The organism is Xanthomonas sp. WHRI 10207 (assembly GCF_040202975.1).
Lineage (GTDB): Bacteria > Pseudomonadota > Gammaproteobacteria > Xanthomonadales > Xanthomonadaceae > Xanthomonas.
This window is the reverse complement of sequence record NZ_JBEGDX010000001.1, coordinates 678,890-736,560: the sequence shown is the minus strand read 5'-3', so window position 1 is coordinate 736,560 and position 57,671 is coordinate 678,890. Positions and strand designations below refer to the sequence as shown.

47 protein-coding genes, 1 other RNA gene and 1 pseudogene (2 of these 49 running past the window's edge) are annotated in these 57,671 nt (G+C 64.8%); 18 read left to right on the top strand and 31 right to left on the bottom strand.

Features of this window, described 5'->3' with window-relative positions:
- Together ABQU90_RS03260 and ABQU90_RS03255 are read left to right on the top strand one after the other, a co-directional pair.
- A protein-coding gene (locus ABQU90_RS03260) for a 2OG-Fe(II) oxygenase (protein WP_323521954.1) crosses the window boundary here: on the top strand, positions 1-755 show its 3' portion. The gene continues 502 nt to the left of window position 1, outside the view; only the last 755 of its 1,257 coding nucleotides appear in the window; its start codon lies off the left edge, out of view; it ends in the stop codon at positions 753-755.
- Positions 756-910: 155 nt separating this feature from the next.
- A complete protein-coding gene (locus ABQU90_RS03255; RefSeq protein ID WP_055845291.1) occupies positions 911-2,011 on the top strand; it encodes a Glu/Leu/Phe/Val dehydrogenase dimerization domain-containing protein in 1,101 nt (366 codons plus the stop codon).
- A gap of 101 nt (positions 2,012-2,112) precedes the next feature.
- On the opposite strand, the gene ABQU90_RS03250 is transcribed toward ABQU90_RS03255, so the two are convergent.
- Positions 2,113-4,953 (bottom strand): S8 family serine peptidase, encoded by a 2,841-nt coding sequence (locus ABQU90_RS03250; RefSeq protein ID WP_323521952.1) that lies wholly within the window; start codon positions 4,951-4,953, stop codon positions 2,113-2,115.
- A 159-nt stretch (positions 4,954-5,112) separates the two neighbouring features.
- Between ABQU90_RS03250 and ABQU90_RS03245 the strand changes: the two genes are divergently transcribed.
- The 6 genes from ABQU90_RS03245 to ABQU90_RS03220 all read left to right on the top strand — a co-directional run bounded on the left by ABQU90_RS03245 (position 5,113) and on the right by ABQU90_RS03220 (position 10,294).
- Complete coding sequence (locus ABQU90_RS03245) at positions 5,113-6,288, top strand: thiolase family protein (RefSeq protein ID WP_323521950.1); 1,176 nt, start codon at positions 5,113-5,115, stop codon at positions 6,286-6,288.
- A gap of 123 nt (positions 6,289-6,411) precedes the next feature.
- Positions 6,412-6,753, top strand: coding sequence for a hypothetical protein (locus ABQU90_RS03240; protein ID WP_104614059.1), 342 nt, complete (start codon positions 6,412-6,414; stop codon positions 6,751-6,753).
- A 230-nt stretch (positions 6,754-6,983) separates the two neighbouring features.
- Positions 6,984-7,310: an XAC1346 family secretion chaperone gene (locus ABQU90_RS03235; RefSeq protein ID WP_039406588.1), complete on the top strand. Its 327-nt coding sequence runs from the start codon at positions 6,984-6,986 to the stop codon at positions 7,308-7,310.
- 242 nt (positions 7,311-7,552) lie between these two features.
- Positions 7,553-9,274: a diguanylate cyclase gene (locus ABQU90_RS03230; RefSeq protein ID WP_323521948.1), complete on the top strand. Its 1,722-nt coding sequence runs from the start codon at positions 7,553-7,555 to the stop codon at positions 9,272-9,274.
- Positions 9,275-9,371: 97 nt separating this feature from the next.
- The gene (locus tag ABQU90_RS03225) at positions 9,372-9,932 is read left to right on the top strand and encodes a bactofilin family protein (protein ID WP_323521946.1); all 561 of its coding nucleotides are present in this window, start codon (positions 9,372-9,374) and stop codon (positions 9,930-9,932) included.
- On the top strand, positions 9,929-10,294 hold the full coding sequence (locus ABQU90_RS03220; RefSeq protein ID WP_055845308.1) for a hypothetical protein: 366 nt from the start codon (positions 9,929-9,931) through the stop codon (positions 10,292-10,294). The genes ABQU90_RS03225 and ABQU90_RS03220 overlap by 4 nt, the downstream gene beginning before the upstream one ends.
- Before the next feature lie 171 nt (positions 10,295-10,465).
- On the opposite strand, the gene ABQU90_RS03215 is transcribed toward ABQU90_RS03220, so the two are convergent.
- Positions 10,466-10,542: non-coding RNA, sX9 sRNA (locus tag ABQU90_RS03215), on the bottom strand.
- A gap of 96 nt (positions 10,543-10,638) precedes the next feature.
- On the opposite strand from ABQU90_RS03215, the gene ABQU90_RS03210 reads away from it, so the two are divergent.
- The 5 genes from ABQU90_RS03210 to pdeM are packed head-to-tail and all read left to right on the top strand — an operon-like array spanning position 10,639 to position 16,618.
- A complete protein-coding gene (locus ABQU90_RS03210) occupies positions 10,639-11,655 on the top strand; it encodes a ligase-associated DNA damage response exonuclease (protein ID WP_323521944.1) in 1,017 nt (338 codons plus the stop codon).
- The gene (locus ABQU90_RS03205; protein WP_323521942.1) at positions 11,652-11,885 is read left to right on the top strand and encodes a hypothetical protein; all 234 of its coding nucleotides are present in this window, start codon (positions 11,652-11,654) and stop codon (positions 11,883-11,885) included. Before ABQU90_RS03210 ends, ABQU90_RS03205 begins: the two co-directional genes overlap by 4 nt.
- A complete protein-coding gene (locus ABQU90_RS03200; RefSeq protein WP_323521940.1) occupies positions 11,882-13,486 on the top strand; it encodes an ATP-dependent DNA ligase in 1,605 nt (534 codons plus the stop codon). The genes ABQU90_RS03205 and ABQU90_RS03200 overlap by 4 nt, the downstream gene beginning before the upstream one ends.
- The gene (locus ABQU90_RS03195; protein ID WP_323521938.1) at positions 13,483-15,984 is read left to right on the top strand and encodes a ligase-associated DNA damage response DEXH box helicase; all 2,502 of its coding nucleotides are present in this window, start codon (positions 13,483-13,485) and stop codon (positions 15,982-15,984) included. Before ABQU90_RS03200 ends, ABQU90_RS03195 begins: the two co-directional genes overlap by 4 nt.
- Positions 15,974-16,618 carry a ligase-associated DNA damage response endonuclease PdeM gene (pdeM, locus tag ABQU90_RS03190; RefSeq protein WP_323521937.1) on the top strand — a complete coding sequence of 215 codons (645 nt, stop codon included), beginning with the start codon at positions 15,974-15,976 and terminating at the stop codon, positions 16,616-16,618. The genes ABQU90_RS03195 and pdeM overlap by 11 nt, the downstream gene beginning before the upstream one ends.
- A 341-nt stretch (positions 16,619-16,959) precedes the next feature.
- Here the strand turns inward: pdeM and ABQU90_RS03185 are convergent, their stop codons facing one another.
- The 10 genes from ABQU90_RS03185 to rlmD form a co-directional block, all read right to left on the bottom strand.
- Positions 16,960-18,231 (bottom strand): FAD-dependent oxidoreductase, encoded by a 1,272-nt coding sequence (locus ABQU90_RS03185; protein ID WP_323521935.1) that lies wholly within the window; start codon positions 18,229-18,231, stop codon positions 16,960-16,962.
- Between the two features lie 96 nt (positions 18,232-18,327).
- Positions 18,328-18,534 (bottom strand): transcription antiterminator/RNA stability regulator CspE, encoded by a 207-nt coding sequence (cspE, locus tag ABQU90_RS03180; RefSeq protein WP_003488188.1) that lies wholly within the window; start codon positions 18,532-18,534, stop codon positions 18,328-18,330.
- Between the two features lie 87 nt (positions 18,535-18,621).
- Positions 18,622-19,374 carry an S-methyl-5'-thioinosine phosphorylase gene (locus tag ABQU90_RS03175; protein WP_323521933.1) on the bottom strand — a complete coding sequence of 251 codons (753 nt, stop codon included), beginning with the start codon at positions 19,372-19,374 and terminating at the stop codon, positions 18,622-18,624.
- Positions 19,375-19,603: 229 nt separating this feature from the next.
- Positions 19,604-20,158, bottom strand: a complete 555-nt coding sequence (locus ABQU90_RS03170; protein WP_055845328.1) for a hypoxanthine-guanine phosphoribosyltransferase — start codon at positions 20,156-20,158, stop codon at positions 19,604-19,606.
- Positions 20,158-21,159 (bottom strand): beta-N-acetylhexosaminidase, encoded by a 1,002-nt coding sequence (gene nagZ / locus ABQU90_RS03165; RefSeq protein ID WP_323521932.1) that lies wholly within the window; start codon positions 21,157-21,159, stop codon positions 20,158-20,160. The genes ABQU90_RS03170 and nagZ overlap by 1 nt, the downstream gene beginning before the upstream one ends.
- A 374-nt stretch (positions 21,160-21,533) precedes the next feature.
- A complete protein-coding gene (locus tag ABQU90_RS03160; protein ID WP_323521930.1) occupies positions 21,534-23,105 on the bottom strand; it encodes a cryptochrome/photolyase family protein in 1,572 nt (523 codons plus the stop codon).
- Between the two features lie 169 nt (positions 23,106-23,274).
- On the bottom strand, positions 23,275-24,282 hold the full coding sequence (locus ABQU90_RS03155) for an NAD(P)/FAD-dependent oxidoreductase (protein WP_323521928.1): 1,008 nt from the start codon (positions 24,280-24,282) through the stop codon (positions 23,275-23,277).
- A gap of 42 nt (positions 24,283-24,324) precedes the next feature.
- Complete coding sequence (locus ABQU90_RS03150) at positions 24,325-25,008, bottom strand: DsbA family oxidoreductase (RefSeq protein ID WP_115512200.1); 684 nt, start codon at positions 25,006-25,008, stop codon at positions 24,325-24,327.
- Positions 25,009-25,136: 128 nt separating this feature from the next.
- A complete protein-coding gene (locus ABQU90_RS03145) occupies positions 25,137-25,661 on the bottom strand; it encodes a CYTH domain-containing protein (protein ID WP_323521926.1) in 525 nt (174 codons plus the stop codon).
- A gap of 152 nt (positions 25,662-25,813) precedes the next feature.
- The gene (rlmD, locus tag ABQU90_RS03140; RefSeq protein WP_323521924.1) at positions 25,814-27,148 is read right to left on the bottom strand and encodes a 23S rRNA (uracil(1939)-C(5))-methyltransferase RlmD; all 1,335 of its coding nucleotides are present in this window, start codon (positions 27,146-27,148) and stop codon (positions 25,814-25,816) included.
- A 159-nt stretch (positions 27,149-27,307) separates the two neighbouring features.
- On the opposite strand from rlmD, the gene ABQU90_RS03135 reads away from it, so the two are divergent.
- A complete protein-coding gene (locus tag ABQU90_RS03135; protein WP_115512204.1) occupies positions 27,308-28,030 on the top strand; it encodes a response regulator in 723 nt (240 codons plus the stop codon).
- Between the two features lie 118 nt (positions 28,031-28,148).
- Here the strand turns inward: ABQU90_RS03135 and recO are convergent, their stop codons facing one another.
- The 9 genes from recO to rpoE all read right to left on the bottom strand — a co-directional run bounded on the left by recO (position 28,149) and on the right by rpoE (position 37,257).
- Complete coding sequence (gene recO, locus ABQU90_RS03130; RefSeq protein ID WP_323514188.1) at positions 28,149-28,871, bottom strand: DNA repair protein RecO; 723 nt, start codon at positions 28,869-28,871, stop codon at positions 28,149-28,151.
- Positions 28,872-29,193: 322 nt separating this feature from the next.
- Positions 29,194-30,090 carry a GTPase Era gene (era, locus tag ABQU90_RS03125; protein WP_055845351.1) on the bottom strand — a complete coding sequence of 299 codons (897 nt, stop codon included), beginning with the start codon at positions 30,088-30,090 and terminating at the stop codon, positions 29,194-29,196.
- Entirely contained in the window at positions 30,087-30,767 is a 681-nt protein-coding gene (rnc, locus tag ABQU90_RS03120; protein WP_323521922.1) for a ribonuclease III, read from the bottom strand. The genes era and rnc overlap by 4 nt, the downstream gene beginning before the upstream one ends.
- Entirely contained in the window at positions 30,757-31,164 is a 408-nt protein-coding gene (locus tag ABQU90_RS03115; protein WP_323521920.1) for a DUF4845 domain-containing protein, read from the bottom strand. Before ABQU90_RS03115 ends, rnc begins: the two co-directional genes overlap by 11 nt.
- Positions 31,165-31,965, bottom strand: coding sequence for a signal peptidase I (gene lepB, locus ABQU90_RS03110; RefSeq protein WP_055845359.1), 801 nt, complete (start codon positions 31,963-31,965; stop codon positions 31,165-31,167). It abuts the gene before it with no gap.
- Positions 31,966-32,069: 104 nt separating this feature from the next.
- Positions 32,070-33,860: a translation elongation factor 4 gene (lepA, locus tag ABQU90_RS03105; protein WP_055845361.1), complete on the bottom strand. Its 1,791-nt coding sequence runs from the start codon at positions 33,858-33,860 to the stop codon at positions 32,070-32,072.
- 190 nt (positions 33,861-34,050) lie between these two features.
- A complete protein-coding gene (locus tag ABQU90_RS03100; protein WP_323521916.1) occupies positions 34,051-35,652 on the bottom strand; it encodes a DegQ family serine endoprotease in 1,602 nt (533 codons plus the stop codon).
- A 109-nt stretch (positions 35,653-35,761) separates the two neighbouring features.
- Entirely contained in the window at positions 35,762-36,640 is an 879-nt protein-coding gene (locus ABQU90_RS03095; RefSeq protein WP_323521914.1) for a sigma-E factor negative regulatory protein, read from the bottom strand.
- Entirely contained in the window at positions 36,637-37,257 is a 621-nt protein-coding gene (gene rpoE / locus ABQU90_RS03090) for an RNA polymerase sigma factor RpoE (RefSeq protein WP_005991949.1), read from the bottom strand. The genes ABQU90_RS03095 and rpoE overlap by 4 nt, the downstream gene beginning before the upstream one ends.
- A gap of 235 nt (positions 37,258-37,492) precedes the next feature.
- Here rpoE and ABQU90_RS03085 point away from each other — a divergent pair, with 235 nt between their 5' ends.
- On the top strand, positions 37,493-39,574 hold the full coding sequence (locus tag ABQU90_RS03085; RefSeq protein ID WP_323521912.1) for a 3-hydroxyacyl-CoA dehydrogenase NAD-binding domain-containing protein: 2,082 nt from the start codon (positions 37,493-37,495) through the stop codon (positions 39,572-39,574).
- A 165-nt stretch (positions 39,575-39,739) separates the two neighbouring features.
- Here the strand turns inward: ABQU90_RS03085 and ABQU90_RS03080 are convergent, their stop codons facing one another.
- The 3 genes and pseudogenes from ABQU90_RS03080 to ABQU90_RS03070 form a co-directional block, all read right to left on the bottom strand.
- A complete protein-coding gene (locus ABQU90_RS03080) occupies positions 39,740-42,592 on the bottom strand; it encodes a TonB-dependent receptor (RefSeq protein WP_323521911.1) in 2,853 nt (950 codons plus the stop codon).
- A 316-nt stretch (positions 42,593-42,908) separates the two neighbouring features.
- Positions 42,909-44,489 (bottom strand): tetratricopeptide repeat-containing sulfotransferase family protein, encoded by a 1,581-nt coding sequence (locus ABQU90_RS03075; protein ID WP_323521910.1) that lies wholly within the window; start codon positions 44,487-44,489, stop codon positions 42,909-42,911.
- A 39-nt stretch (positions 44,490-44,528) separates the two neighbouring features.
- A pseudogene (locus tag ABQU90_RS03070) lies at positions 44,529-44,918 on the bottom strand (hypothetical protein); the annotation flags it as partial.
- A 223-nt stretch (positions 44,919-45,141) separates the two neighbouring features.
- Here ABQU90_RS03070 and ABQU90_RS03065 point away from each other — a divergent pair.
- A complete protein-coding gene (locus ABQU90_RS03065) occupies positions 45,142-46,644 on the top strand; it encodes a tetratricopeptide repeat-containing sulfotransferase family protein (protein ID WP_323521908.1) in 1,503 nt (500 codons plus the stop codon).
- Positions 46,645-46,662: 18 nt separating this feature from the next.
- Here the strand turns inward: ABQU90_RS03065 and ABQU90_RS03060 are convergent, their stop codons facing one another.
- From ABQU90_RS03060 to ABQU90_RS03030, 7 genes are all read right to left on the bottom strand, one after another.
- Entirely contained in the window at positions 46,663-47,946 is a 1,284-nt protein-coding gene (locus tag ABQU90_RS03060) for an aspartyl/asparaginyl beta-hydroxylase domain-containing protein (protein WP_323521907.1), read from the bottom strand.
- A 153-nt stretch (positions 47,947-48,099) separates the two neighbouring features.
- The gene (locus ABQU90_RS03055) at positions 48,100-49,065 is read right to left on the bottom strand and encodes a cation diffusion facilitator family transporter (protein WP_323521906.1); all 966 of its coding nucleotides are present in this window, start codon (positions 49,063-49,065) and stop codon (positions 48,100-48,102) included.
- A 647-nt stretch (positions 49,066-49,712) separates the two neighbouring features.
- Positions 49,713-50,615 carry a 3-hydroxyisobutyrate dehydrogenase gene (gene mmsB, locus ABQU90_RS03050; RefSeq protein WP_323522175.1) on the bottom strand — a complete coding sequence of 301 codons (903 nt, stop codon included), beginning with the start codon at positions 50,613-50,615 and terminating at the stop codon, positions 49,713-49,715.
- Between the two features lie 129 nt (positions 50,616-50,744).
- Positions 50,745-51,938 carry an enoyl-CoA hydratase/isomerase family protein gene (locus tag ABQU90_RS03045; protein WP_323521905.1) on the bottom strand — a complete coding sequence of 398 codons (1,194 nt, stop codon included), beginning with the start codon at positions 51,936-51,938 and terminating at the stop codon, positions 50,745-50,747.
- Complete coding sequence (locus ABQU90_RS03040; protein ID WP_323521903.1) at positions 51,923-52,720, bottom strand: enoyl-CoA hydratase; 798 nt, start codon at positions 52,718-52,720, stop codon at positions 51,923-51,925. Before ABQU90_RS03040 ends, ABQU90_RS03045 begins: the two co-directional genes overlap by 16 nt.
- On the bottom strand, positions 52,717-53,898 hold the full coding sequence (locus tag ABQU90_RS03035; RefSeq protein WP_115527368.1) for an acyl-CoA dehydrogenase family protein: 1,182 nt from the start codon (positions 53,896-53,898) through the stop codon (positions 52,717-52,719). The genes ABQU90_RS03040 and ABQU90_RS03035 overlap by 4 nt, the downstream gene beginning before the upstream one ends.
- Positions 53,899-53,908: 10 nt before the next feature.
- Positions 53,909-55,414, bottom strand: coding sequence for a CoA-acylating methylmalonate-semialdehyde dehydrogenase (locus tag ABQU90_RS03030; RefSeq protein ID WP_323521901.1), 1,506 nt, complete (start codon positions 55,412-55,414; stop codon positions 53,909-53,911).
- Between the two features lie 134 nt (positions 55,415-55,548).
- Here ABQU90_RS03030 and ABQU90_RS03025 point away from each other — a divergent pair, with 134 nt between their 5' ends.
- Positions 55,549-56,937: a helix-turn-helix domain-containing protein gene (locus ABQU90_RS03025; protein ID WP_323521900.1), complete on the top strand. Its 1,389-nt coding sequence runs from the start codon at positions 55,549-55,551 to the stop codon at positions 56,935-56,937.
- Positions 56,938-57,305: 368 nt separating this feature from the next.
- Positions 57,306-57,671, top strand: the 5' portion of a protein-coding gene (locus tag ABQU90_RS03020; protein WP_323521898.1) for a TonB-dependent receptor. Its footprint extends 2,328 nt past the window's final position; the window shows 366 of its 2,694 coding nt (coding positions 1-366); its start codon is at positions 57,306-57,308; its stop codon lies beyond the right edge, outside the window.

The window sequence follows — 57,671 nt, the reverse complement described above, 5'->3', positions numbered from 1 at the left end:
GCGGCGAAGGCATTGTCGCCCAGCCCGACGCAGCCGAGCACCTGCTGCGGCAACTGCAGCCGCTGGGAGTCACGGCCCTCCCCGAAGTCCAGATCGCGCCTCCCGATCCGGTCGATGGCAGCGCGCGCGAGCACATGCACTTCACCTCACGCAGCGCGCCGACGCGGCTCCACCAGTGTCCAACGATCGAAAGCCACTCCGCCGTGCTGTCCGCCGACGAGTGCCGGCTATTGATCCTGCTGGCACGCCCACATCTGCGCGCCTCCCAGGTGGTCGATCCGAATGATGCAAGCAGCCAGCGCACGCCGATCCGCACCAGCCGCGGCGCGACGCTGGACCCGATTCTGGAAGACTTCGCCGCCCGCGCTGCGCAGGCGAGGCTGGCGGCTTGTGCGCGGCTACCGCTGACGCATGCCGAGCCATTGTCGGTGCTGTGCTACGCACCAGGGGAGCACTATCGCGCGCATCGCGACTACCTGCCGGCCAGCAGAATTGCTGCTGATCGTCCCGCTGCAGGTAATCGCCTGCGCACGGTCTGTGTGTATCTCAATGCGGTCGAGGCAGGTGGCCAGACCGATTTCCCGCTCGCAGGTGTCTGCGTGCCGCCCTGCGCAGGGTCTGTGGTGTGTTTCGACAACCTGCACGCCGATGGCCGGCCCGATCCTGATTCGCTGCATGCCGGCCTGCCGGTCGCGGCCGGGAACAAGTGGCTGGCGACGCTGTGGTTCCGGCAGCGACGCTATCGGGATTGGTGAACAGGTTCATACACTGCGCCCCACTGACGTGGTTTAAAATGTTGCAGCGCGACGTGATCGGACAGGGTCTGCAGACGTCGTTTTTTTGTTTCCCCATTGCACGGGTGCATCCCGGCGTCAGGGGAGGCACATCACGCAGCCCCGCGGAGCCTTCGATGCTTTTCGAAACCCTCGATACCACCGGTCACGAGCAGGTGATCTTCTGCCACAACCGCGACGCCGGCCTCAAAGCCATCATCGCCCTACATAGCACGCGGCTCGGGCCGGCCCTGGGCGGCGTGCGCATGCGCCCCTACCCCGATAGCGAAGCGGCGCTTACGGATGCGCTGCGGCTCAGCCGCACCATGACCTACAAGAACGCGTTGGCGGGGCTGAATGTCGGCGGCGGCAAAGCGGTGATCATCGGCGACCCCAAAACCGACAAGAGCGAGGTGCTGTTCCGCGCATTCGGCCGTTTTGTCGACACCTTGGGCGGGCGCTACATCACCTCCGAAGATGTCGGCACCGACGTCAACGACATGGAACAGATCTACCTGGAGAGCGAGTACGTCACCGGCGTGCATCAGGTGCATCGCGGCTCCGGCGACCCGGCGCCCTTCACCGCCTACGGTGCGTTGCAGGCGCTGATGGCCTCGCTCAATCGCAAGCTCGGCCACGAAGAGGTGGGCAAGGCGAGCATCGCGATCCAGGGCCTGGGCCATATCGGCATGGAACTGGTGAAATTGCTGAAGGAACGCGGCGCAAAGCTCTATGTGGCCGATCTGAATCAGGCGCTGGTGGATCGCGCAGTGGCCGAGTACGGCGCCGAAGCCGTGCGCCCGGACGAAATCCATCAGGTGCCGGCCGACGTGTTCGCACCGTGCGCGCTGGAAGGTGCGATCAACGAAAACACCTTGCCGCAGCTCAAGGCCAAGATCATCTGCGGCACCGCCAACAATCAGCTCGCCAGCGCTGCGATCGGTGACGAGCTGCACAAGCGCGGCATTCTGTATGCGCCCGATTACGTGGTGAATGCCGGCGGGGTGATGAATGTGTCGCTGGAGATCGACGGCTACAACCGCGAACGCGCCATGCGCCTGATCCGCAGCATTTATCACAATCTGGAAAAGGTCTTCGACCTGTCCACGCAGTTGAACGTGTCGCCGCAGCAGGCAGCCGATCAAATTGCCGAAACGCGCATCGAGGCCATCAGCAAACTCAAACTGCCGCTGGGCCGCACTGCACCGCGTTTTTTGCATAAATTGCGCGGCGAATAAGCACGCCAACAGGCGGGCCGCATTTAACGACACGTGCGATGACGCAACCGCGGCCGCACACACGACGCCCGGGCTTTGCGCCCGGGCGTCATGCACACCGATCAGAAATCGGCGCTGTACTTCAGGCTCACCGCACGGTCGTCGCCGCGCTCGCCCACCCGCTGGTCGTAGCCGAAGCGTAGCTGGCTCTGCTGGCCCAACGGCGCCGAGGCCGCAATGCCGAACACGCCGCCCGAGCGCGCCGGCTGCATGCCGCGCAGCGGTGCCCATGCCTCCACACCGATGAAGCTGGCATCCAGCATCAATCCCTGACTGCTCAACGCCTGCTGCCATTCGGCATAACCGCCCAACTGCAGGCTGCGCCAGCGATAGGCCGAACGCATGCCGGCCAGCAGTTGCGTGCGCGAGGACGTGCTTGCATCGGCACGCAGACCGAAACCATCGCCACCGCTTTCGCGGAACCCTTCGCTACGCAGACGCACGTAATCCAGGCCCATGTACGGCGTCAGCGACGCAGCTGCATGGCCCCAGCGATACCCGGTTTCCAGGTTGCCGCTGAGATAGCTGCCGCTGTAATCGCTGAAGGCACTGCTGCGGTCTTCGCCCAATTGCAGAGTGCGCTCGATCTGCCGGTTGACGTTACCGAAGCCCAGCTGGCCCAGCGTATACGCCGACCCCAACGTGGTGCCCCAGTACAACTGCGCCTGCACCTGCCGATCGCGGCCGCGTGCGCCATCCAGATCGCCCAGGCTGTTGGAACGCGTTTCGCCGAAAGCAAAGCCGGTGACTGCACCAGATGCCAAGCGCAGATCGTTGCCCATCATCCAGCCGGAGGTAGCGAATCCTGCAGTGGTCACCCCACCCTCGCCTGGCCCGCCCAGTGCGCGCTGCCAGGTGCCCAGCAGGCGCGGCTGTTGCGACAGACCATCGAAATGCGCGGCCAAAGCGCGCCGGCCCAGATCGATGGTGTCGAAGGTCATCGCCGCAGACGCCGCATGCGCACGTCCGGACAGACTGCGCAGTGAATCCGCTGCGGTCTTGGCATCGGGTGATTGCTGCAACGCCGCCGCGGCACGAATGAAGTCGCCACTGATGCCACCGTTGCCCTGCAGCTGCTGCGCGTCCACCTTTTGGAACGCCTGTTCGACGCGAATTGCCGACTCCATCGATGCCGTGCCGATTGCGCCCAGCGATGCGGCGACGGCCGTGACATCCATGCGCTGCAGCGACACGTACGCGTTATTGGCGTCGTAGCTCAACGTGGCATTGAGAAAGGTGACTGCAGGCCCGTTGCTGAGACTGGCAAACGTTCCCTGCAGACCGTTGGTTGCTTGCAGCACAGGATAGGTGGTGTTGTTGACCACATAATCCCGCCGCCCGAGCAACTGCAGGTCGCCGTCGATCGTCGCTGTACCGCTCACGTTCAAGCGGTCGCCCACATTTAATGCCAAGCGTCCGAAGTCATCTTGAGTGTAGTTACCTCCGATTGCCAAAACCGCGCCACCGACCTGCAGCGTACTCCCGCGATTGGAGACCGTGCCGGCAATGCGTCCTGCTCCGATCAACGTTGCACCATTGAGGACGTCTACCCGCGCGCTCTGCAGACTGGCCGTTTGCAACGTGCCATCCAGCACCTGGGTATCGCCGGCAAACGTATTGTTGCTACTGCTGAGGATCAGCGTGCCGGATCCGCGCTTGGTTAATCCGCCGCTGCCAGTGATGTCGTTGGCCCAGGTCGAACGCAAGGTCGTGACCTCGACATCCACCGTCCCCCAATCGAACCGCGCAGGCCCCAGCACCGCCTTGCCCACGTTGAGCAGGCCGTAACCGAACGTCGGATCGACGCCAGGCGCGCCCAGATCGGTGGCTGTTCCCAGCAACGTCTGACGCACCAGGTCGTTGTTGAAATACGGAAACGCCTGCCACACCAATGCCGCCGCACCCGAGACCAGCGGCGCAGCGTAGGACGTACCGCTGCCATAGAAATAGCCGATGTTGCTGGCGGTTGCATCGGGATCGATAAACAGCGCCGTGCCCGGTGCCACCAGGCAATAACGCATTGCCACGCCGCATGCATTGGAGTACGACGCCAGCTGCGTGGGATTGGCGGTATCCAGCGCGCCAACCACTAGCCAGCCACGCTCCAAGTCTGCAGCTGGAAGCGTACCGTTCGGACCCAACTGACTGGGAAGCGCCGCAGTATCGGACGGTTGCGCCAGCGACTCATTGCCCGAGGCAAATACCACCAACCCATCGTTACCGATAATGAAGGATCGATATTCCTGCGCGATCTGATTGGTGACCGTCGGGTCGTTCCAATACAGGCCGCCCCATGAGTTATTCATGATGCGCACGCCGGCGCTGATCAGATCGGCATGCACTGGGCCCAGACCGAGCGGCCCGTCGACTTCATTGCCTTGGCCAGTGCCATCGTCTACCGGCGCGCGGTCGCTGATGATCCGCGCAGACACCAGGCCTGCACCCGGCGCAATGCCGCCCGGCCATTGCCCCACCGCACGCCCGGCCGCCAGTTCGGCGACAGCCGTACCATGCCCGAGCACATCGCCCACTGCGACATTGCTGGTGCGCGGGTCGACATAGAGGAAGCTGTCGCTCACCCGCCCCTGCAGGGCCGGATGATTGGTATTGATACCGCTATCGATGATGCCGATGCGATAGCCCGCGCCGGTGAACCCCAGCGCCTGCGCTGCACGTGCATTGGTCAACGCCAGATGTGCGTCGATTGCCGGTTGCGGTGCAGTGACCGGCGGTGGAGGCGGCGGCGGTGAGGTGGGCGGCGGCGGAGGTGGTGGCGAGGTCGGTGGCGGTGCAGTCGGCGTGGTCGGACGAATACCGCCTCCACCACCGCCTCCACCACACGCGGTCAACGCCACAGCCAGCGCCGAGGCCAGGACAGTCCTGGCGACGTTTCTCTTCTTCATTCAAGTGTTCTCCCCGAACCCATTCCATGGATTGGGCCCCATCCCGGGCCCTAGTCTCATCATATACGGCATCGCTTCGGGTCTGCAGCCGCACATCAGCTTGCTGGCGCGAATCGGCCATGAGGCAGATAATCGTTTCACTTTAAACGGTATCCCCTTATGTCCGACATCGTCATCGTTGCTGCCAAACGCACTGCCATCGGCTCGTTTCTCGGTCAATTCAACGGGGTGCCGGCGCCGACGCTCGCCGCTGCCGCCATCGAAGGCGCGCTGGCGCAATCGGGAATCGCACCGGCCGACGTGTCCGAGGTCATCGTTGGCTGCGTGTTGCCGGCCAACCTCGGCCAGGCCCCGGCGCGTCAGGCGGCCATCGCTGCAGGCATCCCGACATCCACCGGCGCCACCACCATCAACAAGGTGTGCGGCTCGGGCATGAAGGCGATCATGTTCGGACACGATTTGATCAAGGCCGGTTCGGCCAGCATCGTGGTGGCTGGCGGCATGGAGTCGATGAGCAATGCCCCGCACCTGCTGCCGAACTCGCGCACCGGCAATCGCTATGGCAATTTCCAGGCGGTGGATCACATGGCATGGGATGGCTTGACCAATCCTTACGATGGTCAGGCGATGGGCGTGTTCGGCGAAGCCACCGCAGAAAAGTTCGGTTTCAGCCGCGCCGATCAGGATGCCTTCGCCATCGCCTCGGTCGAGCGCGCACAGGCCGCGCAGCGCAGTGGCGCGTTCGCCGATGAAATCGTTCCGGTGACCGTGGCCACGCGCAAGGGCGAGGTTGTTGTCGACAGCGATGAGCAGCCGGGTAAATCCGACGTTGCCAAGATCCCGACCCTGAAGCCGGCCTTCAAGAAAGACGGCACCGTGACGGCGGCCAGTTCGTCGAGCATTTCCGACGGTGCGGCAATCACGGTGCTCATGAGCGCCGACGATGCGCAGCGCCGTGGCGTGACGCCGCTGGCGCGCATCGTCGGCCACGTCACCCATTCGCAGGACCCGGAATGGTTCACCACCGCGCCGGTGGCGGCGATCCAGTCGCTGGTCGACAAGATCGGCTGGACGCTGGACGCGGTCGACCTGTTCGAAATCAACGAAGCCTTCGCCGTCGTGGCGATGACACCGATCAAGGAACTGGGCATCGCGCATGCCAAGGTCAACGTGCATGGCGGTGCCTGCGCGTTGGGTCATCCGATCGGCGCGTCTGGCGCAAGGCTGGTAGTGACATTGGTGAATGCGTTGCGCACGCGCGGCGGCAAGCGCGGAATCGCAACGCTGTGCATCGGCGGCGGCGAAGCGACCGCCATTGCTATCGAATTGATTTAATTGCCATTAACAGCGATTTTGCAAAGCTGAATGGGCGCGCGCTTGACACTCGTCTTCGGGCCGTCATCATGTCTGGGGCGCGCAATAGCGCGTTGCCTAATCTAATCGACGAGGATTGAAACAATGACCATCAACAAGCTGCTGATCGCAATGGCTCTGGGCCTGGCCCTGACCGCTTGCTCGAAGCCGGAACAGGCTCAGGACGCTGCTGCTTCGGCTAACGAAGCTGCAACCGACGCTCAGACCGCTGCTGACCAGGCTGCTGCCTCGGGCTCGCAGTCGGCTGACGCCGCTCAGGCTGCTGCCAACACCGCCGCTGCTTCGGCCGACACCGCTGCTGACGCTGCCCAGGCTGCTTCCGGCGCCGCGACCGACGCTGCTGCCGACCAGGCTGCTGACGCTGCCAAGACGGCTGAAAACACCGCCGAAGCTGCTAAGGACACCGCCGAAGAAGCCAAGAAGTAATCACTTCTTAGCTCCAAGCGAGTTCGGAAAAAGCCGCTGGTTTCCAGCGGCTTTTTCTTTGCCTGCACGGCGGGTGCGACCGCCGATTTGCAAGTGGCACGGCGGCCCCGTTGGCCACTGTAGTCCGTATGCTGCCCGTGAGCTGAATGCGCAAACGCGTATTGACGCGGACTGCATCGGCCCCTGCATAAGCTCCGCGTTCCAACACCGGAACAGGAACAGGACTACCCATGAAGACGATCCGCATGCTGTCGTTGAGTGCCATCGCTGCACTCACTCTCGCCGCCTGCCAGGGCCCTGATGCCGAGCAAGCGCGTCGCGATGCCGCGTCCGCTGCCAAACACGCTGCCGCTGCCACCGAGCAGGCCGCCGACCGCGCGGCGGTACAGGCCAAGGCCGCCACCGCCGATGCGCGCGTGGCCGCACGCGACCTGGCTGCAGACGCCAGCCGCGCGACCGCAAACGCTGCCGACGCCACCGCCGACAAGACTCGCGAGATGGCCAATAAGGCCGAGCAGAACGCCGACAAGCACGACGCCGAGCATCCGCAGCACTAAGCACACCGAAAACCGCGCTGCGCTCACCGACAGGTGGGCGCAGCCTGCCGCAAGAATTAGCGTTTCCTCATGCACACGAGTGCCAGCGCAGCCCCAGCCAGCCGACTGCAGCCTGCAAGCTGTGTCAGCTGCTATGAACCGCTCACACTGCTGCGTCTACTCGCAGACAATTTCGTGCCGATGCACACGTCTTGCGTCGAGATTGATCTCGTGTTGTCGAGCTTGGCAGGCTAGCATTCGGCATGCCCACCTCTTTTACATCGCGGCGCCGCAATCAGCTGGCGCTGGCCTTCTCTGCGCTGATCTTTATCGTCATCGGCATCGGCATCTTTGTCGGTGCGCGCCGCTCGCTGGCCGATGCGGCGTTGGTCTCGCATACGCATGAAGTGATCGGGCGGGTCGACGAGATCCAGGCGCGCTTGCTGGATGCCGAATCGGCGCAACGTGGCTTTCTGCTCACCGGCAACGAAGCCTACTTGCTGGACTACCAGACCAGCGTGGAGCGCCTGCCGATTTTGCTGGCCAATCTGCGCAGGCTGATTGTCGACAACCCTGCGCAAGAGCAGCATCTGGATCAACTGCAAACCCTGGTGGAGACGCGGCTGCGGCAAATCCAGCACACGCTGGATGTCTATGCACAGGGCGGCCTGGAACCGGCACGCGCCGGCATCCGGCAGAGCGCGTTCCGCACCACCAGTGCCATCCGCGAGCAGGCGCTGACGATGGTGCAACGCGAGCAGGAGCTGCTGGCACAGCGCGCGGAAAGCAGCCGGCAAAGCGCCACCTTGTTGCTGACGCTGGCCCTGGCCGGCATTCCGTTCGGGCTGCTGGTGGTTGGTGGTGTCTACGCGCTGCTGATGCGCGAGCTGCGGCATCGCGCGCAGGCCGAACGCCGTGCCGCAAATGCCAATCGCGAGCTGGGCGATAGCGTCGGTGCATTGCAGCGCAGTACCGCCGATCTCAATCTGCTCAGCCGCTACACCGGCCTGCTGCAAAGCTGTATCAGTGCCGAAGAAGCATTGGTGGTGACCAGCCGCACCCTGGCCAGCCTGCTGCCGGGCATTGCCGGAAGCGTGTACCTGCTGCGCGCCTCGCAGGATCGCGCCGAGGCGATCAGCCACTGGGGCGAACCACTGGTGCAGAGCGCGCCGCATCTCTTGCCGGAAGAATGCTGGGCATTACGCCGCGGCCAGCCGCACATCATTGAGGACCTCGCGCGCGATGCGCTGTGCGCGCATATCGACGTGCCGGACACCCAGACACCGATCACCACCGCATGCCTGCCGATGTCGGCGCAGGGCACGCAGCTCGGCTTTCTGTTCTTGTCGTCGCCCGGTCCGGGGCCGATGCCGCGCCTGGAAATCGCCGAGGCGGCCGCCGAGCAGTTGTCGCTGGCGTTGAGCAATCTGCGCCTGCGCGAGTCGCTGCGCCGCCAATCGATCCGCGACGCGCTGACCGGGCTGTACAACCGCCGCTATCTGGAAGAATCGCTGAGTCACGAACTGGCGCGTTGCGCGCGGCGCGGCCTGCCGTTGTCGGTGCTGATGCTGGACGTGGACCACTTCAAGCAATTCAACGATAGCCAGGGGCATGCCGGCGGCGATCTGCTGCTGGCAGCGGTCGGCGAGCTATTGCTGACCCGGTTGCGTGCCGAAGACGTGGCCTGCCGCTATGGCGGCGAAGAATTCACCGTGATCCTGCCCGAGGCCGATAGCGAGGAAGCCATGCGCGTGGCCGAGCAGATCCGCGGCCATATCGCGGCGCTGGCGGTCAGCGATGGCCAGCGTGCGTTGCCGCGCGTGACCGCCTCGATCGGCGTGGCCAGCTTTCCGGTCGATGGCGAACTTGGCGCAGGTCTGATCCAGAAAGCCGACGCAGCGCTGTACGCAGCCAAGCATCGCGGGCGCAACCGGGTCGAGCGTCATGGTGCCGCACAGCCGCGCGGGACTGACACGGAGGCGTGAGCAGGCACGGCGTCGATGTCGGATTGCGCGCTCTGTCACACAAAAGATCGATTGACGCAGCGATAGTCGGCCTTGACCCCCGAAGCGAGGCAATCCGATGTCGATGTGGCGCGATCAAGGTCCCAACAAGAAAGACGGCGTTCCCGCAGCGCCGGATGCTCCTGCCGCCGATGGGCGGCTGTTCAACGCCGACGCCAGCCCTGCCCCGCCGGTGCCGGCCGCAGCCGCCACGCCCAGCGTCGTCCCCACCGCCGCGCCGCCGCAACGCCAGAGCGAGGCCAAGGAATCGCTGATCGCCGCCGACATCAGCATCGAAGGCAAGATCGAAGGCGCCGGCCACGTACGCCTGGCCGGCCGCTTCAAGGGCGATGTCAACGTCAAGGGCGATCTGACCATCGAACGCGGCGCCAAGCTCAATGGCGGCGTGCGCGCCAACAAGGTCATCATCGCCGGCGAGCTGGAAGGCAATATCGAATCGGCGGCGCAGGTGGAGCTGCAGACCTCCGGCGTGCTGGTCGGCGACGTCAAGGCCGGCAGCCTCACCGTGGCGTCGGGCGCCCGCATGCGCGGCCAGGCCGACTTCGGCTGGGGCGAGGACACCGGCAAACCGACCGCCACGCCCAAGCCGGTGGTGAGCGGAGACAGCGACGCCACATGAGTGCACCCCGCCCGGGCACGCCCGGAGCCACGCGCAGCTGCCCGCATTGCAAGGCGACGATTCTGGAAAGCGCCATCATTTGCCCTGCCTGCAAGCATCATCTGCGCTTCGACTCGGCGGCTGCGCAACACGCGCAGCCGGCGCCGATCGTGCCGTTGAAGGTCGACGGCACCATCCGTCATCCCGCCGATGGCGATCCATGGGAATACACCGTGGTCGTTGTGGTGCGTAACGGCAAGGGTGAGGAGATCCGCCGCCACGTGGTCGATGTGGGCGCGATGCACGGCGGCGAAGAACGCGGATTCACCCTGGCGGTGGAAGCTAGCGCGGTGCGTGGATCGGGGCGGCGAACGCGGCATTAGCGCGCTGGATGCGGCATCGCCGCTGTGGAATCAGACTGGCGCAGTGGCGGTGCAGCTTTCGCAACAGCAGTGACGTTGAGCACAACGGCGTCCATCGCAAAACCGCGTATCGCTTTGCCGCTGCCCGCCGACGCAGGCCGACTATCGGCATAGCACTCCAAAGCTTGGAGCGGCTAACACCACCTAGCGAGCAATCGTCAGGCGAGTGTAGACGGCGCGCTCAGCACCGGAGCGTACGCGCGCTACATGGTGACTCGGCGCATCCGCTGCGCCCGCATGGTCGCGCCGATACGCGCCATTCCCATTCTCAGGATCTGCACACCGGCTTGGCCAGAGTTGCGGGCATGCGCAACGGCAACGACACGAACACACGCGGCGATCTGGTGGTGCTTGGCCCCGAGGGGCTGTATTGCCCGCAGGGCGACTTTCATATCGACCCCTGGCGGCCGGTGCCGCGTGCGGTGATCACGCATGGCCACGGCGATCACGCACGTGGCGGCATGGGCGAATACCACTGCACTCGCGACAGCCTGCCGATCCTGCAATGGCGGCTGGGCGAGCAGGTCTATCACACGCATGCCGATGGCGAAGCGTTTACGTTGGGACGCGCGCGCGTGTCGCTGCATCCGGCCGGACATGTACTGGGCTCGGCGCAGGTGCGTATCGAAGTGGATGGCGAGGTCTGGGTGGCATCCGGCGATTACAAGCGCCAGCACGACCCCACCTGCACGCCGTTCGAAGTGGTGCCGTGCGACACCTTCATCACCGAAGCGACCTTTGGGCTGCCGGTGTATCGCTGGCCGGAGACATCCGAAGTAGCGGCCGATATCGTCGCCTGGCGGCGCGAATGCGCCGAACGCGGCGAGGCTGCCATCTTGTATTGCTACGCCTTAGGCAAGGCGCAGCGTGTGCTGGCCGAATTGCGCGCCTGGGACACCCAGCCTGCGCTGTTGCACGGTGCGATTGCGGCCGGGGTGGAGGTGTATCGCCAGGCCGGCATCGCGATGCTGGACACCCAACCGGTGAGCGAGCATGCGCGCGGCGCCGACTATACCGGCCAACTGGTGCTGGCGCCGCCGTCGGCGGCGGGCAGCCCCTGGATCCGCCGCTTCCGGCATGCGCAACAGGGATTCGCATCGGGCTGGATGCGCATTCGCGGCAATCGGCGTCGGCGCAATTATGACCGCGGCTTTGTAGTGTCCGATCATGCCGACTGGCCGGATCTGCTGCGCACCATCGAAGACACCGGTGCGCGCCGGGTGATCGCCACCCATGGCAATACCGATGCGTTGATCCAGCACCTGCGCGAGCGCGGCGTTGCGGCGGAAGCCTTCCGCACCGATTTTGGAGCCGAAGAATGAACCCGCTCCCCACCTGCAGTGATGCACGCGCGCATGCGCGTCTGCGCTTGAGTGGCGCACTGGCGTTTGGCCGGCATGCACTGGCGTGTCGCGCGCATCGCTGGGCTCCGGCTGCGTCAATCGGCCCACTCCGCCTGCTGCGCCGTGTGCGCATGTCAGGCGCATGTACGCGCCGTGCGCCGGAGCTGCACGCTGCAACTCCCGACACAACGCCCCAGGTGCGGCCGTGAAGCGTTTTGCCGCGTTGTACCGCACCCTCGACCGCAGCACCGGCACGCTCGACAAGCGCGCTGCGCTGGTGGCGTATTTTCGCCAAGCGCCAGCGCTGGACGCGGCCTGGGCGCTGTATCTGCTGGCCGGCGGCAAGATCGCCGGCGCACGCATGCGCATCGCCAGCAGCGGCGAGCTGCGCGAGTGGATCACCGACACCGCCGGCATTGCCGATTGGTTGGTCGCCGACAGCTACGACCATGTCGGCGATCTGGCCGAAACGCTGGCGTTGTTGCTGGACGACCCGATCACCGAAGCGGCCGATCTGCCGCTGGCAGAATGGATCGAACAGCGCTTGCTGCCGGTCGCCAACCAGGACGTTGCACTGCGCAAGGCATGCATCGTGCAGGCCTGGCGCAGCCTGGCCTTCGATGAGCGGCTGGTGTTCAACAAACTGTTGACCGGCGCATTGCGCGTGGGCGTTTCGCAGCGGCTGGTGCAACAAGCACTGGCCGAACTATCGGGCGTGGACATCGCACGCATCGCCCAGCGCATGCTCGGCAATTGGCGACCGCATCCGACCTATCTTGCCGATCTGCTGACCAGCGAAGAACTGCCGGGCGATCGTCAGCAGCCCTACCCGTTCTTTCTCGCCTCCCCGCTCGAAGCCGAGGTCGACACACTGGGCGCCATCGACGACTGGCTGCTGGAATGGAAATGGGACGGCATCCGCCTGCAGTTGATTCGACGCGCCGGCGAAGCAGCGCTGTGGTCGCGCGGCGAAGAACGCCTGGATGGCCGTTTCCCGGAAATCGAACACGCCGCGCTGCAGCTGCCCGACGGCACCGTCATCGACGGGGAGCTGCTGGCCTGGCAACCCGAGCAACCGGTGCCGATGCCGTTCACCGCCTTGCAAACACGCATCCAGCGGCTCAAGCCCGGCCCCAAGACATTGGCGGCCGCGCCTGCCCGCGTGGTGGCCTACGACCTGCTCGAACTGGACGGCGTGGATCTGCGCGAGCGCCCCTTGCACGAGCGGCGTGCGCTGCTGGAGGGAGTGCTCACCGCGCTCGACGATCCGCGCATCGACGCCTCGCCACGGGTGCAAGCCGGCGATTGGCACGCCGCCGCACAGCTGCGCGTACAAGCACGCGAACGCGGCGTGGAAGGGCTGATGCTCAAGCGCGCCAACTCGGTGTATCAGGCCGGCCGCCGACGGGGCGATTGGTGGAAATGGAAAATCGACCCGCTCACCATCGATGCGGTGCTGCTGTATGCGCAGGCCGGCCATGGCCGCCGCAGCACGCTGTATACCGACTACACCTTCGGGCTGTGGCATGAGGGGCAACTGGTACCGATCGCCAAGGCGTATTCGGGGCTGGACGACAAGGAGATTTTGCAACTGGACCGCTGGATTCGCGCCAACACCACCGAACGTTTCGGTCCGGTGCGCGCGGTCAGCCCGCAGCATGTGTTCGAGCTGGGCTTTGAAGCGGTCAACCGTAGCGCGCGGCACAAATCCGGCATTGCGGTGCGGTTTCCGCGCATCCTGCGCTGGCGGCACGACAAGCCGTTTGCCGAGGCCGATCACCTGAGCACTCTGCAGGCATTGGCGCGGTGACGGCGACGCAGCAGGCACGCGGTACGCCATTGCAGCAGTGGCGCGACTGGTTCGCACAGCGCGGCTGGGCGCCGTTGCCGTTTCAACGCGATGTATGGAAGCGCTATCTCGCTGGCGAATCCGGCTTGCTGCATACGCCGACCGGGAGCGGCAAGACGCTGGCAGCATTCGGCGGCCCATTACTGGATGCCCTGGCCGCGCGTGGCCGCACGCTGCCGGTCACATCCGCCAAGCCTGCCGCTGCCGCACGCCGACAGCAACAACGCAACTTGCAGGTGCTGTGGATCACGCCCTTGCGTGCGCTGGCCGCCGACACCGCACGCGCACTGCGCGAACCGGTGGACGCGCTGGGACTGGATTGGCAGGTGGGTTTGCGCACCGGCGATGCCAGCGCGCGCGACAAGCGGCTGGCACGCAGCGGCAAGCTCGATGTGCTGGTCACCACCCCCGAATCGCTGGCCTTGTTGCTGTCGTATCCGGACACCGCACCGCAGCTATCCGCGCTGCGCTGCGTGATCGTCGACGAGTGGCACGAACTGCTCGGCAACAAGCGCGGTGTGCTGCTGCAGCTGTGTCTGGCACGCCTGCGCGGCTGGGCGCCTGCGCTGCGCATCTGGGGCCTGTCGGCCACGCTGGGCAATCTGGCGCAGGCACGCGATGTGCTGCTGCCGCATCGCCCCGATGCGGCGCTGGTGTCGGGAGTCAAACCGCGCGCCATGACGCTGGAAACGCTGTTACCCGACAGCGGCGAACGCTTTCCGTGGGCCGGCCATCTGGGTCTGGCGCAGTTGGCGCGCGTGCTGCAAAAAGTCATGCAGCAGCGCACCAGCCTGGTCTTCACCAACACGCGCGCACAGGCCGAGTTGTGGCACCAGGCGTTGAGCGCGGTATGGCCGGACGATCTCGCCACGCTTGCGCTGCATCATGGCTCGCTGGACCCCAGTCTGCGCGCCGCCGCCGAACAGGGGCTACGCGATGGCAGCCTGCGTTGCGTGGTCGCCACCTCCAGTCTGGATCTGGGCGTGGATTTCCCGGCGGTGGATCAGGTGCTGCAAGTCGGCAGCCCCAAGGGCATCGCGCGCCTGCTGCAACGCGCCGGCCGTGCGCGGCACCGCCCTGGCGAATCCGGGCATGTGGTGTGCGTGCCCTCGCACGCCTTGGAGCTGGTCGAATACGCCGCGGCACGTCGCGCGATCGCGCACGGCCATATCGAAGCGCGGCCGCCACCGCGTTTGTCGCTGGATGTGCTGGCTCAGCACTGCGTCACCCTCGCCCTGGGCGGCGGCTTCGATGCCGCTGCGTTGTTCGAGGAAGTGCGCGGCACCGATGCCTTCGCTGCGCTGGACACACCCACCTGGAACGCGGTGCTCGACTTCATCGTGCAAGGCGGCAGCGCATTGGCGCATTACCCGGATTTCCACAAGGTGGTGCGCGACGAGAACGGCGTGTATCGCGTCACCGACCGCCGCGTTGCGCTGCGCCATCGTTTGTCCATCGGCACCATCACCAGCGATGGCAGCGTGCGCGTGCAGTTCCTGCGCGGCGGCCGACTCGGTGCGGTGGAAGAACAATTCGTCGGCCGCCTGCGCCGCGGCGATCGCTTTCAATTTGCCGGGCGTTTGCTGGAACTGGTGCGTCTGGAAGACATGACCGCCTACGTGCGCGTGGCCAAGGGCGGCAGCGGTGTGGTGCCCAAATGGATGGGCGGGCGCATGCCGTTGTCGTCGGCATTGGGCCGCGAAGTGGAAGCGCTGTTCGCCGCGCCCGGCGATGCGCCTGAAATGCAGGCGCTGGCGCCGTTGCTGCACTTGCAGGCATCGCTCTCGTCGCTGCCCGGCCCGGATCATCTGCTGGTGGAAAGCATCAAGGCGCGTGATGGCCGGCACGTGTTTGTGTATCCATTCGCTGGACGGCAGGTCAACGAAGGGCTGGCCGCGCTGCTGGCCGCGCGCTGGGGACGACGTCAGCGCAATACCTTCAGCTTCGCTGCCAACGACTACGGCTTTGTGCTCTCGCCCGCGCAGGATGTGGAGATCGACGCCGACGTGCTACGCGCCTTGCTGTCGCCGGCCGGGTTGTTGGACGATCTGCGCGACAGTCTCAACCTGGGCGAGCTGGCACGCCGGCAGTTCCGCGAAATCGCGCGCGTGGCCGGGCTGCTGTCGCCGTCATTGCCCGGCCGCGCGCCGCGTAGCCTGCGCCAGTTGCAGGCCTCCAGCGGCTTGCTCTACGACGTGTTGCAGCGTTTCGATCCGGAGCATCTGTTGCTGGCCCAGGCCGAGCGCGAAGTCTTTGAAGGCCAACTCGAACTGGCACGCCTGGCGCATGCATTGGAGGATTGCGCACGACGCGACCTGCGCCTGTGCACGCCACGCAGCCTCACCCCGTTGTCGTTCCCGCTGTGGGCCGAACGCATGCGTGGTCAATTGAGTACCGAGGACTGGAAGGCGCGTGTGTTGCGCGCCGCCGAGCAACTGGAGCGCAAGCATGGGCGATAGCGTGCAGCTGCAGTTGGCCGGCGAAACGGTGGAACTGCTCGGCGAACGTGCGTTGTATCGACCCGCGCAGCGCGCCTTGCTGATCGCCGATCTGCATCTGGGCAAGGCAGATGTGTTCCGACGCGCCGGTATCGGCCTGCCCGCAGGCGGCACCGCGCACGATCTTGAGCGCCTCGATGCACTGCTTGCGCAGCGCCAGGTCGAGGCACTGTGGATACTCGGCGACCTGTTGCATGGTCCTGCGCCGCGCGCAGCCTGGCATCGCCGTTGGAGCGCGTGGCGCGAGCAGCATGCCGACCTGCGCGTGATTGCCATCCGCGGCAACCACGACCGCGCCGTGGCCGGTGCCGATCTGCAGATCGAAGCGGCCGGCGAACAGGTCGAAGACGGGCCGTTCGTACTGCGCCACGACCCGTTGCCACATCCCACCGGCCACGTGCTGTGCGGGCATCTGCATCCATTGGCGGCACTGCCGGGCCTTTCGCGACGTTGGCCGGCGTTCTGGTTGCGCGAACGCGTCACCATCCTGCCGGCGTTCTCGCATTTCACCGCGGGCGTGGTGCCGACACTGCTCGAAGGTGAGCGTCTGGTGGCCTGTGTGGAAGGCGATGCGATGGCCTTGCCAGTGCGTTAGCCACTGCGCTGCTGGGCACAGCCAACAAGAAGGACTGCGCACTGCAGGGCCGGCGCGGCGGGCGCCCGGTGCGTATGGATTCCTGGTGCACTCCTACTCGCGCACTCAGATTCTGACTGCGCCGTCTACACTCGACGACTGCTCGCCAGGCTTTTTAGCTGCTCCTGGCAACCGTGTGTACACCCGCTACGTCAGCGTTGCTACGACGCGTAATGGCACCACGCACACACACAGCCCCGAACCATCGTCGAGCGGTGTGGCCGATACGCTCGACACCGAAGCATCCAACGATACCTGCCGCTTCCAACTACCCGCCACGCGCGGCGAGCACCTGCGTCCGCTCAGCCGCTGTTGGCAACGCTCTGCGGCCGTGGCAGCGCTTGCGGTAATGGTTGCGACAACGCGTCCACGAACTCCGGCGCCATCGCCAACTTTCCGAACCAGCCATGCTGGGTGCCGCTGAGCACGCGCAGCATGTGGCCACGACCGCCCGGTACGCGCCCCATCGGCTGCAGCAACAGGTCGCGCCCGCTTGCCCATACATCGCGCTCGGATTGAAACAGCGGCGTGAGCCAGCGGCTCCAGCGGTGATAGATCGCCACATGTGCCTGGCGCTCGCGCTGATAGCGCTGCAAGGCGTCATCGATATCTTCGCCCGCGCGCAAGGCATCGCGCATGGCCAATGCATCCAGCAATGCCATGTTGACGCCCTGGCCCAGCTGCGGGCTCATCGCATGTGCGGCGTCGCCGGCAAGGACAAAACGGCCACGGTGCCAGCGCCTCATCACCGCATCGCGGTAGCTGGCGCGTGCCAGCGCGGTGTGCACCTGCACGCTGTCCAGACGCAGATGTGCGTCCGGCCACATCTGCGCCACCTCATCGCGCCACGCGCCGATGCCGCGCTGCTCCCAGGCAGCAAAATCGCTGCATGGCAGGCTCCAGAAAAAACTCAGGCGCGGGGTGTCGTCGCCAGGCCGCGTGCCTACCGGCAGCAGCCCGATCATCTTGCGCGCACCGATATAACGCTGGCGCAGTTCGTCGACAAACGGCCAATCCTCGCGCGGCAACAGACACCACAGCGCGCCCCACGGATACACCCGATCCAGCCGGGTGCCCTGCACCTGCGCGCGCAGCGTGGAAGCCGAGCCATCGGCAGCGATAATCAGATCGTACGGACCATGCCATTGCCCACGCTGGTCCTGCACGCGCCTGCCCTCGTGATCGATGGCGGTGATCTGGGTATCGGTCTGCAGCTGCGCGTACTCGGGCCAGGCATCGCACAACAGCGAGAACAACGCACCGCGCTGCATGCCCAGACCCATCAGGCGGGCATCCAGATCGCGGTATTGCATGTCCATCACCGCGCGCCCGCATGGCGTTTCGCCATACAGGCGGCGCACCGGCGCGCCATGCATCAGGGCCTGCGACAACATGCCCATCTTCCACAACACCTGCAGGCCGCTGGGCTGCAGCAGGAAGCCGGCACCGACCGGCCCCGGCTTGGCGGCGCGCTCGAAGACGTCCAGTCGATGGCCATCGGCGCCCAGCAAGACCGCCAGCGCCTGCCCTGCCGTTCCATAGCCCACTACCGCAATCCGTAATGCTTGTTGCATCGTCCCTGCTCTGGTTCGCGAACACCGGCCCCGCGTGGACCGGTGCAAAAAAAACCCCGCCGTGGCGGGGTTCTTCAACCGCACAGTCGAGTCAGATTACTCGACCGGCGTGATGTTCGAAGCCTGGGCACCCTTGGGACCCTGGGTCACGTCATAACTGACGCGCTGGCCTTCCTGCAGGCTGCGGAAGCCCTTGGAATTGATCGCGGAGAAGTGCGCGAAGACATCGGCGCTGCCGTCCTCCGGTGAGATGAAGCCAAATCCCTTGGCGTCGTTGAACCACTTGACGGTACCGTTCGGCATGGTGATGCGAGACCTTTGCAATAATTAATGGGTGGTGTACGGCGGTGCGTACGCGCCGAGTATGCAAAGCTTATTCCCCAATGACAATCACCCGCGTGCAAGTTCGCCAATCAGTTCGGGCAACCCGGACGAGGCGGCATCCACGTTGGCCAAGACCTCGGCCATGGTGATTTCCTGCGCGTCGCCGCAACCGGCCGCCCAGTTCGCCACGATCGCCAGACACGCATATTCCAGGCCTTTTTCGCGCGCAAGCCCGGCTTCGGGCATGCCGGTCATACCGACCAGATCGCAGCCATCGCGACGCATGCGGGCGATCTCTGCAATCGTTTCCAGACGCGGCCCTTGCGTCGCGCCGTAGCACCCGCCGGCCACCATCGTGACGCCGGTCACCTTGGCCGCAGCGATGACCTTGCTGCGAAACATCGGCGAATACGGATGACCGAAATCCACGTGCTGCACCTCGCTGCCCGGCTCTTCGCAGAAGGTGGACACGCGCCCCCAGGTGTAATCGATCAGCTGATCGGGGCATGCCAGCACGCGCGGGCCGAACTGGTCGGTAATGCCGCCGACCGTGTTGAGCGCAAGCACGCGCGAAACGCCAATTTGCTGCAACGCAGCGATATTTGCGCGGTAATTGACCTTGTGCGGCGGCAGCGAATGGCCTTCGCCATGCCGGGCCAGGAACGCCACCCGATGGCCGAGCAGCATGCCGACGCGGATCGGCCCCGACGGCGCGCCGTAGGGCGTGTCCAGTTCGTGGGCCTGCACGTCATCGAGCTGCGCGAGCTTGTAGACACCAGTGCCGCCGATAACGGCCAATGCGATGGAATTGGAAGACACAACCGACCTCTGCAACGTAACGGACGTGGAAGCGCGCAAGCGCGCACGATTGCCCGCGCAGTGGCGGGCCAGTGATTCAAGAACGACCAGTAAAGCGTAGCGAGCGATCGTCCGGCGGCGATGGGCGCCAAGGCAACACCGGGTGACACATACCGTGCACACCGATTGCGCGCAGCGGCCGCGTCCGCCTGGCGGCTACGCCGCCGCGTTGCAGATCACCGCGCGTGCCTTACTGCTTCATCGCATAGATGGCGGGAATACCGCGCAGCTGTTCGTTGACGTCCATGCCGAAGCCGAACACATAGCGGTCGGCCACTTCGACGCCCACGTAATCGGCGGTGACGCCCGGCACGCAGCGGTCGTGACGCTTGACAGTCAACACTGCCACGCGCACGTCGGTGGCGCCCTGCTCCAGGCACCACTGGCGCACGCCCTGCAGCGTGTAGCCCTCATCCAGAATGTCGTCGACCAGGATCACCCGGCGGCCGAACAGCGCGGTTGCCGGGCGGTGCTTCCAGACCAGCTCGCCGCCGACGGTTTCGCCACGGTAACGGGTGGCATGCAGGTAATCGAACTGCAGGTCCTGCCCACGTGCGCCCAGTTCCAGCGCCAACTGGCCGGAGAACGGCAGCGCGCCGTGCATGATGGTGAGATACACCGGCACTTCGCCGGCATAGTCGCGCGCGATGGCATCGGCAATGGTGCCGACGGCGGCATCGATGGCCGGGCGGTCGACCAGCAGATCGGCTTGGGCCAGGGCCTGGGAAATGGTGAGCGTGGACATCAGGCAATTGATCCGAAAGGGGCGGAAGGAGTGTTGAAAGAGGCATCGGTGCCGGCAAGCAGGCCGTCCCAGCCGAGCGCGCCGCGACCGATCAAGCCGATCAGCGCTGCGGTATTGAGGTTGCGGCCTTGCACGGCCTGCAGCGATTCGTCGACCAGTTCCGGATGGCAGACCAGCACCACGTCGCAGCCGGCATCCAGGTGCGCATGCACCCGGCCCGCCACGCCGCCGGCGCTGAACGAAGCGGCCATGCCGATGTCGTCGGAAAACACCACGCCGCGGAAGCCCATCTGGCCGCGCAGGATCTGCTCGATCCAGCGCTGCGAATAACCAGCCGGTTCCGGCGCGACCTGCGGGTAGACCACGTGCGCCATCATCACTGCGTCGGCACCGGCCTCGATGCCGGCCACGAATGGCAGCAGATCGTCGGCCTGCAATTGCTCCAGCGAACGCGGGTCGCTGGCGTGATCCACATGGGTGTCTTCGAGCACCGTGCCGTGGCCGGGGAAATGCTTGAGCGTGGCGGCCATGCCGGCGCCGTGCAGCGCCTGCACATAGGCGCGGGTGAAGGTGGCCACGATCTGCGGGTCGTCGCTGAAGGCGCGATCGCCGATGGCGCGGTTGCCGCGGCCCAGGTCCACCACCGGCGCAAAGCTCAGGTCCACGCCGCTGGCGCGCACTTCAGTGGCCATCAGCTGCGCGTGCGCACGGGCCGCGGCAAGCGCGCCTTGCGGATCCTGCAAATACTGCGTACCGAAGCTTTGCAACGGCGCCAGCGCGCTGAAGCCGTCGCGAAACCGCTGCACGCGGCCGCCTTCCTGATCCACGCACAGCAACACCGGGCGCGGCGCGGTAGCGCGGATGGATGCCGACAGCTCGGCCACCTGGGTGCGCGAGGCGAAGTTGCGCTTGAACAGCACCACGCCGGCAACGGCATCGTGCTGCAGCCAGTCGCGTTCCTGTGCGCTGAGTTCGGTACCGGCAACGCCGATCAGAAGCATGTTGGGGGACTCCCGGGCCAGGCGCCACGAGGGCGCAGCGCGGCATTGTCGCAGATGCGCGTTGCAGCGTCAGATCGCGCATTCAGGCGGGGGCTGACGTCCACTGACCGAAGCGCCTTGCGGCCAGGCGTTGCGGCGCCCGCGCACCGATACCGCCAGCCAAGTAATCGCCTTTAGCTCGCGCCCCTGGCGCTGGCAGTGCCGGTGCCGTCATTCGCACCGCGAACGCAACAGCCTGCTTCCCCGGGCAGACACGACAGCTGTGCTGCCCAGCTCGCCAGCGGCGTATGGCACGCGGCGGTCCGCAGTGGGACGCATGCGGCAGGTTTACGACCGCGCTGGCCGTCCAGCAGACGACTTCGGTCTTCGCCGCCTCAAAGACGGTCCAGATTCGCCCGCCAGTGTGCGGCCTGGATCTGGATGCCTTCCAGCACCTCGGGTGCCATGCCATCGAGCTGCCGATACGGCATCGCCAGGCGTTCGTTCGTGCCCAGCAGCGGGCGCTGCCGCGCAAGGAAATCCCAGTACAGCGCGTTGTACGGGCAGGCCCGCGCACCGGTGCGCGCCTTGCGCTGATAGCGGCAGCCGCTGCAGTAATCGCTCATGCGATCGATATAGGCCGCACCACTGATATACGGCTTGCTACCGAGCAGGCCACCGTCGGCAAACTGACTCATGCCCACCGTGTTGGGCAACTCCACCCACTCGAACGCATCGATGTAGACACCCAGATACCAGCGATGCAGCGCCTGCGGGTCCAGCCCCGCCAGCAGCGCAAAATTGCCGATCACCATCAGCCGCTGGATATGGTGCGCATGCGCATTGGCCAGCGAATTGCCGACGGCATCGGCCAGGCACCGCATGCCGATCTGCCCGTCCCAGAACCACTGCGGCAGTGGCGCATGCTGATCCAGCTGATTGGACTGCGCATAGCCGGGCATCTGCGACCAGTACACGCCGCGCACGTATTCGCGCCAGCCCAGGATCTGCCGGATAAAACCTTCCACCGAGGCCAGCGGTGCGTGTCCTTGCCGCCATGCCGTTTCGGCACGCGCAATCACTTCGGCCGGGTGCAGCATCTTGACGTTGAGCGCGAACGACAGCAGCGAATGGAATAGCCGCGGGCTGCGCGTGCTCATCGCATCTTCGTAGCGGCCGAACTCCGGCAGCGCAGTGGCGATGAAGGCATCCAGATGCTGCAAGGCTTCATCGCGGTCCAGCGGCCATGGCAGCGCCTGCGCATTCGGTACACCGAAACTGCGCACGCCGGCAGCTTCGATGCGTTGCCACAACGCGCCATGGTCGTGCGCGGCACGCCACTCCTGCGGCGCTGGCGGATCGCCGGGCCACGGCGCGCGATTGTCGTGATCGAAATTCCAACGCCCACCTTCCGGTTGGCTGGAGGCATCGAGCAGGATGCGATGGCGCGTGCGCATCCGTCGATAAAAGACCTCCATGCGCCACTGACTTCCGGGGCGGAAACACGCTGCCACCTCATCGCGTTCGGTCAAGAAATGCTCGCTATCGACCATGTGCGTGGCAAATGCGCAGCCAGCGCTCCAGTGGCGCAGCGCCTCATCCAGCCGCCATTCGTCCGGCGCCTGATACTGCAGATGCTCGGCGCGGTAATGCGCCATCAAGGCTTCAAGATTGGCCGGAATGGACTGCCGATTACTGGGGGCATCGATCGCGACATAGCGCACGCGGTGCCCGTGCTGCCGCAAGCGCGCGGCAAACGCGCGCATTGCCGCAAAGATCGCCAGGATCTTCTGCGCGTGATGCAGCACGTAATCGGTTTCCTCGCGCACCTCCATCAGCACGTAGACCACGCCGGTGTCGTGCGTCGCAAACCAGCTGTGCTGCGGGTTGAGCTGATCGCCCAGGATCAGGCGGAGCGTGTGCGCAGGCGTTTGCGAAGCGCTGGTGGTCGTATCGGAGTCACGCATTGGTGCTGAGCTCACGCATGCAGACAGGGCGCGTTTGCATCAGTCGGGGGCTCGGGCAGGCATTCGGCAGCGCTGTGCACGACATCTGTGCATCTGCGCTGTCTGCAACGCAAAAACCGCTCTGCCATTGCGCGACATTGAGGCTCAACACCACGGACGCGCCACCGGCTTATGCATCCGCATGGTGCGTGACACTGTCGGCACACACCCGCTGCGCCAAGGCGGTTCCGCTTTGCCACGCGCCCTCGACCTTGCCGCCCGCCAGCCAATCGCCGCACAGGCCAAGGCCATGCGGCGCATCCCAAACACAGCCGATCTGCAACGGCGGATCGGTGCTGGCCACCTCCCACCGATAGGCGTCGCAGGCCTGCGGCGGCGGCAGGCCGAGCGCCGCCAATTCCGGCAGCAGCATGGCGATGACGTCCTCGGGCGTGGCATCGAAATGCAGCTGGCTCCAGTCGGCGGTGGCATGCAGCAGCCAGGTCTCGGCGCCGTGCCGTGCCGGTTTGCTGGCGTCGCGCGCCACCCAGCGCACTGGTCCTGCATTGACGAACAACGCGTCATAGCCAGGATCGATGCACGCATCGAACCGTAACACCACCGCCCAGGCGGGTTGCATGTTTGCATCGCGTGCGATGGTCGCAAGCGCAGGCGCGTTCTCTGCCAACAGCGCGGCCGCATCCGGCGCAGTAAGCGCGAGCAACACCGTATCGACCACATGCAGCGCGGGCACGCCGTGCACGCCCAACGCCCAGCCCTGGCCACTGCGTTGCAAGCTGCGGACAGACGCCTGCAGCCGAACATCCAGCCCTGCCGCCAGCGCACGCGCGGGAGCGGCCATCTCCGGTATGCCGACAAAACGCGTCAGCGCGGTGTGCGAAGCGCGCAGTGCACGTCCATCCCAGCTTGCGATGCGCGCAGGCCAACGCGCCGCGACGCCGGCGGCGACCCAGCTGTTCACCACTGCGGCAAAATCCGGATCGCGTGCGGTGAAATACTGCGCGCCCACATCGCACTGCCAGCCGGCGCCCATGCGAGCACGCATGCGTCCACCCATCGCATCGCCCTGCTCGTACACGGTCACTACCGCGCCGGCCGCCTGCAGCGTTTTGGCACACGCGAGCCCTGCCAGGCCGGCGCCGATCACCGCAACCGTTCGCGGGCGGTGTGGCTGCATCGCCCGGTCAGTCGCCGGCACGGGCATGACGCAGGCGATCTGTCACACCGCACATCCATCGGGTCCGCACGCATCGGCGCCGCCAATCGGCACCGATTCGGCGGCCAACTGCAGCAGCGCCTGCGCAAACGTCTCCGGCGGCTGCGCGCCCTGGATCAGGCTACGCCCGTCGATCACGAAGCTGGGCACTGCACGGATGCCCAGCGCGCTGGCCTGTGCCAACTGTGCCTGTACCTCCACAATGCCTTCGTCGGAGTCGAGCATCGCCTGCACGCGCGAGGCTGCAAGCCCGCCGGCCTCACCCGCACGCAGCAGCGTGTCGGTGGCAGCCACGTTCTGGCCTTGCGCAAAATGCGCATGGAACAAGGCTTCCATCACCGCACCGACATCGCCCTCGTGTGTGGCCAGCCAGAGCAAGCGATGTGCTCGCAACGTGCTGACCTGTACCTGGCCACGCCCGAAGTCGAATGGCAGGCCTTCCGCGCGTGCGGTGTCCTGGGTCTGCGCAAGCATCTGATCCACGCGCGCCGCACCGCCGAACTTGCGCGCCAACGCATCGCGCAATGGCACCGGCTCGGCACCGGCATCCGGGTCGAGCTCGAACGCGTGGTAATGGATGTCCAATGCCGGCAGCTGCGCCCCTAGCGCAGCGACCGCCTGTTCAAAACGGCGCTTGCCGATCCAGCACCAGGGGCAGACCACGTCGGACCAGATGTCGATGCGCATGAGCGGGGATTCGTCGGTGGGGATCTTAGGATTCGCAAAGCATAAGCCCAATACCGAGACAGGGATTGGAGAATCGTGATTGGTGATGCGCAAGGCATCGCCCAGGGCCGACGCATGCGCCTTGGCTTCTACGAATCCCGAATGCCCAATCCCGACTCCCGGCTCTCCACCCACTGCGAGAACGGATGGGAGGCCAGTGCCAGGTTGTAATAGCGCACGTCGTCGGTGACTTCCGCACCGATCCATTGCGGCTTGGCGAACGCCTCGTCAGCACTGCCAAGCTCGATCTCGGCCACCACCAACCCTGCGTTGTCGCCCAGGAATTCATCTACTTCCCACACATGCCCCTGGTACTCGACCAGATGCCGGCGCTTGTCGATCAAGCCGCCCACGCACAACGCCAGCAACGCGCGTGCATCGGCAAGGGGGACCGGGTACTCGAATTCCTGGCGGGTATGCCCGACCTCGCGCGACTTCAGATTGAGAAACGCACTCTCGCCCTGGATGCGCACGCGCACCGACGCGTTCTGCGCGCCACTGCGCAACGACGCCTGATCGTTGATGTATCCCTGCGCCATCGGGATCACCGCATGCGCAGCGCTACGCCAGACGTCGCCGGTGACAAGAAACTTGCGTTCGATTTCTGTAGGCATGGGATTAGGGAGTCGAGAGTGGGGATTCGTAAAAGCAACAGCAAAGCTACATTCTGGGCTTACAGGATACGAGGGTGACAGCGGCCAACTGACGGACACCGGATGCGCTCTAACGAATCCCAAATGCCCAATCCCCAATCACCGCATCTCAATCACCGCCGTTCAAACACCGCAATGCTTTCCACATGCGCGGTGTGCGGGAACATATCCATCGCACCGGCCGACACCAGCGTAAAGCGCTGCTCGTTGACCAGGTAGCCGGCGTCGCGCGCCAGCGAACCCGGGTGGCAGCTGACATACACGATGCGCTCGAATTTCTTCAGCGGCAGTTGCTGCAGCACTTCCAATGCGCCCGAACGCGGCGGATCCAGCAGCAGCTTGTCGAAGCCCTGACGCATCCAGGGCGTATTGCGCTGATCCTGGGTCAGATCGGCCGCATAAAACTGCGCATTGTCCAGGCCATTGCGTTGCGCGTTTTCCTTGGCGCGCGCCACTAATCCGGCATCGCCTTCCACGCCGACCACCTCGCGCACCGTTCTTGCCAGCGGCAGGGTGAAATTGCCCAACCCGCAGAACAGATCCAGCACGCGGTCATCGGGTTTGGCATCGAGCAGCGTCAGCGCGTGCGCAATCATCTTCTGGTTGAGCGAGGCATTGACCTGGATGAAGTCCAGCGGCCGGAACGCCAGCTCGACGTCCCATTGGGGCAGGCGGAACGACAGCGGCACGTCCTGCGGCCACAACGGATGCACGCTGTCCACGCCGCCGGGCTGCAAGAAGATCGCAAACCCGTGGGTCTGCGCAAATTCCACCCAGGCTTGCCGATCGCGCTCGCTGAGCGGCTGCATGTGGCGGATGGTCAACGCCACCGCATCGTCGCCAGCGATGAACTCGATCTGCGGGATGTCGCGCTTGCCATCCATGTTTTCGATCAGAGCCGCCAGCAGCGGGATCTTTTCGCCGATCTCCGGGAGCACCGTGTAGCAGACCGACAGGTCGGCCACGAAGCGCGGGTCGAGTTCGCGAAAACCGACCAGGGTTTTGTCCTTCTTCTCCACCCGCCGCACCGAGAAGCGGCCTTTACGCCGGTAGCCCCAGGTGTCGCCGACCAGCGCCGGCAGCACCGTCTGCGGGCTGACGTGGCCGATGCGCTCTAGGTTGTCCATCAGCACGCGCTGCTTGGCCACGATCTGCTGCGACTCCTCCAGATGCTGCAACACGCACCCGGCGCACACGCCGAAATGCGGGCAGCGCGGGGTGACCCGCTGCGGCGAGGCCTCCAGCACGTCCACCGTCTTGGCTTCATCGAAATGGCGGCTGCGCGCGGTGGGCTCGGCACGCACCAGTTCACCGGGCAAGGCGCCACTGATGAAGGTGACCTTGCCGCCCTCACCGTCGCGGCGCGCCACTCCGCGGCCGTCATGGCTCAGGTCGGTGATGGCGGTCTGGAAGGGGGTACGGTCGAAACGGTTTCGGGTTCTGGCCACGTGGCGACAAGCTGCGGGCAAAAAGGGTGCGTATTGTCGCAGATGCGATCGACCGAGGCCGCCTTGCATGGCGTGGTAATTGTCGTGCCCCGCAAACACAGGCAAACTTCGCATGCGCGCGGCAGCTCAGGACGCGGCACCGCTGACAAGGAGGCAGCAATGAATATGGCGACACGTCAGGAACCCCATCCACGACTCTTGTTGGTGGAAGATGACCCGATCAGCCGCGGCTTTCTGCAGGCTGCCCTGGAAAGCCTTCCGGCCCAGGTGGATTGCGCAGATTCGTTGTCGTCGGCGCTGGACCGCGCGCGCGAACGTCGCCACGACCTTTGGCTGATCGACGTCAATCTCCCCGATGGCACCGGCAGCGGCCTGCTGCGCGCGTTGCGTCTGCTGCATCCGGACGTGCCTGCGCTGGCGCATACCGCCGATGGCGACATGGCGATGCAGCGTGGTCTGCAGTCCGATGGCTTTCTGGAAATGCTGGTCAAGCCGCTGACCACCGAACGCCTGCTGCAGGCGGTGCGTCGCGGTCTGGCGCGTGGCCGCTACAGCGTGGCGCCGGTCGGTGTGGTCGACATCGCCGCCAGCGATTGGGACGAGGCGGCAGCGCTGAGCGCGCTCAACGGTCAGCAGCACCACCTCAACGCACTGCGCGAACTGTTCCTGGCAGAGCTGCCGGGCACACGCGACGCGGTCACCTCGGCACTGAACATCAGCGATGAGCAGGCGCTGCGCAATCATCTGCATCGCTTGCAGGCCAGTTGCGGTTTCGTCGGCGCCGCCCGGCTGGCCGGCGCGGTCCGCCTGCTGCGTGGCGACCCGCAATCGCACACCGCACAGACCCAGTTTCATGCGGCGGTGGCGGCGTTATTGCACTGAACTGAGGTTGTATTCGTCAGCGCCACCCCCGGGTCAGGCGCTGACTGAATGTCGGCAGGATCGGATACGCGATTCGTCAAATGACACGCGACACTGCGCTTGGGCCGTGTCGTGCAGATCAACGCCGCCGCGCCAGATCCTCCAGCATTTCCCAGGATTTCAGGCCGCGTCCGTTCAGATGATGCAACAGCACGCTACGCATGCTGCGGCGCAAGCCGGGCATATCATCGGTAGCAGGCATTGTGTCCTCCCCCAGCGCCAGCAACGCCGCACCGGTGACAGTCTCACGCCGATCCTGCGCCAGACGTTCGCTCAGTACCCGCATGGCACCTTCCTGCGGATCGAGTCGATAACGCGCCGCCGGGTCGATCGGCTGCCCGTCGCTGTCGTGCTGCAGATCGAAGGCAAACCCCAGCCCCTCCAGCACATCGCGCTCGAACTGGCGCAACCCCCACGCCAGCGACAACTCCGAGGCCAGATGCGCACGTGCCTGCGCGTAGCACGCATAAAGCTCGGGCACCGCATCATTGCGTGGAGCCAGACGCAGCAACAGCTCGCTGATATAGAAGCCGGCGAGCATGCGTTCGCCGACCAATCGCGGCGCTGTATCCAGCGCTTCGGCCTGGCGCAGTTGCGCAAGTTCTCCGCGCTGCACAGCCGTGAACTGAATCAGTTGCAGCGGCTGCAGCGCCGCCCGCAGCGCTTGCTTGCGCGGGCCTTGTACGCCACGCGCCAGCAACCCCACCCGCCCGTGCTGCTCGGTGAGAACTTCCACCAGCAAGCTGGTCTCACGCCAGGCGCGCACATGCAGGACAAAGCCGTGTTCGTGCTCGATCAGCATGGAAGCAGTTGCCGGGACTGGGGACCCGGGACCCGGGACACGTAGACAGCAGGGGCAGCGCCTCCGGAATGGCGACGGCGCGCAGCAGCGCTGCCCGAGCTGCATGCGCGGTCCACAGACACGCGCACCATTTGCACAACACTTATCCCGGCATTGTTCCGCAAAGCTGAAAGCTCCGCCGCGGATGGAGCGAGCGCCGCTCGCTCAACACGGGGCGCAGCATGCCGAGACATCGCCCTGCGCCATGTCCGTAGCATTGCCGGCGCACTGGCGGACAGCGTCCGCTTTCCGGGTCCCGGGTCCCGGGTCCCCGGCCCCGCTTTCATTCGTAACCGAACGCCTTCAACGCCGCTTCGTCATCCGACCAGCCTTCGCGCACGCGTACCCAGGTTTCCAGGAACACTTTTGCACCGAACAGCCGCTCCATCTGCAGGCGCGCCTTGCCGCCGATTTCCTTCAGACGGGTGCCGCCCTTGCCGATCACGATCGCCTTCTGGCCTTCGCGCTCGACCCAGATCACCGCACCGATCCGCAGCAGCGCGCCGTCTTCGGCAAAGCGCTCGATTTCCACGGTGGTGGCATACGGCAGCTCTTCGCCCAATTGACGCATCAGCTGCTCGCGCACCAGCTCGCCGGCCAGAAAGCGCTGGCTGCGGTCGGTGATTTCGTCTTCGCCATACATCGCCTCGGCTTCGGGCACCAGCTTGAGCAGATCGCTCACCAATGCTTCCAGCCCCTTGCGCTTGAGCGCGGACACCGGGTGCACGGCGGCAAACGTACGGCCCTCGCTGACCTGCGCCAGAAACGGGAACAACGCAGTCTTGTCCTTGAGCCGGTCGACCTTGTTGACGACCAGCACCACCGGCACCCCCGCATCGCTGAGCACGCGAAACGCCAGGGTGTCTTCTTCGTCCCAACGGCCGGCCTCGATCACCAGCACCGCGGCGTCCACGCCTTCGAGCGAACCGCGCGCGGCGCGATTCATCACCCGGTTCATCGCGCGCTTTTGCTCGCGGTGCAGCCCGGGCGTGTCGACCAGCGCCAGCTGCCCTTCCGGGAAGGTAGCGATGCCCAGCAGCCGATGCCGCGTGGTCTGCGGGCGATTGGACACGATGCTGACCTTGGCGCCTACCAGGGCATTGGTCAGAGTGGATTTGCCGACATTCGGCCGGCCGATGATGGCAACGCTGCCGCTACGATGGGGAGTGGTTTCGCTCACGTGTTTACATCCAGTTGTGCGATGACGGTAGCCGCCGCCTGTTGCTCGGCAAGACGGCGCGACGTGCCCTGACCCTCGGCGCGGGCGATGGGCTGCTCCAGAATGCAGGCGACGTGGAACTGCTTGGCATGTTCGTCGCCGCTCTCGCTGATCAGAGCGTAATTGGGCAGCGGCAGCTGCCGTGCCTGCAGCCATTCCTGCAGCCGCGTCTTGGGATCTTTTTCGGCCTTGCCGACCGGTAACGCCGCAAGCGATGACTCGAACCACGGAAGCACCGCCGCGCGACAGCGTTCGAATCCGCAGTCCAGATAGATGGCCGCAACGATCGCCTCGACCGCATCGGCCAGGATCGAATCGCGCCGATGGCCACCGGACTTGAGTTCGCCCGGGCCCAGCGTCAACCGCTCGCCCAGATTGAGCGTGCGTCCAATCACCGCCAGTGCGCCTTCGCGCACCAGCTCGGCGCGCGCGCGCGTCAGTGCGCCTTCGTCGGCCTTGGGCCAGCGCTGATACAACGCCTCGGCGATCAGCAGATTGACGATGCCGTCGCCGAGAAACTCCAGCCGCTCGTTATGCGGCGTCCCGGCGCTGCGATGCCGCAGCGCCTGGGCGAGCAGACCCGGATCGGCGAATGCATGACCGATCGGATCACCACGTTGAAAGGTTCTATTCGACACCGCGTTTCGTCATGTCCTGCGAGGTATCGAACTTGCCGACAATATCCAGATTGCCGATCAGCTCGCGACGCACTTCGTAGTTGACCTTCATCCGCCAGCCGCCTTCAACACGCTCGAACTTGACGTCTTCTTTTTTGACGTTCTCCGAGTAATTGATGTACAGCCGACGAAAGAACAGATCCTGCAGCTTTGACGGATCCATGTTGGCACTGCCGGGCTCATTGGCCAGGCCCTTCATTGCGGTGCGGACGGAGTAATACTCCTGATACATCGGAAACAGCTTCATCCCGATGTACAGGCCAAATCCGACCACCGCCAGCACCACCACGAACGACGTCAACGTCATACCGCTTTGCTTGCGCTTCATTGTGCTTTCCCCGGCACGCCGTGCGTGCATTTACTGGATTCCAGTCCCGATCCGCGACGGATCGAAACTCCCCTTACAGAACCACCCTTCGCAATTGAGCCAGATCAGAAACGCCTTGCCGCGCAAATTGGCTTCCGGCAAAAAATGCGTCTGGGTCCAGAACCGACTGTCTTCACTATTGTCGCGATTGTCCCCCATCACGAAATAGCTGTCTGCCGGCACCGTCCAGTCGCCCTGGCCGGCCGGCATGTTGCGATCCACCCACTCCAGCACGGTATGCGTACGGCCCGGCAGGTCCTCGACCAGCAAGGTGGTGCCGGTCATCTCGGCGCCCTTGCCCTTGCCGATGTACTCGCCCTTGACCGTATAGCGCATCGGCTTGTCGTTGATATACAGCGTGTCGCCGTGGAAGCCGATCTTGTCGCCCGGCAGGCCGACCACGCGCTTGATCCAGTTCTGATCCGGCGCATGCGGCGGCTTGAACACCACCACGTCGCCGCGCTTGGGCTCGCTGGTCGGAATGAATTTGGTATTGGTGATCGGCAGACGGAAACCGTAGGCGAACTTGTTGACCAGGATGAAATCGCCAATCAGCAGGTTGGGCATCATCGAACTGGATGGAATCTTGTACGGCTCGGCCACAAAGCTGCGCAGGATCAGTACCACCGCCAGCACCGGAAAAAACGCGCGCGAGTAATCGATGATCGCCGGCTCGCTGTCCAGCAGCCCGGCACGCGCGGCACGGCGCTTGGCCAGGAACAGCTTGTCCAGCAGCCAGATAAAGCCGGTACCCAGCGTCAGCACAACCAGGATGATTTCAAACCATTTCATTGATGTTCCTTTCGGAAAGGGAATCGAGAATCGAGAACGGGGAATTGGAACAGCGGGAGCACGTGCGCCCTTACGATTCCCGATTCCCGATTTACCATTCCCTGCTACTTATCCATCTGCAGCACGGCCAGGAAGGCCTCCTGCGGAATCTCCACGCGGCCGACCTGCTTCATGCGCTTCTTGCCTTCTTTCTGCTTTTCCAGCAGCTTTTTCTTGCGCGAAACGTCGCCACCATAGCACTTGGCCAACACGTTCTTGCGCATCGCCTTGACCGTGGAACGCGAGATGATCTGCGAGCCGACGGCGGCCTGAATTGCGACGTCGAACATCTGCCGCGGGATCAGTTCCTTCATCTTTTCGCACAGCTCGCGGCCGCGCCGGTCGGCATGGCTGCGGTGCACGATCAGCGACAACGCATCGACCTTGTCGCCATTGATCAGCACGTCCACCCGCACGAACGGGCCGGCATCGAAACGCACGAAGTGATAATCCAGCGAGGCATAGCCACGGCTCACAGACTTGAGCTTGTCGAAGAAGTCCAGCACCACTTCGGCCATCGGCAGTTCGTAGCTGATCTGCACCTGGCTGCCCAGATAATTGATGCTGATCTGGGTGCCGCGCTTTTCTTCGCACAACTTGATGATGTTGCCGATGTATTCCTCGGGCGTCAGCACGTTGGCGCGAATGATCGGCTCGCGAATCTCCTCCACCAGGTTCAACTGCGGCAGCTTGGCCGGGTTGTCCATGTTGATGATGGAGCCGTCGGTCTTGAGGACTTCGTACACCACGGTCGGCGCGGTGCTGATCAGGTCCAGGTTGTACTCGCGCTCCAGACGCTCCTGCACGATTTCCATGTGCAGCATGCCCAGGAAGCCGCAACGGAAACCAAAGCCCATCGCTTCGGAGCTTTCCGGCTCGAAACGCAGCGCGGCATCGTTCAGACGCAACTTGTCCAAAGCCTCGCGCAGATCCGGATAGTCCTCGGCATCGACCGGAAACAGGCCGGCGAACACACGCGGCTGCATTTCCTGAAAACCCGGCAACGCATACGGCGCGGGATCGGCAGCCAGGGTCAAGGTGTCGCCGACCGGCGCGCCATGCACATCCTTGATCGAAGCATTGATCCAGCCCACTTCGCCAGCACCCAGAGAAGGCAGATCCTTGCGCTTGGGGGTGAACACGCCGACCTTGTCGACCAGGTGCGTGCGCCCGGTCGACATCACCAGAATCTTGCTGCCCGGCTTGATCTGGCCCTGCATCACGCGCACCAGCGACACCACGCCCAGGTAATTGTCGAACCAGGAATCGATGATCAGCGCCTGCAGCTTGTCGGTATCGCGCGGCTTGGGCGGCGGGATGCGATGCACGATCGCTTCCAGCACCAGATCGATGTTCAGACCGGTCTTGGCACTGACCGCGACCGCGTCTTCGGCATCGATACCGATCACCGCTTCGATCTCGGCCTTGGCACGGGCGATGTCGGCAGTCGGCAGGTCGATCTTGTTGAGCACCGGCACCACTTCCAGCCCCTGCTCCACCGCGGTATAGCAGTTGGCCACCGACTGCGCTTCCACGCCCTGGGCGGCATCGACCACCAACAGCGCGCCTTCGCAGGCGGCCAGCGAGCGGCTGACTTCATAGGAGAAGTCGACATGCCCGGGGGTGTCGATGAAATTCAGCTGATAGACCTGCCCGTCCTTGGCCGTATACGGCAAGGACACCGACTGTGCCTTGATCGTGATTCCGCGTTCGCGTTCGATCGGGTTGGAGTCGAGAACCTGGGCCTCCATCTCGCGCGCCTGAAGGCCGCCGCATAGCTGGATGATCCGGTCGGCCAGGGTGGATTTCCCGTGATCGACGTGGGCAATGATGGAGAAGTTGCGGATGTACCGCATTGAATCAGAGGACATTGAGGTGGGCGCCGGCGGGGCCGTCGTCAGGGTAACGCAGCATTATCGCACGCTTTGGAGCGGGGATTAGGGAGTCGGGATTGGGGATTCGAAAGTCAGAGGCAAGAACAGGTACCCGCGAGCGGGGGCCTGCTCTTGCCAATCCCGAATCACCAATGACCAATCCCGGCCGTCCTCACCCGCCGGCCTTCAGCGCCACATAGCTGGTGGCCTTGCCGTCGGTGACCAGCAGCATGACCACGTCGCCCTTCTTGTAGCTGGACAGCGCGCGGTTGAGCTCGGCGACGCTGCCGACCTTGGTACGGCCGACGCGGGCGATGAGCAGGCCCGGCGACAGCGGCGGTTGGGTGCTGCGCGCTGCTGCGCCGGTGACCGCGGCAATCCGCACGCCTTCGCCCGCTTCCAGGCCCAGCCGACTGCGCTCGGCGGCGGTCAGGTCGGCTACCTGCAAGCCGAGCAAGGCCACACTGGCCGGAGCCTCCGGCTTGGCGTCGGCCGCTGCGGTGCGTGGCGCGGTGTCTTCGCTGCCATCCTGCAATGGCGCCAGCACGACTGACACCTGACGGGGTTTGCCATCGCGCAGAATGTCCAGATTGACCTTGGCGCCAGGCGGCATCAGGCCGATCATCGGCGGCAGGTCGCTGGCCACCTCGATCGGCTTGCCATTGACCGCACGGATCACATCGCCCACCTCGACACCGGCCTTTGCGGCCGGGCTGCCAGCGGGGATGTCGTTGACCAGCGCGCCGCGGCTATCCGGCAGGCCCAGCCCTTGCGCCTTGAGCGAGTCGATCGCGCCAACCTGCACGCCGAGCATGCCGCGACTGACCCGACCAGTGGCCTTGATCTGCTCGGCCGCACTGAAGGCCAGGTCGATCGGGATCGCAAAACTGATCCCCATGTAGCCGCCCGACGCGGAGAAGATCTGCGAATTGATGCCGACCACTTCGCCGCGGGTGTTGAGCAGCGGGCCACCGGAGTTGCCCTGGTTGATCGCCACGTCGGTCTGGATGAAGGGCACATAGCGTTGGTCGGCGTACGGATTGCTGCGGCCGGTGGCGCTGACGATGCCGGCGGTGACCGAGTGATCCAGCCCGAACGGCGAGCCGATCGCCACCACCCACTGGCCGGGCTTGAGCGTATTGGAGTCGCCCAGGCGCACGGTCGGCAGCCCCTTGGCCTCGATCTTCAGCAGCGCTACGTCGAACTGTTCGTCGCTGCCCACCACCTTGGCCTTGAACTCGCGGCGGTCGGTGAGCTTGACGGTGACTTCGCTGGCGCCATCGACCACGTGGTGATTGGTCAGCACATAGCCGTCGGCGGAAATGATGAATCCCGAGCCCATCGACTTGCCGGCGATGCCGCCATCGTCATCGCCACCACCCTGGCCCGGCCCCTGCCGCGGGCCGCCCGGCATCTGAAAATCCGGGCCGAAGAAGCGCTTGAAGAACTCCGGCATCTGCTCGTCTTCCGGCATGCCGCCCTGACCGGGCATCCCACCTTGCCCGCCGCGCCCGCCACGCGCCGAACGCGCCATCGCATCCTTGCGGGTGATGGTGGTTTCGATATTGACCACACCCGGGCCGACCTGTTCGACCAGATTGGTGAAGTCCGGCAGGCCGGCGACCAACTGCGGCGCCGGGGTGGTGCTGCGGTTGGCGGCAATCGGCGCACTGGCCTTGGCGGCCGGCGCTGGCGCGGTTTGCTGAGCACAGGCTGCCAGCGGCAACGTCATGGCGATCAGGCCAAACATCTGGGTACGCATGCGGTGATTCATCGAGTTGCCTCCGATGGCAGGGCGACAGGGGCCGGAACCCGCGAGATGACACGGGCCCGGCAAGTTAACGGGAGGGAGCGCGCCGACTGGATGAAGATCGGCGGCCGGATCAGTTCTGCGGGACCTGCACCGGCAGCGGCCGGCTCTGCGCAGGGTTGCCGGTCGCCTGGGGGGCAGGCTCGAACGGATAGAACGCCGGACCCTGGCGGCTCTGGCTGAAACTGGCATTGAGCGGGCTATCGCCGGCGCCGGACAACGCCGCGCGTGGCCACGGGCGCGCCTGCAGTGTCGTGTCCGGATGGGTAAATGGATTGGAAGTTGCTGCCGGACTCACCGCTGCCGCAGGAGCCGGGGTAGCCGACGCCACCATCCGGGCAGGCACCTGTTGCTGCCGTGCCGCTGCACTGCGCGCTACCTGCTGATTGCGGGTAGCGGCACCGCGGCGCGTGGACGCCAGCGCAGCGGCCGGCACCGCCGCGACGAGCGCGCCGCCGTCGCCGGGGTTGGCCGGGTCGGGCATTACCGGTGCTTGCGGGGCAACCGGCGGCGAGGCGGCGGGCGGCAGTTGCGCCGCAGTCGCATACACCGGCACAGCGGAGGCTGGCGGTGCCGTCTCCGGCAAGCGCTCGCGCGCCATGAACAAGGCGATTGCGGCAACCGACGCAGCAATCGCTGCACCGCCACCCCAACGCCAGCGTGCGGCCGAGCGCGGTGCCGGCTGCGCCTGCGGCGCTGGCTCATCGGCAATGGCGCTGCGCACACGCGCGGCAAAATCCAGTGGCGCCGGCGCGCTGGCTGCACCGCGCAGCACATCGCCGCACAGCTGCCAGCGCTCGTGGCAGCCGGCCAGCTCCTCATCGTGCGCCAGACGGCGCAGCAAGAAGCGCGACTCGTCGGCGTTCAACTCTCCGTCGACCAGCGCAGACAACTGCTGCCGGTAGTGACGTTCGAATTTGTCGGTGGTGGACATGGCAAGGTTATCGCTCATACACGGTGTCGCTCACGGGTAGCGCTTTCGGTCTCCAGCAGAGGCCGTAGCTCGATGTCGATGGCCTCGCGCGCCCGGAAGATGCGCGAGCGCACCGTTCCGATCGGGCAATCCATCTTTCGCGCGATGTCCTCGTAACTCAGCCCCTCCACCTCGCGCAGGGTGATGGCCGACCGGAGTTCTTCCGGCAGTGCTTGGACCGCACGCATCACCGTTTGTTCCAGCTCCTGTCGCATCAATTCGCGCTCCGGGGTGTCGTTGTCGCGCAACCGGGTCGCTCCATCGAACTGCTCGGCATCGCTGATCTCGATGTCGTCGGTGGGCGGGCGGCGGTTGTGCGCAACCAGATGGTTCTTGGCAGTGTTGACGGCAATGCGGTGCAGCCATGTATAGAACTGGGAGTCGCCGCGGAAACTGTTGATCGCGCGGTACGCGCGCACAAACGTATCCTGGGCCACGTCCTGACATTCGCTCCAGTCGGCGATGTAGCGCCCGATCAACGCAACGATCCGATGCTGGTATTTGCGCACCAGCACGTCGAACGCTGCGCTCTCGCCGCGCTGCACACGCCGGACCAGTTCCAGGTCCAGCTCCTGAGGTGTATCGACTTCGGCCATGTTGGGCCGCACTCCTGTCAGCCCACCGAAGTCGGGCAATGAGACCGCCGTTGAAGAGGAAAGTTCATACCGATCGGTTCGATCGTCACGTAGCAGGGTAGCGGCTCCACTGCGCCGCTGGCGACGCCTCCCGCGAAGCGCGTGCCGTCCTGTCGACTGGTATGGGTATTTGACGTGATGGAAACAACCTCTGGATGATAACGGCCTTTCCTTATATCGCCGGACGGCCAGACGCATGCTTCCAGGTTTCGACGGGCTCCGATTCAGCCATTGGCAGGCCGACCTGCGCGAGGACGGCGTGGTCGTCCTCAGCCTTGATCGACAAGGCGCACCGGTCAACGCGTTTTCGCAGGAGGTGCTGCTCGAACTGGGCGCGCTGGTCGAGCGGCTGGCACTGGACCCGCCCAAGGGCGTGGTGCTGCGCTCGGCCAAGGCCAACGGCTTCATTGCCGGCGCCGACCTGAAGGAGTTCCAGGACTTCGACCGCAAGGGCACGGTCAACGATGCGATCCATCGCGGCCAACAGGCGTTCCAGAAACTGGCCGAACTACCCTGCCCTACGGTGGCGGCGATCCACGGCTTCTGCATGGGCGGCGGCACCGAAATCGCGCTGGCGTGCCGGTATCGGGTGGCGTCGGACGACGCCAGCACACGCATCGGCCTGCCGGAAACCAAGCTCGGCATCTTCCCCGGCTGGGGCGGCAGCGCCCGCTTGCCGCGTCTGATCGGTGCACCGGCGGCGATGGATCTGATGCTGACCGGTCGCACCGTCTCGGCCAAGGCCGCGCGGACGATGGGGCTGATCGACAAGGTCGCCGCGCCTGCAGTGCTGGTGGATGCCGCCGCCGCATTGGCCTTGAACGGCACCACGCGCCCGTTCAAGCAACGCGCGACCGCCTGGGCCACCAACACGTTGCTGGCACGCAAGCTGCTCGCGCCGCAGATGCGCAAGCAGGTCGCACGCAAGGCGCGCAAGGAGCATTACCCGGCGCCGTATGCCTTGATCAACGTGTGGGAGCGCGCGGGCGGCAGCGGCATCCAGGCGCGGCTTGCGGCCGAGCGCAAGGCGGTGGTCAAGCTCGCCAGCACGCCGACTGCGCGCAACCTGATCCGTATCTTCTTCCTGACCGAGCGTTTGAAGGCGCTGGGCGGCAAGGATGCAGGCGCGGCCGCGTTGCCGCCGATTCGCCACGTGCATGTGATCGGTGCCGGCGTGATGGGCGGCGATATCGCCGCGTGGGCCGCCTACAAGGGCTTTGATGTCACCCTGCAGGACCGTGAGCAACGCTTTATCGATACGGCACTGACGCGCGGCGGCGAGCTGTTTACCAAGCGGGTGAAGGACGACGCCAAGCGGCCGGCGGTGGCAGCGCGCCTGCGTGGCGATTTGGCTGGCGCAGGCGTGGCGCAGGCGGATCTGGTGATCGAGGCGATCATCGAAAATCCGCAGGCCAAGCGCGACCTGTATCAGTCCATCGAGCCGCAACTCAAGCCCGATGCAGTGCTGACCACCAATACTTCGTCGATTCCGCTGACCGAGCTGCGTGGTCACATCCAGCGCCCGGCGCAATTTGCCGGCCTGCACTATTTCAACCCGGTGGCGATGATGCCGCTGGTGGAAATCGTGCAGCACGATGGCCTGGATCCGGCCAACGTGGCGCGCCTGGCGGCGTTCTGCAAGGCGCTGGACAAGTTCCCGGTGCCGGTGGCGGGCACGCCCGGATTTCTGGTCAATCGCGTGCTGTTCCCGTATCTGCTCGAAGCGGCCACCGCGTATGCCGAGGGCATTCCGGGACCGGTACTGGACAAGACTGCGGTGAAGTTCGGCATGCCGATGGGGCCGATCGAGTTGATCGACACGGTGGGGCTGGACGTCGCTGCCGGCGTCGGCGCCGAGTTGGCGCCGTTCCTGCACCTGCCGATTCCCGCCGCGCTTGCCACGGTGGACGCCGGCAAGCGCGGCAAGAAGGACGGCCAGGGCCTGTACAAATGGGAGAACGGCCGCGCGGTCAAACCCGAAGTGGCCAGCGGCTATGCCGTGCCCGCAGATCTGGAAGACCGCCTGATCCTGCCGCTGCTCAACGAAGCGGTGGCCTGCCTGCACGACGGCGTGGTGGCCGATGCGGACCTGCTCGATGCCGGCGTCATCTTCGGTACCGGCTTCGCCCCGTTCCGTGGCGGCCCGATCCAGCATATCCGCAGCGTCGGCGCGGATGCGCTGCTCGAACGTTTGCAGGCACTGCACGCGCGTTATGGCGAACGCTTTGCCCCGCGCCCGGGCTGGGATTCGCCGGTGTTGCGGGAAGCGGTGGCATGAGTCTCCGGTAACGGGATTTTGCCTGCGAAAGCACGCGCGCCGATTGATCGTCGGCTGATTCGAATCAAGGTGCGGCGACACAACGATCGAGCGGGTCGTCACCGCCCAACAACAGAACGGCGAGCCAAGGCTCGCCGTTCTTTTTTACCGGTGCCGCAACGCAACTTAGAAGCGCAGACCCACACTGGTGAAGATGTAACGCCCCGCTTGGTCGTAACCCCCCAGGGAGTTACCGTTGAAGGTGAGGCTCCCACCCACCAGCGGCGGTTCCTTGTCGGCGATGTTGTTGACGCCCAGCGTCCAGGTGACGTAATCGCCCAACTGCATCGAACCGGACAGGTCGAAGTAGTTGTACGCCGACACCTTGTTGCCCTGGTTCACTAGGCGCACGTCGGTTGTGCCACGGGTTCCGTCGGTGTTCTGGTAGTCCAGCTCACCGATGTAACGCCAACGCAGACTTACTGTGTAGCGATCGAAGTTGTAGCGCGTGCTCAGCACATGCCGCCACTCGGCACTATTGCATGCCACGTTGACCACGCCAGCGCAGTCGTAGGTCACTTCCTGCACGCCCGGAACCGGCTCGTATTCCTGCTTGAGGGCATAGCTGCCCATCATCGAGGCGGTCAGGCGGCCCGGGCCGACACTCCATGCATACGACGCGGTCAGATCGATCCCCTGGAAGTGCAACGAGCCGAAATTGTCCTGGGAATTGAAGATCAGGCCAGAGACATCGGGGTCGCTGCCGCGGAACAGATCGCCGGTGGTGGCGTTGCGGCGGACGCGGCTGCAGATGTCCGCATTGCCGGTGACACCGCATGCGGTCAGGATGTTGGAAGAACCGATGGCGCGGATGGCGTCGTCTATCTTGATGTCGTAGTAGTCCACGCTCAGATCGAGCCCCTTGATCGGGCTGGCCGCAAAGCCGACCGTCCAGGTGTTGGCCGTTTCCGGTTGCAGCGCGGTATTACCACCAGCAATTTCGTTGTACTGCCCCGCTGGATTTGCTGCCACACGCCCGTATTGCGCGGCCGTCACACCGGTGTTGGCGCACTGGGCCTGGGTAAAGGTCGGATTGGCGCCAGCGCAGGGGTCGCTACCGCTCCATAGCCCGATCGTATTTTCGTTGTACAGCTCGGTGACGTTCGGAGCGCGGATCGCACGGTTCCAGCCTGCGCGCAAATGATATTTGCCATCGACAAATGTCGCACCCAGACCGGCCTTGTACGTGCTGACGCCACCGGAGATGTCGTAGTCCGAGTAGCGATAGCCAAGCTGCATATCCAGATGATCCAGGCTACCTGCGTTAGCCAGAAGCGGCACGGCGCCTTCCAGGAACAATTCCTTGACGCTGATATCGCCGGATACATTGGAGGTCGGGCCACCGAGACCGGTGAAGTTGCCGGTCTGCATATTGCTGTCGGCGACGCGTTTGAAGGTTTCAGTACGGGTTTCCACGCCACCGACCACGCTAATCGGATTCTCGCCGGCCCATGGCAGGCTGTAACCGAAGTTGCCGGTCACATATGCATTGAACACGCGCATCGAGGTTTCGTAATTGACGATACCTACGCCCTGTAGCGCCTGCGCTTCTGCTGCGGTCACGCTGTCATTCCAGACGCTGTACGGCACGCAGCCGTCGAATGCGCCAGGCTGACAACCCAATAGCGCATCGCGCACCCGGGTAGTGACAAAGTCGTTGATATTTTCCGACTTGGTGGTACTGCGGTTATAGGTAAAGGAGGCGTCGTACGACCAGTTGTCGTTGATATCGCCCTGCGCACCAGTGGTGATGCTGAAGCTGTTTGTGTCTGAATCGGTAATGCGCGGACCACCTTCGACGTTGCGCTTGGCAACGTAGACCGTGAACTCGTCGTCTGTGATACCGACATCGTTACACAAGCTGCCGATCACCGATGTTGCGCAGTTGACATTGAGGTCGGTAAAGAATGCACCGGATGGAGCGATCTGGGTGGAACTCTTGCGGTTGACGAAGAGTGTTTCGAGGTAGGGCTTGAAGTGCTCATTGACCTCGTACTTGATGCTGCTGCCAGCCGTATAACGCGTGTCAGGCCGTTGGTAGTAATTTAACGGCGCAAAATTGTAGAGATTGGGCGAAGCGACCTGCGACCAGGTCCCGCCCGCGGACGGCTGCACATAGAACGCCCCGGCAGACGGAGCGACAACGTAGAAATTGGCAGGGTCCGCAGTCGCCGAACCGCCGCATGCAGTGCCCGCATTGCTCAATGCACAGGCAGAGTAATCGCGCTGTCCCTGCAGCAAGGGATCATTCTCGCGCCAGGTTGCCCAGGCGGTCGCATGACCGGATTCGCCGAAACTGCCGCCGATCGCCAGATCCACATTGCGGGAAATACCATCGAAACCGGAATTGCCGGTTGGATAATCGTACCCCGCATCATCCATCAGGCCGCGCATCAGCTTATTGCCGTTGTCGTGCTGAAAGGCGTTGTAGCCCATATCGACACTGACACCTTCAAACTCGTCGTCCAGTACGAAGTTGACCACGCCGGCGACTGCGTCCGACCCGTACACCGCAGAAGCACCGCCAGTGAGAACATCCACCCGGCGCACCAGTGCGGCAGGAATGATGCTGATATCCGGGCTTTCGCCGATGCCCTTGGGGATACGCCTGCCGTTGACCAAGGTCAGGGTCCGCTGCGCACCCAAGCCACGCAGATCGACGGTTGCATATCCATCCGAACCGTTGTTGGCAAAGTTGTCGAAGCTCGCGGCAAGCTGGGGATACTGATTGATCAGATCTTCGACCTTGGTCGCGCCGGTGTATTGAAATTCTTCCTTGTTGATTTCTGCCACGGGGCTAGAGGCAGTCATCGTCTGGCTTTTGATGCGCGTGCCGGTGACGTTGACCGTGTCCAGGCTTTTGGCATCCATCGATGGCTGCTCCTGCGCCATCACGGACCCTGTGAACGCCAGTGCAGCGGCGCCAACCGCGAGCGATACCCTGATGGCATCGCGCAACTTGCTGGTCTTCAATCTCATCTCTCTCTCCGACAGTGCGAACGGGTGGCGCAGGGCAAGACACGCCACCGGAGAGCGGCAGGTGCGCAACCACTGCGACGACGCGGGCGAGCGCAGTAAACGGCGCTGACCACATTGGCTAGCGGGGGGCGAAATAAGCGCCCGAAAAACGCTGCCAAGCCGATGCTAAGGCGATGTCAAAGAAAATTAAAGCCCTGTTCAGCAATGCTCTGAAAGGGTGCGCAAAAGCCCCAAAACGGTGCGTGGATCACACAGTCATTGGATTGCAGGGCTCATCGCACCATCGGCCAACGGTCTATGTAGGCCGATGCACCGATCACCTTGCAGTGGGCACTTCAACACCGGCTATCTGCAGCCGCTTCACCAGTGCGCCAAGTCCAGACAAATGCCGACGTGAGCCATGTACCGAGCGCTGATGTATCTCTCCGCGTACTTGAGCCGCACTCGCAGTGACAAAGGCCACTTCCGTCATCTCGGGCACAGCCTGGCGCGAGGCAAGCCCGCACCACTGCAATACCTGGGCGATCTGATGACCGGTATCGCGCACCAACTCCTCGTAGTGCACGTCCAAGATCTTCCCCGGCAGCAGTGCATGCCAATGACGCATCGTCTGCTGATAGGCCAGGTAATACTCGCCAATTTCGTCGAGCGCGTAAGAGAACGGATAAGCGTTGTAGAACAGGGTTTTGTACATGGCGTAGCAGGTATCGAGCGGGTCCCGTACCAGGTGGATGATGCGCGCCTTCGGCAAGGCCGTTGCGATCATGCCGCAGTAGAGATAGTTGATCGGCATCTTGTCGATCAACAGCGGATGCCCATGAACAACCTCACGCGCGCCGCGAAGGTAATCCTCACCGAGCGCGGCAAAATCGATCTGCAGCGATGCCTGCGCCGCCGTCAGCACCGGGTTGCTTGACACGATTGGTGACGTTGCAGCGCCCAGCAGTGCACCGAAGTCCATCAGTTCCCCCGCCGAACGAGCGTCGGCGTGCTGTACGAGCAGCCGTTCAAGCAACGTGGTGCCCGAGCGCGGCAAGCCAACGATGAAGATGACACCCTCGCCACCCTGGCCCGAGCGCAGCGTCTGTACTGCCGCCGGACCGTAAGCGTCGCGTATCTGCGCGATACGCGCGCACTCGGCAGCGACGTCGTATTGCAAGGTCGCGCGCTTGCTGGCAGCCGCGACTGTCAGTGTCTGAAACGACCGCTCGTGCCGACCAAGATCTTCCAGCTCCTTGGACAGCGCAAACAGGGCCGCCGCCCTTGCCTGCGCATCGAACGAGGTCGATGCCAACCTGCGGCGCAGATCCTCCAGGTGGTTCTGCTGCGCGGTCTGTCGTCGCAAGCTGGCACGCAGGTACAGCGCATCGCCGGCGTTGGGCACCAACTGCAACAGCCGATCCAGAATACGCTCTGCCGCGTCGAACTCACCGCTGAAAAATTGCATCGTCGCAAGGTCGTACATCAGCCGCGGCTGCTCTCCGAGCAATGTCAGTGCCTGCCGGTACGCATCGCGTGCGGCAACAACATCCTGACAGCCGCTATGCAGAGTACCAATCTGCCAGAGCGCAGCTCCATCTGCCGCCGACAGTGCCTGTGCTTGACGAGCCACGCGCCGGGCCTGGTGGCGGCGACGCAGCTGCACCAGCAAGCTGCCGTACTTGATCAGGAGAGGAACCGGCGACACCGCAACTGCCGCGGCACGCGCGATGCGCTCGGCCGCAGTGTCTGGATCGCCGTTCGCCAGCCAGGCTTCGCTTGCCAACTCAAGGAGATGCGCATCATCGGGATGGTGTGCGCAAGCAGCCTCGGCCAGTGCAACCGCATCGCGGTAGCGGCCCTGGCGCAACAACTGATATCCGTCTCGCAGAATGCTGTTGGGCTCAATCTCGGTCAATCAGGTCTCTCCCGGTCACGGACGCTGGTATCGGCGATGTCAATCGATGCGGCGAGCACGCAGTGCGACGCCGCCGGGTGTGACCAACATGTAGCTCCCCAGCGCAGCAGCGCGAATCGTCACTGCATCGCCCTCGGCCAGATAACCGCGACTGCTGGATTCTGTCAGCGCCCAGCGCTGCTGGCTGTCCAACACAACGACGCGGGTACCGTCGGTCTGATAGGCCACCGCGCGGACGGTGGCGCTCACCTGTGCTGGCGACTGCCCAGTCGACGTCACCGATGCGTGCACCGGGTCGTGACCGAATTCCCGTAGCCCCCTGCTGGCTTCAGCGGCGCGCACTGCAGGCGATGGCGGGAAGCTCGCGTCGTAACAGGCCAGCCGTGGCAACGGATCGAGCACCGACGCACAGGCATGCGTGACAACCTCATGCGCCGCCGCACTCGTTGCGCATACCATCAGCAGGATTCCGAGGGATTTCCACGTTGGCATTGCGTGTCTTCGCTGTCGACGATGACCGAGCATACAAGGCAACCGTGTGGCCGGGTACGGGAACGGCCGCGTTTGCGTCGGCAAGCCGATTGACACACCGCGCATGCATGCTCAAGCATGCGGCAATACCACTTCTCCAGCTACGTTCCGGGAGCATGTATTGAACGCCTTGTTGCAGCAGGCCGCAAAACTCCTGCAGCAGGGACATCTGCAGCAGGCAGCCGAGGCCTATCGACACGTGCTGCAAGCCCAGCCCCGCTGCGCCGATGCCTGGTACAACCTGGGTTACCTGCTTCGCCGTCATGGCGATGCACTCGGGGCACTCGATGCTTACGGGCAGGCCCTGTCCTGCGGCGCTACGGAGCCGGAGCAAATTCACCTCAATCGTGCCGCACTGCTGAGCGAACATCTGCACCGGGACGCGCTGGCGCTTGAAGAACTCGAGCTTGCCCTGCAGTGCCATCCGGATTATCCGCCGGCGCTGCTCAACCTCGGCAATTTGCACGAGGAAATGGGCGCGCGCGATCGAGCGATCGCAGCCTATGCTCGACTTTTGGTCCTCGTTAGCGCCGACACATCCACCCACGCGCTGCAGCTGCAGGCGACCGCCCGCTTGCTGCACCTGGACCCACCCACGCATGCGCAGGATCCGCGCCTGAGCAGGCTTTCCCAAGCTGTCGCGTTGCCGGGCCAGGATGCAGCGTTATCGGCCACCGTCTCGCATGCGCTGGCGCAGGCTTACGATCGCCTGGGGCTGCACCAGCGCGCATTCGAGACGGCAAGCGCCGCCAACCGTGATGGCTACGCACAGTCGCGCCGCTACGACCCAAAAAGGACACAACAGCGCTTCAACCATCTCAGCGCAGTGTTTGCCGACGGCGGCACCTTGAGCGAGCAATCCGATCGGCTCATTGAGCAAAACGTGGCGGCTCCGTTATTCATCTGCGGCATGTTCCGCTCCGGCTCCACTTTGCTCGAACAGGTGCTGTCGCGTCATCCCTGCATTGCTGCAGGGGGCGAGCTGGACGCGCTGCCACGTCTGGTTGCACAGGCGTTGTCACCGTTTCCGCAAGCCGCGCAAGACCTGTCTGCACAAACCCGGGCACGCCTAGCGGCAAGCTATCAACAACGCGTCGCGCTAGCGGTTCCGCAACACACGCAGTTACGCTACATCACGGACAAGCGGCTGGACAACTTTGAACTGGTCGGCTTGATCAAGCAGCTTTTTCCCTGTGCCAGGATCGTGCATACGCGTCGTCATCCGCTGGACAACGGGCTGTCGATCTTCATGCAGCAACTCAATCCGCGTCGATTCGGCTATGCAGGCAGACTGGAAGACATCGGGCATTTCTATGGCGCATCTGCGCAGTTGATGCAGCACTGGCTGTCGCTGTATCCGGACAGCATCCACACCTTCGACTACGACGCCTTCGTTACCGCGCCAGAACCCACATTGCGGGCGCTGCTCGATTTCCTGCAGCTGCCGTGGGAACCCCAGTGTCTGGACTTCCACCACGCGCAGAACGCGGTGAGAACCGCCAGCTACTGGCAGGTGCGGCGCCCGCTGTATACTGAAGCATCGGGCCGCTGGCGGGCGTATGCCGCGCATCTCGGACCACTACGGCAAGCACTTGCAGCAACCGGTGTTGCGATCGAAGACTGAGCACCGGCTGGCATGCACTCATCCAGCGCGATGGCGTGCGATGGTCGCTTCCATGGCATTGACCATGGCGCGCTCCTCCTCGCTCAACAAAGGATTCCACACGTCGAAAATCAACACCACGCGCGCATGCGCACTGTCGTTGCGCGCTTCGTGCTCGATCGAGTCATCGAACACCAGCACCTTTCCGATCTCCCAATGCCGCCAGTCGTAGCCCACCCGAAAGCGGCAGCCCTCCGGCACGATCAACGGCAGATGCGCCACCAGACGCGCATTGGTCTCGCCATGGTGCGGAGGAATCACCGTCTGCGGCGCCAACACCGAAAACATCGCATTGGGACAGACGCCAGCAATCTGTGCGGCATCCACCGATGCCAGCGCGGCAGCGGTTGCTGGACACCGCTTTAAATGGGACTCCACAGGCAAGCCATGTTGCCAGAGCGGGTACGAGCTCCAAGCGGGCGAGTGATTGAGTTGTTTCCACTGATTTACCGGCTGATCGGGTGCGTAGGCGATATAGGGAGCAAATCCGCTCCTGTCGGTCTCCATGACGGCACGCAGCTCCTGTGCGATGGCATCTGTCTGTTCCTGCAATGCATCGACCCAGGGAAGCGCCGCCGTGTCATGGAAGGGCAAGGCAGGCAACCGCGGAATCAGCAGACGGTTGGACTGAGAATGGAATGGGCGGGCTCGACCGCTTGCGATCGCTGCCGCCTCATCCCACCGCCCCTGGAGCGCCGTACTCACCGACTGACGCGGCACCTGTAGCGCAGTGCGTAGCTGCGCCTCCAGTTCCAAGGTGTCCTGCTCGACAGCCTGACTGGCACGTGCGAGTTTGCGGCGCAACACCGCCGGCCATTGTGGCTGGGGCGGTGCGACGTTCAAGGCGTCGCGGTAGACACCGGCAGCCGTACGTGGCCTGCCACGCGCTTCCAAAAACTCGGCTTTCGCCAGCAGGCCAGGTAAAAAGAAGGTATCCAGCGCCAACGCAGCGGCAATGGCCTGCCATTCGCCGTCTACGTCACCCTGCGCCTGCTTCACAACGGCAATGGTCAACGCGATCATCGGATCGGCCGGGCTGGTTGCCCGCGCGCCATCCAGGTACGCAATCGCAGCCTGCGTGTCGCCCCGTTGGTAGGCGTGAACTCCTAAGCTATACAGCGCCTGCGGATGTGCCGGCGCCAGTTTCTGCACGCGCTGCCATAAGGCCTCGGCTCGCTGCCAGTCCCCTGCCGATGCTGCGGCACCGGCCTCTTGCACGAGTGCGGCAACCCGCTCGTTCACCTGCTCGACCTCTAGCGCCATGACATCCGCCGTGTGCAGAACTCATCCCGGGCCGATCATACGATGGAGGCGGCAACGCGCCAGCTGGCCGTGAGGCCGGAAGCGTAGGCGCCTGCCGCGCGTACTACCATCCGTACACTGGCAACACGCTCAAGCTACAACGCCAGCCACCGCTCAGTGCGAGTGGCCGCCATGTCCATGCGCATGCCCGTGGTGATCGTCATGCGCGGCGTCCGAGGCGATCTTTGGCGTACCGCAGGGTTCGGTACCGCAATCGCCGCTCTCTACTTGCAAGGTGACGTGGGCGATGTCGAAGCGGTCATGCAGCAAGGTGCCGAGGGCGTCGCGCAGGCGATCGCGGTCGATGGTGTCGCCGACCACGACGTGCGCGGTGAGTGCGGGCGTGCTGGAGGCCAGCGCCCAGACGTGCAGGTCGTGCACGTCGTCGACGCCGGGGTAGCTGGCCAAGGCCTGACGGACCTGCGCCAGGTCGATGCCTTTGGGGACGCCTTCAAGCAGGACGTTGATCGCTTCGCGCAGCAGCACCCAGGTGCGTGGTAGCACCCACAGGCCGATCAGCACCGCCAGCACCGGGTCGATCCATTGCCAGCCGGTCCAACGAATCAGCAAGGCGCCGATGATCACCGCCACCGAGCCGAGCATGTCGCTCCAGACTTCCAGATAGGCGCCCTTGACGTTGAGACTTTCGCCGCTGCCAGCATGCAGCAGTTTCATTGCGATCAGGTTGATCACCAGGCCCAGGCCGGCGATCAGCAGCATGCCGTTGGAGGAAATGTCCTGCGGTGCGCGGAAGCGTTGTGCGGCTTCCCAGAGGATGTAGGCGCCGACACCGAACAGCAGCGCGCCATTGACCAATGCCCCCAACGCTTCGAGACGGACATAGCCGTAGGTGCGGCGCGCGTCCGCCGGGCGACGGCTCAAACGCACCGCGAGCAGCGCGATCATCAGACCGAGCGTGTCGGTGGCCATGTGCGCCGCATCCGACAACAGCGCCAAACTGTTGGACACGAACGCGCCGATGACTTCGGCCACCAGAAAGGTGGCAGTGAGGCCGAGTGCCCACCACAACGGTGTTTCATGGCGGATTTCGCTGGGTGCGTGGTTGTGATCGTGTCCCATGGGGTGCAGTGGCCTTGTGCGATGCGCGCACCTTAGGCGCGTGCGATGGCGGAGACTATTACACCTGGGCGTGATGACATCACATCACGTGAGCGCGACACGACGCCTGATTGTCCAGGCAGAGTAGCGACTCGGAGCGGCTAACAAACGCTCTCGAACGCCGCGGCAATGGCGGCAATGTACTGACCCCACTGCCTTCGTTGGCGGGTGGAGTGATGTCGTCTTAGTAGTTAAGTTGCTCAGATGGAAAGAAGCCGACCAGACCGCACCTCATCAGACGGCCACGCTGCTTGCCCTGCTTGGACTGCTTGCCCTGCTTGCCCTGCTTGCCCTGCTTGGACTGCTTGGACTGCTTGGACTGCTTGGACTGCTTGCACTGCTTGCAAGCATGCGTACCGACCCTCCCGACTGGTCCTTGCCCGCTCACCGTCGCGGGACCTTACGCGGCATGGATGCCGCGTAAGAGCCTACACGGACGTACTTGCGGCGTGTCCCGTGATGGTGGGCGGGCAAGGGCCTCGCAGCCAAGCCGCAGATCATTCGCTCTGCACCCGACGAATACCCTGTTCGATCACCTATCAAGACCGATGCGCATTACAACGCCGGCGACGCCCGCGTGGCGGTGGGCGTCGCTTTATTAGTCTTTCTCAAACCTTGGCCACCAGCTTGACCACACTCGAAAAATCCAGCGCGCCGTTGCCGGCCGTGCTGTTCATCGCGTAGAGGTTGCGGGCCAGTTCGCCCAGCGGGATCGACACGCCGGCCTGCACCGCGGATTCGGCCACCAGGCCCAGGTCCTTGAGCATCAGATCGTTGCCGAAGCCGCCGCTGTAGCCGCGCGAGGCCGGTGCATTGGGCAGCACGCCGGGCCATGGATTGCAGACTTCGGTGGCCCAGCTACGTCCGGTGCTGACCGCCATCATTTGCGACAGCACTGCCGGGTCCAACCCCTGCGCGACGCCGAGCGCCAGCGCTTCGCCGGTGGCGGCCATGATCACGCCCAGCGCCATGTTGTTGCATAACTTGGCGACCTGGCCGGCGCCGTTGTCGCCGACGTGGAAAATGTTCTTGCCCATGGCTTCCAGCACCGGACGGGCGCGCTCCAGCACATTGGCGTCACCACCGACGATAAAGGTCAGCGTGCCGGCGGCGGCACCCGCGGTACCACCGGACACCGGTGCGTCCAGCATCGCCAGCCCGCGCGCGCGCGCGACATCGGCCACCTTGCGTGCGGACACCGGCGCGATGGTGCTGCAGTCGATCACCAGCGCGCCGTCGGGAATCTGCGTCAGGATGCCGCCATCGCCCAGATACAGCCCTTCCACATGCCGGCTGGCCGGCAGCATCGAGATGACGATCTCGGCATCAGCCAGGGTGTCGTGCGCCGAGGTTGCTGCGTGCGCGCCAGCGGCCGATGCCGCATCCAGTGCGCCCTGCACCAGATCGAAAACGCGTAGCTGGTGCCCGGCCTTGATCAGGTTGGCGGCCATCGGGCCGCCCATGTTGCCCAGGCCGATAAAAGCGATCTTGCTCATCGTGTCGATCTCCAGAGTGGAGCAGGTATCAAAAGGGTCGGGAGGCGCTCAGCGCGCAATGCCGCGCAGCGCCGCAAACAGCGTTACGCACGCAACGTGCGCGGTGGTTGCATGGCTGCGCCAGACCTGCCGAGCACGCGGCTGTCATGCCTGGTGCGCGCCGAGATCTGCCAACGGATGTTGCGCTGCCGGCCATGGCGCGTTGAAAAAGTCAGCCGCCCATTGCGTGTTGGCGTTGCTCAGCGATGCTGGCTGCCACTGTGGCTGGCGATCCTTGTCGATCAGCAACGCACGGATGCCTTCGGCAAAATCGCCGTGGGCGGCGGCGTGCAGCGCCACCACATATTCGGTGCGGAAGGTATCGGCCAGCGTCGCAGTGCCGGGATGACGTTGCAGCTCCCATGCCAGCCGTGCCGAGCCGGGCGCGCCAGCGGCCAGGGTCGTGCGCGCGGCTTGCAGCCAGCTGTCCTCGCTTTGCAGGGCCTGGATCGCATCCACCACCTGCTCCAGCGTGTCGCCGGACACCAGTTGCTCGATCAAGGCCGCATGCAGCTGCAGCGGGCCCGGTTCCAGCGGCTGCGCGATTCCATGCAAAAACGCACCGAGTTGCTCACGATCGTTGCCGGCATCGCCGGTCCACGCATGCGCGCTCAAGGCATCCAGCACGGCGCCGTATTGCGCGTGCTCCAACCGCACATCGGCCAGACCGGCGTAGATGGCATCGCTGGCATTGAGCGGTGCGCCGGTCAAGGCGAGAAACACACCAGCGCCGTGCGGCACGCGCCGCAGCAACCAGCTGCCGCCTACATCGGGAAACAAGCCGACGCTGATCTCGGGCATCGCCAGGCGCGAACGCTCGGTGACCACGCGATGGCTGGCGCCGGACATCAAGCCGATTCCGCCCCCCATCACGATGCCATGGCCCCAGCACAGCAGCGGCTTGGCATAGGTATGGATGCGGTAATCCAGCCGATATTCTTCTTCGAAAAATGCGACGGCATGCGGATTTTCTTGTGGCCGTGCACGGCGCTGGGCCGTGTCGGGTACCGCATCGCGATGCGCGCGCATGCTCTGGTACAACCCATGCAGATCGCCGCCAGCGCACAAGGCTTTATCGCCGGCGCCACGCAGTACCACGCAGGCAATCTGCGCATCGTCGGCCCATGCACTTAGCTGCGCATCCAGCAGCCGGGTCATCTGCAGCGACAGGCCATTGAGCGTCTTGGGCGCATTCAAGGTTGCAATGCCGATGCGATGCCCGTCTGCACAATCGCGCTGCTCGAACAGCACCGGCGCCTCGTCGGTTGCGCTGACGTCCGTCATCAGCGGTTGCTCCACTGCGGCGCGCGCTTTTCCAAAAATGCGGCAACTCCTTCGGCCTGGTCGGCCTGCTCGAACAGGTCAACGAAGGCTTCGCGCTCGGCAACCAAGGCTGCGGCGTGCGTGCCATGGCGGGTGGATTGCACCAGCCGCTTGCAGGCGGCCACGCTCACCGGACTCTGCTTGCCGGCACGCTGCGCCCACGCAATTGCCAGCGCGCGCGACTCGCCCTTGCCGACCACCTCTTCGACCAGACCGATACGGTGTGCGGTGGCGGCATCGATACGCTCGCCCAGCAGGATCATGCGTTTGGCCCAGCCTTCGCCGACCAGGCGCGGCAGGTTCTGCGTGCCGCCCGCGCACGGCAACAACCCGACGCTGGCTTCCGGCAGCGCCAGATGCGCCTGCTGCTCGGCAATGCGCAGGTCGCAGGCCAGCGCGCATTCCAGACCGCCGCCCATGGCATAACCGTTGATTGCGGCGATCGACACGCCGCGGAAGGCGCTCAATGCCTCGAATGCTTCGCCGAAGCGACGCGCGGCCTCGCGTGCAGCGGCCTTGTCGCCGTCGGCAAACTGTTTGAGGTCGGCGCCGGCGCTGAAGAACTTTTCGCCTTCGCCGGTGATCACCAGCGCGTACACGCTGCGGTCGGTATCCAATGCATGCACCAGGTCGCGCAAGGCGGCCAGGCTCTGCACGGTCCAGGTATTGGCCGGCGGGTTGCTCAAGGTGACGATGGCGACATGCCCATCGCGCTCGACCTGCAAGCCGGTATGCACACGCCCTTCCCACGCGCTCATCGCAGTTCCTCCTCGCCGTTGAGCAGATGCCGCGCAATGATCATGCGCATCACCTCGTTGGTGCCTTCCAGGATGCGATGCACGCGGCTGTCGCGCAGCAGGCGTTCGATCGGGTACTCGCGGATATAGCCGTAACCGCCGTGGATCTGCAGTGCGTCGTCGCAGATGGCAAACCCGGCATCGGTTGCAAAGCGTTTGGCCATTGCGCACCACACGGTGGCGTCGTGGCTGCCGGCATCGAGCTTGCGTGCGGCGGTGTGCACCATCTGCCGCGCGGCCACCAGTTGGGTCGCCATATCGGCCAGCTTGAATTGCAGCGCCTGGAAATCTGCCAATTTTTTGCCGAACTGACGGCGCTCGCCCATGTAGCGACGTGCGGCATCCAGTGCGCCCTGCGCGGCCCCCAGCGAGCAGGCGGCGATATTGATGCGGCCGCCATCCAGCGCCTTCATCGCCATCTTGAAGCCCTCGCCTTCCTTGCCGAGCAGATTGCCGGCCGGGATGCGCACATCGGTGAACGTCACCCCGCGCGTGGGCTGGCTATTCCAGCCCATCTTTTCTTCCTTGCGGCCATAGCTGATGCCGGGCGCATCGGCCGGCACCGCAAAGGCGCTGATGCCGCGTGCGCCATCGTCGCCGGTGCGTGCCATCACCACCAGCACATCGGTGGCGCCGGCACCTGAAATAAAGGCCTTGCTGCCGTTGAGCACGTAGCTATCACCATCGCGCTGGGCGCGGGTTTTCAACGATGCCGCATCCGAGCCGGCACCCGGCTCGGTCAGGCAATACGAGCCCAGCTTGGCGCCGCTGGTCATCGCCTCGCCCCATTGCGCACGCACGCCGTCGTTGCCATAGCTGGCAATCAACCATGTCGCCATGTTGTGGATGCTGATGAAAGCCGAGGTGGACGGATCGACGGTCGCCAATTCTTCGAACACCACCGCCGCATCGAGCCGACGCATGCCCAGGCCGCCCACGCCTTCGTCAGTGTAGAGGCCGCAGAAACCGAGTTCGGCGGCCTTGGCAATCGCCTCGCGCGGGAAGTAGCTTTCTGCGTCCCACTGCGCCGCATACGGCGCAAGTTCCTTGTCGGCGAAGTCGCGCGCGGCGGCGCGGAACGCTTCCTGCTCGTCGTTCAGATCGGCCGCGTTGGCGTGTAGCTGGATGGCTGCATTCATGGTGTTGGGGTCACTTGAGAGAGATGGTGGTGTTGACGCCATGGCCCAGCGTCTGGTCGTCGAACCAGCGCGCGGTAACGGTCTTGGTCTGGGTGTAGAACATCACCACCTGCTTGCCGTACGGGCCCAGGTCGCCGAGCTTGGAGGCGCGCGAGCCGGTGAACGAAAACAGCGGCACCGGCACCGGAATCGGCACGTTGATGCCGACCTGGCCCACGTCGATGTCTTCCTGAAAACGCCGCGCAGCAGCGCCGGACTGGGTGAACAACGCGGTGCCGTTGCCGTTAGGATTGGCGTTGACCAGCGCGATCGCATCGTCCAGCGTGTCTGCTCCCAGGATTACCAGCACCGGCCCGAAGATTTCTTCGTCGTAGATGCGCATGCCCGGCGTGACGCCGGAGAAGATCGTCGGGCCGACGAAGTTGCCGTGTTCGAACCCGGTCACGGTGGGGCTGCGACCATCCAATTCCAGCGTGGCGCCCTGCTCCACGCCGGAGGCGATCAAGCTCTCCACACGCTCGCGCGCCGCACAGGAAATCAGCGGGCCGACGTCGGTGCCCTGGGCGTTGCCTGCACCCAGTTTCAAGGTCTTGGCCTTGGCGACCAGGGCGGGAATCCACTGCCGCGCTTCACCCACCAACACCAGCGTGGAGGCAGCCATGCAGCGCTGGCCGGCCGCACCGAATGCGGCACCGACCATCGCATTGAGGGTCTGCTCCTGATTGGCGTCCGGCAGCACCACGGCGTGATTCTTGGCGCCCATCATGCATTGCACGCGCTTGCCGGCCAGCGATGCGCGACGATAGACGTGCGTGCCCACCTTGGTGGAGCCGACGAACGACAGCGCCTTGATGTCCGGGTGGTCGCACAGTGCGTTGACCACGTCTTCGCCGCCATGCACCACGTTGAGCACGCCCTTGGGAATGCCCGCTTCCAGCGCAAGTTCGACCAGCCGCATGGTGACCATCGGGTCCTGCTCGGACGGCTTGAGCACGAAGGTGTTGCCGGTGGCAATCGCCATCGGGAACATCCACAACGGAATCATTGCCGGGAAGTTGAACGGGGTGATGCCGGCGCACACGCCTAGCGGTTGCAGCAGGCTGTAGGTGTCCACGCCGTTGGCGACGTTGTTGGCCAGTTCGCCCAACTGCAGATTGCCGATCGCCGCGGCGTGCTCCACCACTTCCAGCCCGCGGAATACATCGCCTTCGGCATCGGCCAGGGTCTTGCCCTGCTCGGCGCTGAGCAGCGCGGCCAGCTCGGGCATGTGCTCGCGGATCAGCTGCTGATACTTGAGGAAGACGCGTGCGCGGGTGCCGATGGGCGTCTTGCGCCAGCTGACGAAGGCGCGGCTGGCGGCGGCCACTGCGGCGTCGACTTCGGCCGTGGTGGCGAACGGCACCTGGGCCAGTACCGACTGGTCGGCCGGGTTGACCACGTCCTGCCACTGGTCGCTGGCGGAGACCAGCATTTGTCCATCGATCAACAGGGACACGCGGGGGACGGATTCGCTCATCACAGGGTTCGCTCGCAGAAGACATCGGGCCGGCTGGCCCAGTACTTCGCATTGTTCGCAGCCCAACCTGCCATTCCCAGCCCACATCTGCTTAATCGCGCTAAGCTGGCCGCACAATTTTGCGAATCTTGCGAATGCCCCAGTCCTCGCCACCCGTCCTCCGCCATCAGCTCGGCCTGCGCCTGCAGCGGCTGCGGCAGCGCCACGGCCTGACCCAGGCCGAGCTGGCGCGCCGGCTAGCGTTATCGCCGAGCTATCTCAACCAGATCGAACGCAACCAGCGCCCGCTGACGCTGGCGATCCAGCAACGGCTCAAGGCCACGCTGGGCGATCTGGACGGCCTGCTGGATCTGGACGACCCGACCGCCCTGGCCGACCCGCTGGACGAATCGCTGCGCAGCCTGGGCCACACCCTGTCGCCGGCCGAGCTGCGCGCGCTCACCGGCAACCTGCCGCAGGTGGCGCAGGCGCTGCTGGATCTGCACCGCGCCCATCAGCATCTGCTGGAGCGCAATGCCGCGCTGCAAATGCAGATCGGTATTGAGCATGCGGCGATGCCGTCGCTGTCGCCGGGCGAGCAGGTGCGCGATTACTTCAACCGCGCTCACAACTACCTGCCCGAACTGGATGAGCGCGCCGAGGCGTTGTATGCCGAACTCGGCCTGACCCCGGAAAACCTGCCGCTGCGGCTGCGCCAGCGCCTGGCCGATCGCCACGGCCTGCTGGTGCAGGAGGCGCCCGATCTGCACAGCGACAAACGCAGCGTGGATGCGCAGGCGCGCGTGTTGTGGCTGCCCGCCCATCTGCGGCCCGGCCAGCAGGCGTTCCAGATGGCCGCGCACCTTGCCCTGCTGGAATGCGCACCGTTGCTGGACGCGCGCATCGCCGATGCCGGGTTCGAAGATGCCGAGCGCATCGCGCTGTCGCGGATCGGGCTGTCGAATTATTTCGCCGGCGCGCTGGTGATGCCGTACAGCGATTTCCTGCACAGCGCGCAGCGCTCGCGCTACGACATCGAGTGGCTGGCGGACCGCTTCGGGGTGGGCTTCGAGGCGGTCTGCCATCGTTTGAGCACCTTGCAGCGACGCGGTGCGGCGGGGTTGCCGATCTTCTTCATGCGGGTGGATCGCGCCGGCAATGTCTCCAAGCGCCACTCGTCCACCGACTTCCACTTTTCGCACGTGGGCGGCGCCTGCCCGCTGTGGATCGTGTACGAGGCGTTCAACCAACCTGACCGCATCCTCACCCAGATCGCGCGCATGCCCGACGGCCGCCGCTATTTCTGGCTGGCCCGCCAGGTCAGCAGCGGCGCCCCCGGCTACGGCCGCCCGCGCAAGACCTTTGCGCTGGCGATGGGCTGCGACCTGCGTCATGCCGACCAGCTGGTCTATGCGCGCGGCTGGGATCTGGGCGCGGTGGACGATGCCGTGCCGATCGGGCCGGGCTGCCTGACCTGCGAGCGCAGCGACTGCGTGCAGCGCGCATTCCCCGCCCTGCCCCGGTTACCGGTCAGCACGCGCTAGCGAGACCACGCCACGCCATCGCCACTTGGGCAACGTTTGGTCGCCTGGCACGCACCCACGCCAGACTGTGACGAAGCCAACGCTAGCGCTGCACTGCAGCATTCCAAGCCGAGATAGCTCACGCAAAATGCTTCATTGGAATGGAATGACTCGCGCTTCTACCCTGAAGCGGACACATGCAGGACAGGGGGACGCCAGCGCGATTGTCGATTGTCGATCGTGACAGCGCCGCAGCAACGCACTTACCGCAACCGCACCACCGCACCACGCCATGTCCGCTCGATCGCGCCAGACCTACATCGGCGCCGGCGGGCCGCACCAGCCGCCATCACCTTATTCGGTCACTTAGTCCTGGGAGGGATCAACCGATGCCTGTTCACCACACCGGTCACTCGGCCAGCCGGCGCCTGCGCCGCACGCCAGTCCGCGACGTCCTCTGCACCACCATCGCCTTCGTGCTGGCCACCGCGTTCAGTGCGCAGGCACAGGACACCGCGCCCGCCGCGCCGCCGGCCAACGCCACCAGCAGCAGCGCCGCCAACGCGCAGGCACCGGTGACGCTGGACAACATCACCGTGATCGGCCAGCGCGCCAGCCTGAATCAGGCCGTGCAGGCCAAGCAGATGTCCGATCACGTCATGGAAGTGATCTCCGCGGACAACATGGGCCAGATGCCCAACGTCACCGTGGCCGAAGCGCTGGTGCGCCTGCCCGGCGTCAACGGCACCCGCGAC

Excerpts from the sequence above, each read along its gene's own strand:
- ABQU90_RS03255 (WP_055845291.1), top strand. The coding sequence starts at position 911 with ATGCTTTTCGAAACCCTCGATACCACCGGTCACGAGCAGGTGATCTTC.
- ABQU90_RS03250 (WP_323521952.1), bottom strand. The coding sequence starts at position 4,953 with ATGAAGAAGAGAAACGTCGCCAGGACTGTCCTGGCCTCGGCGCTGGCT.
- ABQU90_RS03245 (WP_323521950.1), top strand. The coding sequence starts at position 5,113 with ATGTCCGACATCGTCATCGTTGCTGCCAAACGCACTGCCATCGGCTCG.
- ABQU90_RS03240 (WP_104614059.1), top strand. The coding sequence starts at position 6,412 with ATGACCATCAACAAGCTGCTGATCGCAATGGCTCTGGGCCTGGCCCTG.
- ABQU90_RS03235 (WP_039406588.1), top strand. The coding sequence starts at position 6,984 with ATGAAGACGATCCGCATGCTGTCGTTGAGTGCCATCGCTGCACTCACT.
- ABQU90_RS03230 (WP_323521948.1), top strand. The coding sequence starts at position 7,553 with ATGCCCACCTCTTTTACATCGCGGCGCCGCAATCAGCTGGCGCTGGCC.
- ABQU90_RS03225 (WP_323521946.1), top strand. The coding sequence starts at position 9,372 with ATGTCGATGTGGCGCGATCAAGGTCCCAACAAGAAAGACGGCGTTCCC.
- ABQU90_RS03220 (WP_055845308.1), top strand. The coding sequence starts at position 9,929 with ATGAGTGCACCCCGCCCGGGCACGCCCGGAGCCACGCGCAGCTGCCCG.
- ABQU90_RS03210 (WP_323521944.1), top strand. The coding sequence starts at position 10,639 with ATGCGCAACGGCAACGACACGAACACACGCGGCGATCTGGTGGTGCTT.
- ABQU90_RS03205 (WP_323521942.1), top strand. The coding sequence starts at position 11,652 with ATGAACCCGCTCCCCACCTGCAGTGATGCACGCGCGCATGCGCGTCTG.
- pdeM (WP_323521937.1), top strand. The coding sequence starts at position 15,974 with ATGGGCGATAGCGTGCAGCTGCAGTTGGCCGGCGAAACGGTGGAACTG.
- ABQU90_RS03185 (WP_323521935.1), bottom strand. The coding sequence starts at position 18,231 with ATGCAACAAGCATTACGGATTGCGGTAGTGGGCTATGGAACGGCAGGG.
- cspE (WP_003488188.1), bottom strand. The coding sequence starts at position 18,534 with ATGCCGAACGGTACCGTCAAGTGGTTCAACGACGCCAAGGGATTTGGC.
- ABQU90_RS03170 (WP_055845328.1), bottom strand. The coding sequence starts at position 20,158 with ATGTCCACGCTCACCATTTCCCAGGCCCTGGCCCAAGCCGATCTGCTG.
- nagZ (WP_323521932.1), bottom strand. The coding sequence starts at position 21,159 with ATGCTTCTGATCGGCGTTGCCGGTACCGAACTCAGCGCACAGGAACGC.
- ABQU90_RS03160 (WP_323521930.1), bottom strand. The coding sequence starts at position 23,105 with ATGCGTGACTCCGATACGACCACCAGCGCTTCGCAAACGCCTGCGCAC.
- ABQU90_RS03155 (WP_323521928.1), bottom strand. The coding sequence starts at position 24,282 with ATGCAGCCACACCGCCCGCGAACGGTTGCGGTGATCGGCGCCGGCCTG.
- ABQU90_RS03150 (WP_115512200.1), bottom strand. The coding sequence starts at position 25,008 with ATGCGCATCGACATCTGGTCCGACGTGGTCTGCCCCTGGTGCTGGATC.
- ABQU90_RS03145 (WP_323521926.1), bottom strand. The coding sequence starts at position 25,661 with ATGCCTACAGAAATCGAACGCAAGTTTCTTGTCACCGGCGACGTCTGG.
- ABQU90_RS03135 (WP_115512204.1), top strand. The coding sequence starts at position 27,308 with ATGAATATGGCGACACGTCAGGAACCCCATCCACGACTCTTGTTGGTG.
- recO (WP_323514188.1), bottom strand. The coding sequence starts at position 28,871 with ATGCTGATCGAGCACGAACACGGCTTTGTCCTGCATGTGCGCGCCTGG.
- ABQU90_RS03115 (WP_323521920.1), bottom strand. The coding sequence starts at position 31,164 with ATGCACGCACGGCGTGCCGGGGAAAGCACAATGAAGCGCAAGCAAAGC.
- lepB (WP_055845359.1), bottom strand. The coding sequence starts at position 31,965 with ATGAAATGGTTTGAAATCATCCTGGTTGTGCTGACGCTGGGTACCGGC.
- lepA (WP_055845361.1), bottom strand. The coding sequence starts at position 33,860 with ATGCGGTACATCCGCAACTTCTCCATCATTGCCCACGTCGATCACGGG.
- ABQU90_RS03100 (WP_323521916.1), bottom strand. The coding sequence starts at position 35,652 with ATGAATCACCGCATGCGTACCCAGATGTTTGGCCTGATCGCCATGACG.
- ABQU90_RS03095 (WP_323521914.1), bottom strand. The coding sequence starts at position 36,640 with ATGAGCGATAACCTTGCCATGTCCACCACCGACAAATTCGAACGTCAC.
- rpoE (WP_005991949.1), bottom strand. The coding sequence starts at position 37,257 with ATGGCCGAAGTCGATACACCTCAGGAGCTGGACCTGGAACTGGTCCGG.
- ABQU90_RS03085 (WP_323521912.1), top strand. The coding sequence starts at position 37,493 with ATGCTTCCAGGTTTCGACGGGCTCCGATTCAGCCATTGGCAGGCCGAC.
- ABQU90_RS03080 (WP_323521911.1), bottom strand. The coding sequence starts at position 42,592 with ATGAGATTGAAGACCAGCAAGTTGCGCGATGCCATCAGGGTATCGCTC.
- ABQU90_RS03060 (WP_323521907.1), bottom strand. The coding sequence starts at position 47,946 with ATGGCGCTAGAGGTCGAGCAGGTGAACGAGCGGGTTGCCGCACTCGTG.
- ABQU90_RS03055 (WP_323521906.1), bottom strand. The coding sequence starts at position 49,065 with ATGGGACACGATCACAACCACGCACCCAGCGAAATCCGCCATGAAACA.
- ABQU90_RS03040 (WP_323521903.1), bottom strand. The coding sequence starts at position 52,720 with ATGAGCGCGTGGGAAGGGCGTGTGCATACCGGCTTGCAGGTCGAGCGC.
- ABQU90_RS03035 (WP_115527368.1), bottom strand. The coding sequence starts at position 53,898 with ATGAATGCAGCCATCCAGCTACACGCCAACGCGGCCGATCTGAACGAC.
- ABQU90_RS03030 (WP_323521901.1), bottom strand. The coding sequence starts at position 55,414 with ATGAGCGAATCCGTCCCCCGCGTGTCCCTGTTGATCGATGGACAAATG.
- ABQU90_RS03025 (WP_323521900.1), top strand. The coding sequence starts at position 55,549 with ATGCCCCAGTCCTCGCCACCCGTCCTCCGCCATCAGCTCGGCCTGCGC.